Source organism: Marinobacter sp. VGCF2001, assembly GCF_049943275.1.
Lineage (GTDB): Bacteria > Pseudomonadota > Gammaproteobacteria > Pseudomonadales > Oleiphilaceae > Marinobacter.
The window spans coordinates 1-57,671 of sequence record NZ_JBNFVX010000017.1 but is presented as its reverse complement, the minus strand read 5'-3'; the positions used below and the strand labels follow the sequence as shown (position 1 = coordinate 57,671).

Below are 57,671 nucleotides of genomic sequence, written 5' to 3'. Positions count from 1 at the left end.
ATGTGGTGAACATATGGTATCGGCGCAGCGATTTGATCGCGGCCTGGCTGGAGATGACCCAGCCCACGCGCAGCCCCGCCATGCTGTAGGTTTTAGAAAAGCTGCTGATGCACATGATATTGTCCAGGTCCACCGAGCAGTTCAGGACACTGGCAAAATCGTCATCATCGAAGATCAGGTGATCATAAACTTCATCCGCATAGACCTGGATACCACGGTAAGCACACTCTTCGAGGATGGTTTCGACCGTGCTGCGGGGATAAACCGCCCCCGTAGGGTTATTCGGATTGTTGAGGATCAGCGCGAAGGTGCGAGACCCCATGGCGCGAATGACGTCGTCCGGATCTAGCTGGTGGTTGTTCTCGGCCCGAGTGGGTACATACTTTACCTCACCGCCGTTCATCCGGATCAGCGGCGCATAGAGCAGGAACGACGGATCGGTGACAATGAACTGGCGGCCCGGCGCGGAGGTTGCAGAAATGGCCAGATACATGGCTTCTGTGGCACCGCTGGTCACCAGGATATTGTCGCGTGTGAGCTTTCGGTTGTACCGTTTGCCGTAGTAATCCCTCAGCGCCACCAGCAACTCCGGCAAACCGGCATCCATGGTGTACCCCGTTTGCCCGGCATTCAGCGCATCGATATAAGCATCGATAATGTGCTTGGGGGTGGGCAGATCGGGCTGGCCAATGGAAAGATGAATAACATCTTTCATGGTGGACGCCATGTTTACCAGACGGCGAATCCCCGACACAGGGATGGCCTGCATGGCCGGATTCCAACTGGCCTTGGTCTTCCGGTACTTCACTTTACGCGGTTTGGTCAGGCCGGTGTCCCCGTTCGCGGACTCCACCATAAGCACCTCCAGCAGACAGAGTAGAAATGACGATACATCTGCAGGTTAGTCAGTAAAAATCATAGGTACAAGGCGACAGGACTAAAGGATAACCGAACCTTCGAAACCGATTCGCCGCTGCCCGGGTTGACCAGCTCACAACCGCCGACCAGACTGATGAAACAATTACATCCGAGACCATGACCACCGGAGGTTACATGACAGACTCAGGCAAACCGGTTGTTACCGTTCTGACCGCCCCCGATGAGCCAGCCCCGCCAGGTGTCGAGGCAGTGAAGGCGCGCGCCGAGGTGCGTTTTGCCTGCGACGAAACGAGCCTGAGGGATACCCTCCCCGGTACCGACGTGATGATGGTAACGGACTTTCGTACCGAAGCCCTGGAAGCCGCCTGGCCCTGCGCCGACAAACTCAAATGGATTCACGCAACCAGCGCCGGTGTGGATGCCCTGATGTTCCCGGCCCTGATCAATAGCGACGTGGTGGTGACCAACGCCCGGGGCATTTTCGATCGAACCATTGCTGAATATGTGCTGTGCACCATTCTGATGTTTGCCAAGGATTTTCCCGGCTCCATCAGGCTACAAATGAATCAGGAATGGAAACACCGGGATACCGAACGCGCCGAAGGGAAACAGGTTCTGGTCGTCGGCGCCGGGTCCATTGGCCGACAGATAGGCCGGCTGGTCAACGCCATCGGCCTGCACGCACACGGCATTGCCCGCACCCCCCGCCACGACGATCCGGATTTTGTTGCCGTGCATGGCAACGATGAACTCTATGAGCAATTGTCGCACGCAGATTATGTCGTGATTGCAGCACCGCTTACCCCGCAAACCGAGGGCCTGTTCGATGCCAGGGCCTTCTCTGCCATGAAGAATACGGCTCGCCTAATCAACATCGGCCGGGGTCCGATCGTGAACACCCGGGCGCTGCTAAAGGCACTTGATGACGGCGAGATCGCGGGCGCCGGACTGGATGTCTTCGAAGAAGAGCCCCTGCCAGCCGATCACCCGCTCTGGCAGAAGGACAACGTTATCATGACCGCCCATATGGCCGGAGACTTCATCGGATGGAAACGCGCACTCACTGATCAGTTCCTGGAAAACTTTGACCGCTGGCACCAGGGCGGCGAACTGTTCAACCGGGTCAACAAGGAGCTGGGATACGCAGGCAGCTAGTGGACAGCGGTTACACCTAATGCGCCAATCGGACAAGTTGATAATTCTGACCACTTGTCCGGCCCCGCCGCCCGCCCTACTCTCGAAGATCAGGGCACCCGGTGCGCCGTGCGGGATGCCGCCATGAATTAGCAGGAGAGTCAACCATGTACAATCCCAAGGACTTTACGCTGAGCGGCGAAGTGGCACTCGTAACGGGTGCCGGCGCCGGTATTGGCCGTGCCATTGCCGAAACCTTTGCCGCCGCCGGCGCCTCGGTCATGGTCAGCGACCTGAAACTGGACACCGCCAAAGCCGTTGCCGACGAAATCAACGACCGTGGCGGGAATGCCCGGGGCATCGCCTGTGACGTTACCCGGGAAAGCGACCTGGCCACCGTTGTTAACGAGACCGTCAAAGCCTTTGGTAAGCTCAGCCTTCTGGTCAGTAACGCAGGCGGCGGTGGCCCCAAACCGTTTGATATGCCCATGGACGACTTCCGCCGCGCCTTCGACCTGAACGTATTTTCGCTGTTCCGGCTCGCCCAGCTTGCCGTCCCTGAAATGGAAAAGGCCGGCGGCGGTTCTATCCTTGCGATTACCTCCATGTCGGCCGAAAACAAGAACAAACGCATGGCGTCCTATGGCTCCTCAAAAGCCGCTACCAGCCATCTGGTGCGCAACATCGCCTTTGACCTTGGCCCGAAGGGCATCCGGGTAAACGGCATCGCTCCGGGCGCTACCCGCACCGAGGCCCTGGCTTCGGTACTCAACGACGACATTGAAAAGGCGATGCTTCAGCACACCCCCATCAACCGACTCGGGGAACCCCAGGATATGGCGAATGCGGCGCTGTTTCTCTGCAGCCCGGCCGCCAGCTGGGTCAGCGGCCAGATTCTGACCGTGTCCGGTGGTGGTGTTCAGGAACTGGACTGAGCACGGGCCCCAAGCCACTTCGGGCAAATGTACCAGCGTATAATAAAAGACCCACCACAAAAAACGGGAGCCCGAGGGCTCCCGTTTTTATGCAAGGCGAGTCAAACGCCAGGATTCAATTCCCCGAGAGCGACTGCTCCGAGGGATCCAGCTCCATTTGCTGAATGGCGATGACCGCCTGGGTCCGGTTACGAACCCCAAGCTTGCGGAATACCGCTGTGATATGAGCCTTGATGGTGGCCTCGGAAACATCCAGATCGTAAGCAATCTGCTTGTTCAGAAGCCCCTCAGCCAGCATTCCCAACACCCGGAATTGCTGCGGCGTCAACGACGCCAACCGCTCGGAGAAGTCCGTGGTTTCCGCCTGCATTCGCTCGATCTTGTCGGCCACCCCCTCGGGCAACCAGACATCTCCTTCCAGCACCGCCTGAATCGCTTCGGTGATGGTCGGCAATGGCGCCGATTTCGGAATGAAACCAGAAGCGCCATAGTCAATCGAGCGGCGCATGACCTGCAGATCCTCAGAGCCAGACACAACCACCACCGGCAACCCGGGATACTGGCCACGCATAAAGACCAGGCCAGAGAAGCCATGGGCACCCGGCATATTAAGATCCAACAGAATCAGATCCGCATCCGGGTGCGACTCTACCGCCGCCTGCAGCGCCTTGATGCTGTCGACTTCAACCGTCTCTGCATCCGGCACCGCCTGACTGACCGCCTGCTTCAATGCTGCCCGAAACAGCGGGTGATCATCGGCGACGATAATTGTTTGTGTCATGCAACAGATTCCTCACAGTTTGGTGCCGGCAGTGGCTGTTACTGGAACTCACGACTGCCGATCAGCTCATCCACTACGCCCGGATCAGCCAGAGTGGAAGTATCCCCAAGCTGATCGTGCTCGTTAGCGGCGATTTTACGCAAAATCCGGCGCATAATCTTGCCAGACCGGGTTTTGGGCAGTCCAGGTGCCCACTGAATCACATCCGGAGAGGCAATCGGGCCGATTTCCTTACGAACCCACTGTACCAGTTCTTTCTTGAGCTCGTCGCTGGGCTCTTCACCCTGTACCAGGGTAACGTACACATAGATGCCCTGACCCTTGATCTCATGCGGGTAACCGACAACAGCCGCTTCCGCCACTTTATCGTGGGCCACCAGAGCACTTTCCACTTCCGCCGTACCCAGACGGTGGCCAGACACGTTCAGAACGTCGTCCACACGGCCAGTGATCCAATAGTAGCCGTCTTCGTCGCGACGGGCACCGTCACCGGTGAAGTACATTCCCTTGTAGGTGCTGAAGTAGGTCTGCTTGAAACGCTCGTGGTCACCAAAGATGGTGCGCATCTGGCCGGGCCAGCTGTCCAGGATCACCAGGTTACCCTCGGCCTTGCCTTCCAGGATATTGCCCTCGTTATCCACCAGCGCCGGCTGTACACCAAAGAATGGCTTGGTGGCAGAACCGGGCTTCAGATCAACCGCACCGGGCAGCGGTGAAATCAGAATGCCGCCGGTTTCTGTCTGCCACCAGGTGTCCACAATCGGGCACCGGCTGTTGCCAATCACTCGGTGATACCACTCCCAGGCTTCCGGGTTGATGGGCTCGCCGACGGAGCCTAGCAATCTGAGGCTTTCACGGGTTGTGCCATCCATGCACGACTCGCCCTGAGCCATCAACGCACGAATGGCGGTCGGGGCCGTATACAGAATATTGACCTTGTGCTTGTCGACAACCTGGCCCATCCGAGAGCTGTCCGGATAATTCGGCACCCCCTCAAACAACAGGGTAGTCGCCCCGTTTGCCAGCGGGCCGTAAAGGATATAGCTGTGGCCAGTCACCCAACCAAAGTCTGCGGTACACCAGTAAACATCACCATCGTGATAGTCGAACACGTACTGGTGGGTCATGGAGGCATACACCATATAGCCACCGGTGGTATGCAGAACGCCTTTCGGAGCACCGGTAGAACCCGAGGTATAAAGCATGAACAGCGGGTCTTCCGCACCCATGGGTTCCGGCTCGCACTCCGCGGAAGCCTGTTTCATCAGCTCTTCGTAACGAACGTCGCGACCTTCGGTCCAGGGCACCTGATCGTTTCCGGTGCGAGACACCACGATCACTTTCTCTACCTGGGCATCATCTTCATGCTTGAGGGCAGAGTCGACGTTTTTCTTGAGCGGGATAGCCCGGCCGCCGCGCAGCCCTTCATCGGCCGTGATCACGAAACGGGACTTGCCATTGACTACCCGGGCGGCCAGCGCTTCCGGGGAGAAACCACCAAACACCACCGAGTGGATGGCACCAATACGCGCACAGGCCAGCATCGCGACGGCGGTTTCGACGATCATGGGCATATAGATCGTCACCACGTCGCCTTTTTTAACGCCCTGCGCCTTGAGCACATTGGCAAACTTGCAGGTTTCTTCGTAAAGCTCCCGGTAGGTCACGTTACGGGATACCGAAGGATCATCGCCCTCGAAAATGATTGCGGTCTGGTGGCCTCGCGTTTCCAGATGCCGGTCGAGACAGTTGGCCGAGGCATTCAGCTCCCCATCCTCAAACCACTTGATAGACAGCTCGTCGTAATCGTAGGTGCTGTTTCTCACTTTGGTGAACGGCTTGATCCAATCGACACGCTTGCCATGCTCACCCCAGAAGGTGTTCGGATCCTCCACCGACTGGCGATACATCTCCTCGTATTGCTCTTTGGTGACCAGTGCGCGATCAGCAACCTCCGGGCTTACCGGATATACCTGCTTATGAGTCATTGTGCTCCCCCTTGGTATGAGTCTGTTGTCATTGTCGGTTTGTAAATACCGGGTGGTCGGGACATTTCCCGCGAGACGGATGCCTGTAGTTCAACATGTGTGCCACTGCACAATGAATTAGACTAACGTCCTAAGATGGCGGAAAGACAGGGGCAACCTGCCGTCAATTGCGTTGATAAACCAGTATCTCGAGCCCCTCCCGAAAGAGGGATAACCAGAGAAAAATGGCCAAAGTAGCGGGGATAATTCGTGGCGGGGAGGTGCCCCCGCCACGGAGAGCCTGTGCTAAGCTGCTTTTTTGCGCTGGCGTGACGCCTTCAGGCTATAGACTTTGCGTTCCTTCAGGGCGTAGCGGTTGAGTCCCGCCAAATGGATTTTACGCAAGTAGAGCTCCCAGTCGATAAGGCGGGCATCCACCGGGAACAGGCCTTTATCAACCTCCCCCATCCGGTTTGCCAACGCCACCAGATCATCGTTGCAGAAGATGTAATCCGGTGCGGTATAAAAGCCAAAGATAGCCGCCAGCGACTGAGTGGTGTCCAGATTGCGGAGCATTTTCAGGTCGCGGGAATTGCCGAACAGTTTGAGCACCCTGTCGGTGAGGCTCAGCGGCAGGCGGACACCACTGACCACCAGATCAAACAGGGACCGGTTTACCGCGAAGAAAGGCTTTGAGGGCCGCCGATAGAAAAGGTGGTCATAAGCGGCGTAATTAGCCCGGGATTCCGCCATCAGATGATCAATAAACTCACCCAGCGAAATCGGATTGGACCCGCCACTGCAACACTGGTAGATGCGACGACGACCGGGTTCCGCCAGGGCTTCGGCGAGGGATAAAATGATGGAATTGGCCACCAGATCCACCGGAATCACATCAATGATGCCGGAGCGTTTGCCCGGAAACAGAGTCACCTTTTCCCGCGCGTAGGCCAGGATAATGGCATCTGCCACTTTGACACCCTCAATCCAGCCCGGCGCCGGTTCTTCCAGGGCGCTCTCGATGATTGACGGGCGCAGAATGGTCAGCGTGCGCCCGCTTAACGCTTTCATCAAGACTTGCTCGCCCAGCCATTTGGTGAACGTGTAGGTATCACTCCAGCCGTAACGGTTGGCTTCCCGAATGCCCAGGTCGACCAGTTTTTTCTCCAGCACTTTTCCCGAGTAGCGAGCCTGAACGTCTTCGATCTTGTCCTGCAGCAAGCGCACGAGCGCATCGGTTTCGTAAAATCCTTCCGGTGAGCGGGGCACCGACTCACCGGCCGGCTTGATGACGGCTTCCGTCACCTGCCCGGAGTTCATGCCGTTCACATAACAGGTAGAGACCTGAAGCACCGCCAGCTCGGGGTTGAGGTCCGCAAGGCCCACGATGTTATTCAGGCTCAGGGTATTGATGGCCAGCGCTTTATCCAGCTCTTCACGAAAATTGACGCTTGCGGCGGAGTTGATCACGGCGTCCATGTCCTCGGCGAGCTTGCGGTAAGGCTCTTCGCCCAGACCAAAGCAGGGTTCGGTCACTTCACCGGTCACACAGTGGATGCGCTCATCCAGAAATGCATCTAACGCCTCGGCATCGGCTGCGCGCAGGCGATCGAAGACCGACGAAGTGGCAATTTCTTCCAGAAAGCGCGCCCGGGCATCGGGATGCCGCCGATTACCCCTAATCAACAGGTAGATACCGCCGATATCGGGTACTGCCCGGATCAGTTTTTCAAGCACCACCTTGCCCAAAAAGCCCGTGGTGCCGGTGATCAGCACCCGCTTGCCGCGGAGTTGTCCGAGCACTTTCGATGATGATTCGCCAGCGTGATGAACCTGCTGTATTGCCATGGTAGAACTCCTTCTCAGATATTACTTATGCCGACAGGGCATAAACCATTACTGTGCGGGCGGGGTACGTCCCTCTTCCCCGTCAACGCCGAATCCCTGCTGCAACCGCCTGCCGGAGTCGCTTGCATATTGCGGGCCACCCGTCACGACACTGGTCAATTCTCACACAACCCAGATGACAGCTCGGTGACAGACTGCAAAATTACGACACAAAAAACGCTAATAAAATGACAATTTAAAAGGCATAAGCGCCGCGCCAGAAACCCGAAAATCAGCGATCGGTGCTGTCTTTACCGGCCAGCCCCTGCAACAGCTCTTCAAGGGACATATCCGCCGGTTTTTGCTGCAGGGCGCGAACAAGTTTCTCCTGTTCACCGAAAATAACGCGGTCATACAGTGGCTCATCCGGCGCCCCACGGCTCTCCGAAGGAACCTGTTCTGCAGGTGGCTCCGGCGCCAACTCATCGGCCAGATGCCTTAAATGAAGCGCCATGTTGGCCCGATCCGAAGCGCTCAACTGCTGCCAGTCCATCGCGGCAAGGCTGGTCTGGATAATTTCTACGGTATCGGCATCGGGGTTGCTCCCCAGCAGTGCGAGAAGCCGTGTAAATGCCTCATATCGGAGCATCACGTCGTCAGGCGCTGCCGCAAGTGCCCGCTCAAATTGTGTTATCAGGTCCTGGCAGTGTTCGCGAGCAGTTTTCTGACCAAATGCTGGCGAGCGGGCTTCTTTGGACGTAGCCGGAGCGCGCCTGGCCGCCCGGTACCAATAGGCCGCGATACCCGCTTTTCTGGGCGGCAGCCTCCCCAGGTGAACATTCAGCATTTCCGCCAGTGAATGAAACTGCCGGCACGATGGGTCTGAGGCTGGTAAAACCGTCACCGGGGTCTGGTCCAGAACCGACTGGCGCAGCGTCTCATCACGCCAGAGTGCCCCAAGATAACTCAGCGACCACTGCAGGTGCCGCTGGCTGGCACCGTTGAAACGCTGGAACACCGAACGCGCCTGGCTGGCGCCCTGAGCCATGTTGACAATAACCCCCGGGGTACGACGGTAACCGCGACGTTTGAGGACCTTTAACAAGGAGAAGGCATCGGTCAGGGAGGCGGGATCAGGCGTCACAACAAGACACGCCAATTCGGCCGCCGCAATCATATGCAGGCCGATTGACTGCAAGCCCGAGGCAGTGTCAACAATAACCGTGTCGTAGCGGTGTTCCAGTTTATGCAAAGCCCGGAGAACCGCCAGACTGTCCCGCTCTGATAAATCCATACAAGCCTCAACACCCGAGGCTCCGGGAATCAGATGCAGCCCGCTGTAGGTCTTCATCACAACATCCTGCAGCGCGCAGCGGCCGGCCACCACATCCGCCAGAGTGCGCTCGGGGTAGGCGCCCACCATGATACTGACATTCGCCAGATCCGTGTCGCCATCCAACAGCAAGACCTTCTGGCCCCGCTCGGACAACGCAATGGCCAGGTTCAGCGCCACAGTGGTTTTGCCAACCCCACCTTTGCCGCCTGTGATGGCGATGGTTCTGGTGTGGCGCGATTTCTGCACGTGATTCTGGCTTTGTGCCTGCATCCGGTCTTCCCTGAAAAACAGCCTGGGCTCTTGGACTTGTCACTATAAGCGACATTTTAACCGGTAAAAAGGGTACACGTATCACAGACCGGGTAATAAATTGCTTAAAAAACCACCACTAAGTATTTAATAGAGGCGGATTATTGTCTAAGCTCGAGAACCAACAAAAATGAACAACCTGTCACATTACTCGACCCCGGGCGGTGACACTTGCGCAAGACAGACAAGCCGTTGCGCAGGATTCAGAGGCGTGCCATGACTTCAGCGACAGACATCGCGTCAGATCTTCAGCTGCCGAGCCTTCCGGAGGTTATCCTGCGCGCGCTCGATGCCTGCCAGGCAGGCCAGAGTTATCGCGAAATCAGCCGCATTGTGGCTACCGATACTGCGCTTGTCGCCCGGCTGCTCGCACTTTCAAGCTCCGCGCTCTACCCTCGTACCGCGCCTGGCCACTCGATTGAACAGGCACTGCTGCGACTGGGCACCCGCAAATTCCAGACATTGTTGCTGACCTCGGCCCTGCGACAGGTAATGCTTGAGCTTGGCGGCAACGACTGGCAACAGTTGCGCGACTTCTGGCGCCATTCCCTGACCACTGCGTTAACGGCAAAAACACTGGCAACCCTCACCCGCTACGCCGAACCAGAGGAAGCGTTCTTGCTTGGCATGGTTCACAACATTGGCGAGTTGCTTGCCGTCAAGGCGTCCTGCCCGGAACACAAGCAGCAATGCCTGAACCAGCAGAATGAGATCGCGGCCGAACTGGTTTCTGCCTGGGGTCTTGGGCCCATGGCCGCCGATGCCATGCGCTATCAACAAGCTTTGCCGGGGCAGCTTCAGGACGCCGGGCACCTGGTCAAGATCATCAGCCTGTCCACCCGTCTTGCCCTGTCCGATGCGGCCGGATTGGGTGCCGCGGGCACCATTTTCGGGCTGCAGGAAGACCTGACCCGGGAGATCAATAATAGAATCGGCGAGGAAGTCGCAGCGGTGGCAGAGTCCCTCGGCATTTCTCTGGGTACCGAATACGATGCCAGCCCGGCAACAAAACAGCTGCGTCAGCGGGTTCTCGAACACGCCATGGTAAAGACCGCTCTGCCCCTGCCAGCACCCGGTACGGAAAGCATGGGCACACTGATTTCCGAGGCCACCGGCAGCCTCGCGCTGATGACCGGCTTGCCGGTCCTGTGCTTCAGTCAACAGGATGACGAGCTGGTCTTGCGCGCGGGCACCTGCAAACAATTGCCAGAGCTGTCTGTGAATCCGGCGACGGGCCACAGCGTTCTGGCCACGGCCCTGAGGACAGGCACCACGCAGGTATCAGCGTTGTCTGAACCGGCGATACTTGACCGTCAGTTGGGCTCGCTGCTCGGTGCGCCTTCGCTTCTTGCGATCCCGGTCAGATCCGGCGATGCCGATACCAGTATTTTTGTCATCGGCGTCGACGGCACAACCTTGTCCGGCGCTCGCAGCCTGGGGGAACTTTTTGCCTGCGAGCTCATGGCCGCGCTGGCCCAGCCAACAGAGGATACCGCCGGTTCAGACCGGCAAATGGCCAACGAACGTCTGCGACGGCAGGTGCATGAAGTCAGCAACCCGCTCACGATTATCCGACAATATCTGTTTCAGCTGCGCACACGGCTCTCAGACACCCGGGCCGACGAAGAACTCGGAATCATTCAGGAAGAGCTGGATCGTGTCGGCAACCTGTTGCTGCAAATGAGCCAGCCGGCGGCAGAATCAGGCGCAACCCAGAACGACCTGAATGACGAGCTGACAGCCCTGTGCAGCCTGTTGCAGGACAGCCTTTTCCATGACCGTCGCCGGGAGCTGAACCTGAACCTCTGCGAAGGAGATACCAGTATACAAGCCGGCGCCTCGGCAGTAAGACAAATTACCCTGAATCTGGTTCGAAATGCCGTAGAAAGTTTTGAAGAGGCGTCCGGAACGGTCAGTATCCGTACCACGGCACCCGTGTTTCAGAACCGGCGCCGCTGGATTGAACTGCAGATAGCCGATACCGGGCCCGGCATTCCGCCGTCTTTGCAGCAGCGACTGTTTGAGCCGGTCGACAGCACCAAAGGAGATGGCCATAGCGGCCTGGGGCTGAGCATTGTCAAACAACTGATTGATGACATGGAGGGCATCATCGCTTGTCACACCGGCCCGGAGGGCACGACCTTCCGGATTTTGCTGCCGGCGGCAAGTTATAACGATAACGACACCGACTGACGACGAAACCACGGACACACAGCCATGGCAACCGAACAGACCTCTGCCCCTTCAAGCCACTCAAAACGCCAGAGCATTCTGGTTGTAGACGATGAGCCACGCTTGCTCCGGACCCTCGCCGAGCTACTGCGCAGCCGGGATTTCGATGTCACAGAGGCACAGGGAGGGCGGGAAGCCTGCACGCAGCTGTCCCGGCAAATGTTCGATCTGGCCTTGCTGGATCTGAATATGCCCGAACTGGACGGCTTTCAGGTCATGGCCGAGACCCACCGCCTTCAGCCGGATTGCGGCATTATTGTGGTCAGTGGAGAGTCGTCGTTCCGAACCGTCAGCCGCGCCTTGCGCCGGGGGGCACTGGACTACATTCGCAAGCCGTTCGATCCCGAGGAGCTACTGGCAACTGTCGAAGGTGTGCTGGGCAAGCAGTCCCTGGTTCGTGCCCATGAAATCGTGCAATCCAGACTGGAGAAATCCGAAGCCCTGCACCGTTACATCGTCAACAGCTCTCCGGATATCGTCTTCATGCTCGACGAAAAAGGGCATATCTGCTTTATCAACAACAAGGTCGAAAGCTTGCTGGGGTATCAGCCGACGACACTCTGCGGCAAGCATTTTCGCCATCTCCTGGATGATCGGGATGTAGCCCGGGGCACCTACGCTCTGCAGGGCCCCAACATCTCTGCCGACAATCCACGGGTACTGGAAGTGCGCTTGAAAACCCGGGGCAGCCACAAGGCCACGCGGCACTTTGAAATAACCGCGTTTCCTGTCGACCCCCAAACCTGGCCCCAGACCGACAAGACCCAAGGCGGTTGCACGGGCCAACCCGCCCGTTACTATGGCATCGCCCGCGATGTCACCGAGCGCAAGGAAGCCGAGGCCTTCATCAACTTTCAGGCCTACCACGACCTGCTTACACGGCTCCCCAACCGGGCGTTATTCAAAGATCGGCTGGAACTGGCCATCACCCATGCACGGCGGAATCACCAGAAGCTTGCGGTCATGTTTCTAGATCTTGACCGATTCAAGGTGGTCAACGATACCCTGGGCCATGCCATGGGCGACCGATTGCTGCAGGCCGTGACCCACAGATTGGAAAAATGCCTGAGGCGCGGAGACACCCTGTCGCGTTTCGGTGGCGATGAATTCACGCTGTTACTGCCCAGCATCCATGGTCATGAAGATGCCCGGAACATCGCCCGCAAACTGATTCATGCGCTCAAAGCACCGTTTCAGCTGGCAGACCAGGAAGTCTTTGTGGGTGTCAGCATTGGCATCTCGGTGTTTCCGGAGGCGGGCGAAACCATGGACCTGCTCATCCAGAACGCGGATATCGCCATGTATCACGTGAAAGCGCGGGGCAAGGACGGCTACCGTTTCTATTCCGACAGCATGAGCATCAACACGGCCAACCGGTTAAGCCTTGAACGGGATCTTCGCATGGCCCTTCAGCGCAACGAATTTCGGGTTTTCTACCAGCCCCAGGTATGCTCCCGTTCCAATCAAGTGGTGGGCCTGGAAGCTCTGGTGCGCTGGCAGCACCCCGAACAGGGACTGCTTTACCCGGGGGACTTCCTGCCCCTGGCCGAAGAAACGCGGCTGGTGGCCAAGCTCAGTGAACAGGTTATCGATCAGGCCTGCCGGGATGTCGGGCACTGGATCAGCTCCGGGCACCCCAACCTTCGCCTCGCCGTTAATCTCTCACCCAGCCAGGTCGAACATCCACGGTTTGTCGAAACACTGATGAACCGCGTGGCTGCACACCGCTTTCCGACCGCCAACCTGGAAATCGAGATTACGGAAAATGTGATCATGAACGATCTTGAACAGATCAGCCGAAAGCTGAAAGAGTTGGCTACGGCCGGCGTGCGGATTGCCATCGATGATTTCGGTACCGGCTATTCCTCTCTCAACTACCTGCACCGGTTACCCATTCACACGTTAAAAGTGGACCAATCCTTCGTGAAAGCCATACGTAGCGGAGAGGACGGCGCCTGCATCGTCAACGCCATTGTCGCCATGGCACACGGCCTGAAACTGGAAATTGTCGCCGAAGGCGTGGAAACCGACGACCAGCTGGCCTACCTGAAAAACCTGGGATGCCACCAGGTACAAGGTTTCTTTTATGGCCCGGCGCGGCCCGCGTCAGACATCACCCACTTGCTCGCAAAAGACGGACTGGCATTCGCCCACACCGGCTGACCTATTATCGATTGTCTGACACTCTGATTCAAAACATTGACCCGGTTTGCAAAGTGTATCCATGCGTTACTTTGTGTATCCGGAAATGCGCAGTACTGCACATTCTTTGCACTACCCCTTCTCTAAGCTCGATTTATCAGTAACCGATCACCGGACTGTCCGACAGCCTGTCGGCGTAAAAACATAATAACGGTGGCGGACAATCGGGTAACAACAAGAAGAAGGCAGCAGTCATCATGCGCGACAAGTACAAGTACATTGGCCCCGTCTACGATTTTCTCAGCAACCTCTACAGCGGCAAGAACATCCATCGCTGCAAGACCGCCATGCTGGATGTGGAAACCGTGAAGCCCGGCGACCGGATTCTCTTCGCCGGTGTCGGCCATGGCCGGGATGCCATTCGGGCCGCGGAACTCGGAGCCGACGTCACGGTCGTTGACCTGTCCGAAACCATGCTTCGAAAGTTCGCCGACGCCCAACAGAAAGAGGCTCCGCATCTCACGATTCGTCGCATCCACAGCGACATCATGAAGGTCGACGAGTTCGAACACTACGACATGATCGTCGCCAATTTCTTCCTGAACGTTTTTGATGAAGACATGATGGTGAAGGTACTGGAACACCTGATCCGCCTCGGCAAAGCCGATGCCCGCGTTGTTGTAGGGGATTTCTGCTACCCCACCGGCAACCCGCTCTCCCGGATGTTCAAGAAGCTCTACTGGTACATGGCGGTGTTCACCTTCTGGTTGTTTGCCAACAACGCATTCCACAAAATTTATAACTACCCCGAACATATGCAGCGGCTCGGGCTCCAGGTAACAGAGAAGAAGCATTTCACGCTTCTGAACATGAACTGCTACTGGTCCATTCTCGGCCGCAAGCAGGCCTGAACCCCCTGACACCACACAAAAACAAAAGGTTATCGGGAGCGTCATCATGTCAGACCAGATTCTTGCACTGGACCGTACCCAGGGAGTCGCCGACGGGCAGTTCTCCTTCTCTGAGCGGGTAAACTATCTCAAGCAATACGGAACCCACTCACAGTCCTTCTCTACCCTGCAACCGGGTATGCAGTACTTCGACGTGGAAGGCCGCGGCTACATCGCCTATATGCGCAAATGGGGAGGCACATTTGTACTGTCAGACCCGGTTTGCGCGCCCGAGGACTTCCCCGTCGTTCTTGAACGGTTTCACCAGAGATTCCCGAATGCCTGCTACATCCAGGTATCCAAGCCGGTGGTGGATTTCCTGCACCTGCGGTTCGGGCTTTACGGCACCCAGTTCGGCAGCGAGTCCCGCATCAACCTGGGCAAGTGGTCCCTCAGTGGCAAGAAGAAACAGATTCTGAGAACGGCCCTGAACCAGGCGGAGAAGAACGGCATTACGGTAAAGGAACGCTTCAGCGATGACCACACCCGTGAAATATCCGAAGCCTGGATTCGCACACGCAAGTGCAAGAGCAACGAAATCCGGTTTCTGATTCGCCCGATGGAAATGGATTATCGTGAAAATGAGCGACATTTCTATGCTTACCAGGACGGCAAGGCCGTTGGCTTTATCTACTTTGACCCGGTATACCGAAACAACGAAATCATCAGTTACGTCCCCAACATTTCCCGGGCAAACGCCGACTTCCGGCAGGGCATTTTCTACACCCTGATGGCACACGCCATGGACACATTCAAAGCCGAAGGCGTACCGTTTCTGGATCTGGGTCTCATACCGCTCTCCCTCGACAAAAGCACCGAGCACCAGGAAAGCCGGCTCCTCAAAACCCTGCTCCATGGCATTTATGAAAGGGGTAATTTCCTATACAACTTCAAAGGACTGGAGTTCACCAAATCGCGCTTCAGGGGGGAGGGTTTCAAAACCTACTGCTGCCATAAACGGGCAATACCGGCGCTGGAATTCCTCGCCATGTTCAAACTGACCCGGCTGCTGTAGTGCCGGGCCAATGGCCTGCAATGTCACCCACCGGGATACCCATAGCCGACATAAAGGGGACAAGGTCTGATGGCGCATCGCCGGTAAAACAGGCGTTGATAACCACCGCTTCGGTCTTCGGGGGCAATGCCTGCCCCTCGGCCAATTGCCCGGACTGCTCAAGCCAGTAAGCCACCCGACGGGCGATGGCATCGCCCGACTCAACCCAGTTCACCACTTCTGGCAACGCCTTGCGCAACCAGGGCACAAGCAACGGGTAATGGGTGCAACCGAGTACCACCGTGTCCACACCAGCGTCTCGCAAAGGGGCCAGGGCAAGGTTCACCCGTGCCTGATCCGGGGCGCGCCCTGCCACCAGGTCTTCAGCCCAGCGCACCAGGTCCGGATGTCCCAATCGAACCACCTCGCAATCCGCGGCGAAGGTCCGGATCAGGTCATCGAGGTAAGCACGTTTGACGGTTGCGGGCGTTGCCAGCACCCCCATTCGCCGGTTGCCGGAACAGGCCGCGGCCGGTTTGATCGCTGGCACCACGCCAACCACCGGAATGTCGGATACCGCTCGCAATGCAGGCAAGACAACAGTGCTGGCGGTATTACAGGCCACCACCACAACATCACAGGGCCGTCGGCCAAGGCTCTCACGAATCAACCAGCAACAGCGCTCAACCACCACCTGTTCAGTTTTATCGCCGTAGGGAAGCCCCGCATTATCCGCCACGTAAACAAGCTCCGCCCCGGGCAGGGCCTTGTGAATACTGCCCGCAACGCTGAGGCCCCCAACGCCGGAATCAAACACCAGCACTCGGGGGCGAACCCGGTGCTCAGTCATGACCAACCGCGCCCTGACCTTCCAGGATTTCAGCCTTCATGCTGGCAATCAGCCGGCCAGCGATCGTGGTCTCCGGTGGGATCGGTGGATGTTCCTCCACAGAAAACCATCCGGCATCCGACAACTCATCTTCCTGCAGACAAAGCTCTCCACCGGCATAATCGGCAAAGAATCCCATCATCAGCTGATGGGGAAACGGCCAGGGTTGCGAGTTCTGGTAACGGACATTGGTGACTGCCAGACCAGTCTCTTCCAGAACCTCGCGCACGACAGCCTGTTCAAGGCTCTCACCGGGCTCAACAAAGCCAGCAATCAGACTGTAGAAATTACGGGTAACCCGGGACGATTTGGCCAACAGGAAACGATCATGATGGCGAATTACCGTGATGATGCACGGGGCAATACGCGGGTACCAAGGGACACTGCAGCGGCCGCACCAGCGCGCGCGCTCACGGGGATGGGGGGCTGTGCGCTCGCCGCAGCGGCCGCAGTATCGGTGGTCTTGCCACCACTGCAGGACCTGGAAACCGGTACTGAGAAGATCCACCGGGGCATCCTCGGATTCCAGCATGGCTTCGCGCAGAGACAACGTCTGCATACCCGGCAAGCCCGTATCCGGCAGCATGGTGACAAACAGCGGCTGCCCCTCCCAGCTACCCAACGCCAGTGCTTCCGGACGACTCCCCCCCATTTCAGGGCCACCCCAGCGAAGAAACCAGTCATCGGCCGGTTTCAGAATACCGTTGCCCGAGAACGCCAGTAACAGATCGCCGTCACCCGGAGCCGACTCGCTCCAGCCCGGTATCCATTGAGTAGTGAGATCTGCCATGCTTTGCCTTTTCATCCGGTTAGTGCCCGTTCGGCAATGTATCACATCACATTCACCACGAAGAATCACCGCACGACTTTCCGCTACCGCTCCAACCCGTTAAACTTGGCGCCTGTTTCCAGGACCGGAGTAACCATTTATGCGACTTTATCAGGGCATTCGCAGCCTGATCCTGTCACTTTTCCGAAAGATCCTGTTTTTGTGGGTCAGAACGGATGTCAGTGGCAACACCCTGGAAGCCCTCGGGTTGGACCCGGAGAAGCCGGTCTGTTACGTGCTTCAATACAGTTCTCTGTCCAGCCGCCTGGTTCTGGAACAGGAAGTCATCCGGGCCCGACTGCCTGGCGCGGTTGATTCGCTACCGGTAAAAAATGGCCCCTCACATTCTTTTTTCTTTCTCTACAAGCGCATCGGCGGCCTGTTTCGTGGCGGCCGGCAAAAACCGGTACCCACCCGGGAATTTACTGATCTGGTCCACTTCGGGCTTGAGCATCCGGAGCAGGACGTTCAGATTGTCCCGGTGTCGTTGTTCTGGGGGCGGTCCCCGGACAAAGAAAAATCTCTGGTCAAGCTGCTGCTGTCTGACACCTGGTCAGTGGCCGGCCGGCTGCAGAAGTTTCTGATCATTCTGGTGCACGGTCGCAATACCTACGTGCAGTTCAACCAACCACTGTCCCTGAAGCAGGTGGTGGACGAGTACCGTGACAACGAACAAAAAGCCAACCGGAAACTTGCCCGCATTCTGAGAACCCACTTTCGCCGGGTACGCCAGGCTGTGCTGGGCCCGGATTTGTCGCACCGCAGAACCCTGGTGGGTGGCCTGGTGCGAACCCCGGCCGTGAAGGACGCTATCCGCGAAACGGCAGCCAAGGACGATATCCCCCCGGAGAAAGTCCGTGCCAGAGCATTCAAGTACGCGGATGAAATTGCCGCCAGTATGTCCATTGTCACGATCCGCTTTCTCGAACTGGCTCTGGCCTGGCTCTGGAACCGGATTTACAACGGCATCGCAGTCAACAATATCCAGGTCGCAAAAGAAGCGGCTCAGGACAATGCGGTTGTCTATGTACCCTGTCACCGCTCGCACATCGACTACCTGCTGCTGTCCTACGTGCTATACAAAAACGGCCTGATGCCCCCGCACATCGCCGCAGGCATAAACCTGAATATGCCGGTGGTCGGCCCGATATTGCGCCGTGGCGGGGCATTTTTCATGCGCCGAAGCTTTCGGGATAACCCTTTGTACGCCACCGTCTTCAATGAATATATGCATGTCATGTTCACCCGGGGCTATTCGGTGGAGTACTTTGTAGAGGGCGGCCGCTCCCGCACGGGCCGTATGCTGCAGCCACGACCGGGTATGTTGTCGATGACCGTGCGCAGCTTCCTGAGAGACCATCGCAAGCCCATAGTCTTTGTTCCCGTTTACATCGGCTACGAAAAGGTTATGGAAGGCCGTTCCTACCTTGGTGAATTGCGGGGCAAAAAGAAACAGAAAGAAAGCGTGTTCGGGCTGGCCAGAACGGCCCGGAAACTCACCAATTCGTTCGGCCGTGTAGCGGTGAACTTCGGTGAACCGATACATCTCGACAAGGTTCTGGATGAAGTTCACGACAGCTGGCGCCAGGAGGCCTACGATGCCGAATATCGCCCCGCCTGGCTGAACCGTGTCGTTGACGGTCTGGCCCAGCGTGTGGCCAGCAACATTAACGCTGCGGTGGCCGTCAATCCGATTGGCATGACCGCCACCGTGCTACTGGGCACTGAACGGTTGGCGATGGACGAAGGGCAACTGATCCGCCTTCTCGACCAGTACGCGGATCTGCTCCGCGCATACCCGTACGCCAGCACCGTCACCCTGCCGGAAGGCAGCGGCAAGGACTGGATTGCCTACTGTGAGAATATGGGCCTGATAGCCCGGCAGCCCCAGAAGCTGGGCGACATCATCGCGCTGGAAGGCGCAAACGCGACCCTGATGACTTACTACCGGAACAACATTCAGCATCTGTTTGCCTTGCCGGCGCTGATTGCCAGCCTGTTCGAGAACAAAACCAGTCTGAGCCGCGAAAAGGTCGTCTTTCTTGCCAGCGTGGCCTACCCGTATCTGCAGTCGGAATTATTTCTCCAGTACAGCCAGGAAAAAGTGGGCTCGGTGATCAATCACTGGATCGACATCCTGGTGGATCAGGGCTTGCTGATAAAGCTGGACGACAACCGCCTGAGCCGCCCCGAGGAAGGCACCGAAGCCATGCTTCGGGCGCGGATTCTGTCGCGCTTTATCATCCAGACGCTCGAACGCTATCACATCACTCTGGGCATTCTGAGAAAATACGGCTCCGGCAACCTCACGGCGGCGGAACTGGAAGAGCAAAGCACTCTGCTGGCAGAGCGTATGTCGATCCTGTTCGGGTTGAACGCGCCGGAGTTTTTCGATAAAACGCTGTTCCGGAATTTCATCGCCAATATGCAGAAAGATGGCGTGCTGATTACCGATGAGGATGGCCGGCTTTGCTATGGCGAAGGTCTTGATGAGGTCGCTGAAGATGCCCGCCTGGTGCTGAGTGTGGAGAAGCGCCAGGCCATTCAGCAAGTGACCATGCTCGACGCCTGAGCCGGAACTGCGCCTCAGGCTGGCAGCGCACGGATCGGATAAATGTCGTACCGGCTGCTTTTGCCCTCCACCCTTGTCGCCGGCTCTGGCCCGGCGACGGCGGGGGCTTTGCGGGGGCGCTTCACCACTACACGGTACCGTGCACAGGCAAGCGCCGCCTCCAACAACTGGCTGGCATCGTCATCATCGCCGACCACCTGACGGAACAGCTGCATTTCCTTTTTCACCAGAGCAGACTTGTCACGATGTGGAAACATGGGGTCGAGATAAACCACATCAACGGCCTCCGGCCCGGCCCGGGTCATCCATTCCAGGGAATTGCCGGCCTTGAGCGTCATACCTGCAACAATCGGAGCGCAAGCCTCATTCAGGCCCGCCCGATAGAGGCCATCTGCCAGCAGGGCATGAATCACGGGGTTACGTTCGAACAAAGTCACCTGGCAGCCCAGAGACGCCAGCACGAAAGCATCCTGCCCAAGGCCCGCCGTCGCATCCAGCACCCGCAGCCGGGAACGCGTCTTCTGCAAGCCGACGGCACGCGCGACCAGTTGGCCGGCACCCCCGCCATGCTCTCGCCGATAGCCCATCTTGCCACTGACAAATTCGGCCCGGACCGGCCCCGGCGCCCCCTTGCCCGTCTGCTGTAACGCCAGCCCGGCCTCGTCAAGAAACAGTAGCAGCCCATAATCACGAACCTGCCTGGGCTTAACCACTCCCAACCAGTCCAGGCCCAGCTCCGAAGCCAGTGCTCGGGCTGCGCCGGGCTCGGCCAACGGACTATGGGCAACGGCCACAATCTGGCGAAACGGAGAATCATTCGGGCAACCGGAAGGCGAAGGAGGGGTAGACATCAGACCAGAATATCAATCCCGGACAAGACAGAGCCACTGTCAAATTCCTGCCCGGCAGCGGCAACTCCGGCGAACGTAGACAGGGCTTTGGCGGCAGGGAGCGGCACTTCATCAGCACGGAAGCGCTCCAGACGGACATCTTCAGCAGCGCGCCTGGCATCCACCCGGCGGCTTTCCAGCTCCGGGGTAGCCGTCTGCGGGGAATTCCCAGGGGCCGTGTCACGCCCCTGACCGGGCGCGTCGAGTTGCCTCCGAACGTCTCCCGCGGCCAATGCCTGGGGATCGGATGCCGGCGTGCGGGACACATCCGTGCGCTCCCTGGCCTGCGAGTTATTGCCAGCCTGGTACAGCGAAGGATTTGAAGGATTGATGCCGCCGATCATAACGCACCGCCGAAGTGAAAATCAGTATCGTCACGGTATTATGGGGGATCGTCCGGAGAATGCAAAGACCGTGTTGCGGGACCTGTCTTACGCCCGGCCCGGCAACTTTTTCCAGGTCACCTCATCCCGGATATAGACTGGCTGGGCCTGCTCCGCCGGTACAGACAATCCCCGGGCCATATCCTGGTCGGCCAGCTTGGCCACCTGTGCCGCCGATGGCACCAGAGAATCGTCGATCACCGTCAGGCGCTCAACAAGCTCAGGGGGCATCTGGTCCTGCAGAGTCCATCCCTTCCCGGCCCCATACCAGGCAGCATGGGTATCCAGGGGCAGTGACAGGGCAGCCGGAGGGCACACCCGCTCCTCATCCAGTAATACCGGAAGCCCCGCTTCACACCGGAACGCCCCCCAGTAAACCTCGCCCATTCGGGCATCAAAGGTAACGGCCACGCAGTCGCCATCTTTCAGGGCATGGTTTTCGATGGCTGCCAGGGCCACGGCCGCCAGAGATGATACCGGCACCACCGGAATACCCAGGCCCCAGGCGAGCCCCTGAACCACTCCGGTGGCAATCCGCAGACCGGTGAAAGAACCTGGCCCCCGGGCAAACGCCAGGGCGTCCAGTTCTCCGGGAGAGATCTGCTGTTCCGCGAGCAGCTCCCGCACCATCGGCATCAACAGGCGGGTGTGCCCCCGCGGGGCCAGCTCGAATCGATCGGTAACACGGCCATCCAGCCAGAGTGCCGCCGAGCAGCCTTCAGATGAGGTATCCAGTGCAAGAAGTTTCACAGAATGACGCCTCCGGGGCTGCTCCGGTTTCGGTTACTTAAGCTGGGAAAGAATTTGTTCACGAATGCTGTCGAGGCTGCCAACGCCCTCAACCCGCACATATTTGGGTGCGTCTGCCGGCGCAGCTTTCGCCCAATCCTGGTAAAAACCCACCAACGGAGCGGTCTGTTCGTGATAAATCTTCAGGCGTTTACGAACCGTTTCTTCCTTGTCGTCCTCGCGCTGAATCAAGGCCTCGCCGGTCTCATCATCTTTGCCTTCCACCTTGGGAGGATCGTATTTAACGTGGTAAATACGGCCACTACCCTCGTGCACGCGACGGCCCGACAGACGGCTAACAATTTCCTCGTCCTCAACCGCGATTTCAACCACATAGTCGATAGCAATACCCTGACTTTTCAGGGCATCGGCCTGGGGAATGGTGCGCGGGAAACCGTCGAGCAGGAACCCGTTCTTGCAATCGGGCTGCTGGATACGCTCTTCGATCAGGGCGATGATGATGTCGTCTGACACCAGACCACCGGACGCCATGACTTCTTTAACCTGCAGGCCCAGCTCGGATTCCGCCTTGACCGCGGCACGGAGCATATCGCCCGTTGAAATCTGGGGGATCTCAAAACGTTCGGTAATAAACTGGGCCTGGGTGCCCTTACCCGCGCCTGGCGCGCCTAACATGATAATTCGCATAACGTTGTGCTCCCATTGCTTAGTATTATGTTTGAAAAGTTATGGCAAAGACCTTTGCCTTTGCGACAACCTCTCGTTGATTACCAACCCGGTTTCCGGTGAGCCCGCGGAAAAATGACGAGGCATTATACGAACTCATACACGGCAGAGAAAGTCGACCTCTGTATCATGAACTTCCGGACGGGTTCCTTGCCCGGTTCCGGCAAGATGAAATCAGGAGGCGAGAGACGACGCCAGGACGTCAAGATCCGAGGCAACCTGGTCTATATCCTTCTGCACACGCTCCGGCACGTGGGGGCCCAGACCAAGGCTCTCAACAAGCGCCGGAATATCATCGGCATTGAATTCGTCTCCGATGCCACGCTCCTTGAGCAGGGCATTGGCCAATTGAACCATCTGCACATACGCCTCATGCTCACCCTGGTAGCCAATGTGCTGGTGCATACCCGCCGCCTTGATGACCGCCTCCGGAAGCTGCCACAAACGATGCAAAATACCGCCAATAGCACCGTGGCCGACTGCCAGAATATCCTGACGCTCACTATGGCCAAACACTTCCTGCTCGAGCGAATGCATACTGGCTTCGGGGTTGATCTCCCGCAACGCATTGAGCTCCTCGAATTCCGAAGGAAACAGGTGCCCTACCAGCAACAGGCCAAAGTTGTGCAGCAATCCACACAGGTAGGCCAGCCCTTTGTCATGGCCGGCGTGGGACGCCAGGCTCTGGCAAAGAAAGGCGCAATACAGAGAATGACGCCAGAAACTGTCCATCCCGAGGATACCCGAGCGCGGAACATCAAACGCACGAACAGAAGCAATGCCAAGGGCAATGTGCGCAACCCGGTCAAAACCGAGAACCCGGGTAACGGCCTCCTGAACAGAATTAATCTGCCCCGGATAATTGAACAATGCGGAGCGGGCATACCGCATAATCTGAGCAGTCATGCTCGGATCGAACTCAATCAGCTCGGCCAGTTCTTTGGCCGTGGCCTCTGAATTGGCCGTCAAACGCAGGATTCGCAGTGCCAGCGCCGGCATTGGAGGCAGCCGATACAACTTCTGCAGCTTATCCGCCACATCTTCCAGCGTCAGCGCGTCACGGTTTTCCGCGCCCTGCCCCCGTATGACCAGATGCCCCTGCCTGGCCCCGGCCTGGGCTAAACGGAACGCTCGACCGTCCATTTCCACAAGACTATGATCTGTGCCGCCGGAAAAGATGACCCGCTCGGCCATCACCAGGTCTTCATCCAGCAGAACCGGCACATCCCAGGCAGCCCCGATTGGCGGCACGAAACCCGGATCACAATCACCGAACAGGCGTGAGGTCTGGCGCGCCGTCAGGGGCTGCAGCCGTCGCCCGGTAAACTGGTGGACAGCATCGATATCAAGCGCACTGTCAAAGCGGTGAACAGCCATCACCACGCCACTGATATCAATCAACAACGTTGCTTTGATGAAATGATGCTGGGGTTTGCCGGAAGCCAGCACCGCCGCGTCCAGGCTGGCAACGGGCTCTGTCTCCAGATGCTGAAAACCAATGCCCTTACGGGCCAGAAAACGCGATAGCCTCTCCGACAATGCCAACGGGTTACTCCTCAGTCCAATGGAACCGGGGCTATCCCGCCCCGGCGCTATTATGCATATTAACCCGTGTTACGCATACCGGCAGAAATTCCCGCCATGGTCACCTTCAGCGCCCGTTCCACCATTTCCGGAACCTTGCCTGCCCCCTCGCTCTCGCGGTCGCGTTTGAGAAGCTCCGCCTGCAGGTAGTGCAGCGGGTCTGTGTAGGGATTACGCACTTTCATGGAATGAGCGAACACGGGTTCTTGCTCCAGCAGCGTCTGCTGCTGCTTGAGCTCCAGCAACCGTTCGATACACCCCTGCAATCGCGTCCGGAGGTCTTGCCCCAGCGCCAGCAGGTGCTTGTCTTCAACCAGCGTCTGCTCGTAATAGCTGGCAATGCGCAGATCGGCCTTGGCCAGGACCATTTCCAGCATATCCACATACGTTCGGAAAAACGGCCAGCCCTGCATCATCTCACGCAATTCCGGAAGCCGGTCATGTTTGGCCGCTTCCTCCAGCGCGACATCACTTCCCAGCCAGCTCGGCAGCATCAGGCGCATCTGAGTCCAGGCAAAGATCCAGGGAATGGCCCGAAGACTCTCCACGCCGCCAGTGGGTTTGCGCCGGGCGGGTCGACTACCGAGGGCAAGCTTGCCCAGAGCCGTTTCAGGCGTGACCTGACGGAAGTAAGGCACAAAGTCCGGATTTTCACGCACCACTTCCCGATAGGACTGCAGTGAACGTTCGGTCAGCCAGTTCATCACCTCGCGCCAGTCATCCTTGGGCACGGGGGGCGGCGCCAGCGTGGCCTCAATCACCGCGGTGGTGTACAGCGTCAGACTTTGAACGGCCAGGCGAGGCAGGCCAAATTTGAAGCGAATCATCTCGCCCTGCTCGGTAATCCGGAAACTGCCGTTTACCGAACCCGGGGGCTGGGAGAGGATCGCACGGTTCGCCGGACCACCCCCACGGCCCACGGTACCCCCCCGACCATGAAACAGGGTGAGGTGCACGCCATAGCGGCTCGCCACTTCGGTGAGCTTCTCCTGGGCCTGGTACTGGGCCCAGGCGGCCATCAACTGCCCGGCATCCTTGGACGAATCGGAATACCCGATCATCACCTCCTGGCGCCCCTGACAGTACTCCCGGTACCAGTCCACCTGGTACAGCGCCGCCATGCTGTCTGGCGCACCTTTAAGGTCGTCCAGGGTTTCGAACAACGGCACCACCCGCATCGGGAACGCCATACCCGCCTCTCTCAGCAGCAGTATGACACTGAGAACATCCGACGGTTTACTGGCCATGGAGATCACATAAGAGCCCAGAGCCTCCGGAGTCTGGCCGGCCACCACTTCGCACGTAGCCAGCACTTCTCGCACCGGCGCCGACGGCTGCCAGTTACGGGGCACCAGGGGGCGCCGCCCCTGCAACTCCTTGACCAGAAACGCCTGGCGCTCCTGTTCCGACCACGACGAGTAGTCGCCCAACCCCAGGTAGTCCACCATTTCCGCCACCGCCTCGGCGTGACGGGACGCCTCCTGGCGAATATCCAGCCGGATCAGAGGCAACCCGAAGGTGTGGGCCCGGCGAATGGAGTCCAGCAGCGGGCCATTGGCAATGGCCTCCAGCCCACAGTCCACCAGAGAGCGATAGCACAATTCCAGCGGTGCCGTCAGGTCCTGATTCTCGAACAGAATGCCGGCTTTGTCCGCGGCTTCACCACGCACACTGGCTTCGGCCCAGTCCCGGGTTTTGATCAGGCGATCGCGCAACTCCGCCAACACCTGCCGGTAAGGTTCGCGGGAGTCACCAACCTGCGCCCGCAACTCCTCGTTGGCCTGCCACATGGAAAGCTCTGCTCTGAGTGCCTGGATATCCCGGAGGTAAAGATCCGCCGCCATCCATCGCCCCAGTAAAAAGACTTCCCGGGTGACTTCGTGCGTGACATTGGGGTTGCCATCGCGATCGCCCCCCATCCAGGACGCAATCCGAATGGGCGATGCCTGCAGCGGCAAGCCCTGCCCTGTCGCCTCGGACAGCGAGGCATCCAGGCTGCGCAAAAATGTTGGCAGCGCCTGCCACAGGCTGTTCTCGATCACCGCGAAGCCCCACTTGGCCTCGTCCACTGCCGTCGGGCGTTGATGGCGAATTTCATCGGTATGCCAGGCTTCGGCAATCAGCAGTGCCAGGCGGTCAACCACCTCTTCCCGCTCGCCCGGCAGCAGGTCTTCGTGGTCCAGCCTGGACAGGCAATCCGACATTTCATCGTACTTCAGAATCAGGGTGCGCCGGGCCACTTCGGTCGGATGCGCGGTCAGCACGAATTCGATCCGTAAATCCGCCACCTTCTGGTGCAGTGCCTCCGGGTCGACCCCTCCGGATTTCAGTCGCTCGAATACCTCTCCCAGGGATTCCACCATCAGGTCAGAGGGATGCCCCTGATTGCGGCGGATTCCGTGATACTGCTCGGCCAGATTGGCGAGGTTGAGAAATTGATTGAAGGCGCGGGTGACCGGCAACAGCTCATCATCACTCAACTGGCCCAGAAGTGTTACCAGGCGCTGGCCCGAGCCGCTTTCCTGGCGTCGGTCGGCTTTGGCGGCCGCCCGGATTTCTTCAATTCGGTCGTAGCAGTCCTGGCCGGGGTATCTCAATATACTCTGGCCCAGCAAATCGCCCAGCAGGCGCACATTTTCGCGAAGATCCGGATGCAATTCGGTCACGGCAGGTTCCTTCTGAATTGACGGAAACAATCTAAACTTACGATACTAGGGAGCAACGCGGAAAGTCTATTGACGTTTCAACCACTTCGCTCAGGAGCTGACATGAAAGTAACCGAACTGCCCGAACTGTGGGAAAAGGAAAAACAGGCCCAGGAGCGCAGCCACGAATACAACCTGCGTCTGCCGCTGGAAGATGCGGCGCGCATTGCGGCGCTGGCGGAACTCTACCCCGACCGCAGCGAGAGCGACATTCTCAACGATATGGTCGCCGCCGCGCTGGATGACCTGGTCGGCCAAGGTAGCCTGAAGGAGCGACTGGCAGCGCAGAAGAAAACCTGATCCAAACAATAACGCCGGGCTTGGCCCGGCGTTATTGTGTCTGGGTATGGTGATCCATACCGAGATCAGGCAACCGATTCGAGTTGCCGCGCTTTCAGCCTTTTGATGTGTTTCTGGCTCAAGGCAACAAACTGCGGGGTCAGCCCCTTGTCTTCGTAAATCTCGAATCCGTCCTCGTCATAAGCCACAACCTTCTCCCCCTGAACATAAGGGAATCCGGTTTCCAGCTCATCCAGGGCCGCTGAGATCAGGTCTCGCATCAGATCCTGGGTCGATTTGAGGGGATACATCGCCGACAGTTTCTGCAAACGCTCATGATGCTGGTCTGTCAGAGCAAGATGGCTCGCATCCCGGGTCAGTCTGCCACGGCCATGTTTATCCCAATGCCTGACCAGATCTTTGATCTTCATGGTGCCTTCACTCCTGCATCTTGTTTGATGGCGCAACGCACTTTTTTGGTGCTTCAGTCCCGGAAAGTGTAGACGAAGAATGTCAGGCCGGTGACGGGAAATTGGTAACGGATTGTACGTATCGGCAACGTTTTCCATTTCCCTGTCACGTTTTCTTTTCCACCCCTTTCACCCTCTGCCAGATGGCATCCAGCGCTTCCAGGGATTCGTCGTCCAGATTCCGACCCTCCTGTTCCAGCACCTGTTCAATGGCGCGGAACCGGGCATCAAACTTGTGATTGGTTCGTTCCAGGGCCTGCTCGGGATTCACCTTCAGGAAACGTGCCAGGTTGACGCACACAAACAGCAGGTCCCCCAATTCGTCTTCAACCGCGTCCTGGTCTCCGGTTCCGGCCACAGACAGTTGCCAGGCTTCTTTCAGTTCATCAATTTCCTCGTGCAGCTTATCGAACACGGGGGCGATGTCGGGCCAATCGAAGCCATGGCGGGCCGCGCGTTTCTGCAATTTCTCTGCCCGGGCCATGGCCGGCAGGGTCCGGGCAATACCATCCAGCCGACTCATCGGAGCGTCCAGCGCCGGCTTTTGCGCCCGTTCCTCGGCCTTGATGCGCTCCCAGCTTTCCTTGATCCAGCGTTCATCGGGGCGATTATCAGGGTCAACCCGACTCTCCAGCGTGCCCTCGGGAAAAACATGGGGGTGCCGGCGGATCAGCTTACGAACCAGGTGATCAACGATACCCTCAAACTCAAAATGGCCGGCCTCTTCCCCCATTCGGGCATAGAAAATCACCTGAAACAGCAAGTCTCCGAGCTCGTCTTTCAGGTGGGGATAATCCTGCTGGGCAATGGCATCCGCCACTTCGTAGGCTTCTTCAATGGTATGCGGCACAATGCTGGAAAACGTCTGCCTGGTGTCCCACGGGCACCCGGTGTCCGGGTCCCGGAGCCTGGCCATCAGGTGCTTCAGATCGTCGATGCTGTAGTTCATCCGCGCTTTCGCCTTACGTCGATAATGTTCGGCAGATTACGAATCTGCGCCAGCAGTCGGGCCAGCTGCTCCAGGCTCGATATTTCTACGGTCACCCGCATCGTGGCGGTATTCTCATCTTTGTTGGTCAGGGTGTTCAGCGACAACACATCACTGCGGGAAGACGACAAAACCTGAGTGATATCCCTCAGCAATCCGGAGCGGTCGTATGCCTCAACCTCGATGTCTACCGGGTAAACGGCGGCTGGCTGTCCTCCCCAGTTCACCTCAATAATACGGTTCGGCTCAAACTCCTGCAGATTCAGAAACGTCAGGCAATCCTGGCGGTGCACCGTAACCCCGCGGCCAACCGTAATATAGCCGCCAATGGGATCACCCGGCAGCGGCTTGCAACATTTGGCCACCTGGGTTTTCAGCTTGCCCACGCCCAGAATCTGAATGTCGGATTCGGTATCGTAGGGCTTCTTCCGGCCCGGAGTCAGCTTGAGATCCAGTTGTTCGGTTCGGGGCTCCAGCAGCTGCTGGGCTACGTTGGCAACGTGCGTGGGCCGCAGGTCACCGGCCCCGATCGCGGCAAACATATCATCAGTGCTGTGATAGTTTACCTTGGCCGCCAGCTCTTCCAGCCCGACATCAAACAGTGACAGCCGTTTGAACTCGTCCTCCAGAATGGCTCGACCATCAACGACGTTGCGATCCCTGGCCTGCTGCTTGAACCAGTGCGTGACTTTGGCCCGGGCACGGGAAGTCTGGAGGTACCCCAGGCTCGGATTGAGCCAGTCACGGCTCGGCGCCGGCTTGTTGGAGGTGAGTATGAAAATCTGGTCGCCGGTCTTGAGCGGATAGGTGAGCGGCACAATGCGGCTGTTAACCCTGGCGCCGCGGCACGCGTGGCCGATTTCGGTATGCACCCGGTAAGCGAAATCCACTGGCGTGGCCCCCTGAGGCAAATCAACCACATGACCCTCGGGGGTAAACACGTACACCCGGTCGGAAGCAATGTCGGACTTCAGATGATCCGCCAGCCCGGAAATGTCACCCAACTCTTCCTGCCACTCCAGAACCTGGCGCAGCCAGTTAATCTTGGCATCATAGCCACTGGATTTATTGCGAGTGTCAGTGCCCTTATAGAGCCAGTGAGCGCAAACACCCAGCTCCGCTTCCTCATGCATGGTATGGGTGCGGATCTGCACTTCCATCACCTTGCCTTCCGGGCCAATCACCGCCGTATGCAATGACTGGTAGCCATTCTCTTTGGGGTTGGCGATATAATCGTCGAACTCATTGGGAATATGACGCCAGAGCGTATGCACAATACCCAGGGCCGCATAGCAATCCCGAACCTCAGGCACCAGAATTCTCACCGCGCGCACATCGTACACCTGTGAAAAATCAATGCCTTTGCGCCGCATCTTCCGCCAGATACTGTAGATATGCTTGGCCCGGCCATTCAGGTTTGCCTTGATGCCGAAAGCCTTGAGTTCAGCCTGCAGGGTATCAATCACCCGTCGGATGTAGCTCTCACGGTCAAGGCGTTTTTCGTCCAGCAGCTTGGCGATCTTCTTGTAGGCGGAACTGTGCAAGTATCGGAACGACAGGTCTTCCAATTCCCATTTGATGTGCCCAATCCCCAGCCGGTGCGCCAATGGTGCATAGATGTCGAAGACTTCCCGGGCGACTCGCATTCGCTTTTCGTCGGGCGCATCCTTCACCGCCCGGATTGCGCAGGTCCGCTCCGCCAGTTTGAGCAGAGCGACCCGGACATCGTCAATCATGGTGACCAGCATTTTCCGGACATTATCCAGCTGGCCTTCGCTCTGCCCCAGAACATTGCCCTTGAGGGGGTGGTGGATGGATGAAATTGCCGCCATCTGCCGCACGCCATTGATCAGGCTGGCCACCTCGTCTCCGAACTCCTTGCGAATCGCTTCCAGCGACACCCGTTCCTCGCGGACGGCGCGGTACAGCATTGCCGCCACCAGACTGGCCTGATCCAGATGCAGCTCCGCCAGAACCTGCGCCATTTCCAGCCCCGTCTGGAAGCTGCTGGCGCCGGGCGCCCACAAGCGATCCTCCCGGAAGGCCTGGTCAGCAATCAGGGCAGCCCTTTCACAGGCTCGCCGCAGTTGATCCGGATCCTCGAGGTGAGTCTGTTCAGCAATGTGCTGGACACAGCGGTCGATATCGACCTCGCCATCACCGCTGACCGAATAGTCTTCCCGAACTTTCACCATGTCAGAGCTTTACCCGTAAAGTTTTCGGTTTGTCCCGCGGCCATCCTGGCCGCCTTCGTATTCGTTCCAGAGTCGCAATCAGCGTGCTTTGCGCTCAAACAGCGCAATGGACTCAACGTGCGTGGTGTGGGGGAACATATCCATCACACCTGCCTGCACCAGCCGATAGCCGTTCTGCACCATCACCCCGGCATCCCGTGCCAGGGTTGCCGGATTGCACGACACGTAGACAATGCGGTTGGCGCCAAAGGCTGTCAGATACTTGCAAATGTCTTCTGCGCCAGACCGGGGCGGATCAATCAGGATCTTGTCGAACCCCTCTTTCGCCCAGCTTTGTCCGGTAAAATCGCCGTGCAGGTCGGCGCCGAAGAATTCGACGTTGGACAGCTGGTTCAGGCGGGCATTTTCCCGGCCGCGAACCACCATGGCTTCATCGCCTTCAACACCGACGACCTGAGCCCCCTTGCGGGCCAGAGGCAGCGTAAAGTTGCCCAGGCCACAGAACAAATCGAGGACCCTCTCACCCGGTTGCACATCCAGCCATTCCACAGCACGGTGAACCATATCGCGGTTGATACCGGCGTTTACCTGGGTAAAGTCCATTGGGTGGAAGGCCATGGTCAGATCAAACTCATCCATGCGATACGTCAGGCGCTCGTCATCCCGACCACGGGATTCCGGCCATATCCGGTGGACGGTATCCGGCCCTTTGGGCTGCAGATAAATGTGCAAATCGTGTGCCTGCCCGAAAGCAATCAGCTTGTCCCGATCCTCCGGCACCAGCTCATCCATATTCCGGAACACCATCGCGGCCAGGTCATCGCCACAGGCCACCTCAACCTGGGCAATCCGGTCAAACGCCACCATGCCATGCAAAAGCTCACGGAGCGGCTGGATCCGCTCACCGATACGGGGGTCGAGCACCACACACCGGTCAATGTCGGTCAAAAAGCTGTTCCGTTTCTCCCGGAACCCCACCAGAACCGATTCCCGGGCTTTTACGTAGCGAACGCCCAATCGCGCTTTCCGGCGGTAGCCAAGACTGTCCGGCGAACGCATGGGCGCAACCCAGTGCTCCGGTTCAATGCCCCCGAAATGGGCAAAATGCTCGCGCAGGGTGTTTTCCTTGAACCGGATCTGGGCGTCAGCGCTCATATGCTGCAGGCTACAACCCCCGCACAAGTCCGCAAAGTCGCAGGGCGGTTGCTGGCGTTCGGGCGCGGCATTCAGCACTTCTGTGGTACGAAGCTCGTCAAACCGGCTCCGGGTACCAACCATTTTGGCCATCACGGTTTCACCTGGCAGGGCGCCATCCACGAACTGGGTTTTACCCTCGGCTCTGGCGATACCACGGCCATCATGGCTCAGAGTTTCAATTTCACAATGCACAGGCTCCTTGGGCAGAACCTTGCGGCGACGCTTGCTCATAAACACTTCTCTTGATGAAGGGGCGAATCAGGCCCCGGGAAACACACCGGTAGACAGGTAACGGTCTCCGCGATCGCAGATGATGGCCACAATCACGGCGTTTTCAACCTCACGGGACAATTTCAGGGCTGCAGCAATCGAGCCGCCCGAGGAGACACCGCAGAAAATCCCTTCACGCTCGGCCAGTGCCCGCATGGTGTCTTCCGCCTCCTGTTGCCCCACATCCAGTACCTTGTCCACCCGACTGGCGTCATAAATTTTCGGCAGGTACGCCTCTGGCCAACGCCGGATGCCGGGAATGGAGGCCCCGTCTTCCGGCTGCAGGCCGATAATGCGGATATCCGGGTTACGCTCTTTGAGGTAGCGTGAAACACCCATAATGGTGCCTGTGGTCCCCATGGAACTGACAAAGTGGGTGACGCGCCCGTTGGTTTGCTCCCAGATTTCGGGCCCCGTCGTGCGATAATGGGCAGATGGGTTATCCGGGTTACTGAATTGATCCAGCACCTTGCCTTTGCCCTCCGCTTCCATTCGTACGGCCAGATCCCGCGCACCTTCCATGCCCTGCTCACGGGTGACATTCACCACCTCGGCGCCGTATGCGCGCATGGAGGCCCGGCGCTCCTCGCTCAGGTTGTCCGGCATAATAAGCACCATCCGGTACCCCTTGATGGCCGCCGCCATGGCCAGCGCGATTCCGGTATTACCGGAGGTCGCCTCAATCAGCGTGTCTCCGGGGATGATTTCACCCCGACGCTCGGCTTCCTGAATCATGCTGAGGGCAGGCCGGTCTTTCACCGAACCTGCCGGGTTGTTTCCCTCCAGTTTCGCCAGTATGACATTACTGGTGTCACCGGGCAGACGCTGCAGACGCACCAGGGGAGTATGGCCGACATAATCTTCAATGGTGGGGAAAATCATATTGATGCCCTGTGATACACTTTCGGTCTGGAATCATACGCGTTCTGGCCCTCTTGTCCCAATACAGCTTGCCGCTATAGCCATGACCTGACGCTATAACCGCCGGTTTCCGGGACGAGGGTCAACGTTCTATCAACACCATTCAGCTATGCTGACAGGGACGTATCCGTGGCAGCCTTCCAGGGCCTGCGGACCAGATAATTTCACAGGAACACCGTATGCGACGTTGGGGCATTCGCAAAAAAGTGCTGGTGGTGACGCTGGTCCCTACCCTGCTCACCACCCTGCTACTCGGGCTGTTTTTCACCTACAGCTGGGTGAACAACATCGAAAACCTCCTGAAGGATCGTGGCGAATCCCTGTCACGCCAGTTGGCGGCCGGTTCCGAGTATGGCCTGTTCACAGCCAATAGAAGCCTGCTCAGCAGCCTGTCCAATGCCCTGCTGGAAGAACAGGACGTCCGCTCTATCACCTTTTACGACAATGACGGGCAACGGATGCTCCATACCGGCCCGGGCAGTGCCCAGACCGTTGCCACAGCCTCCCTCGAGCCGGACCAGCCCATTCAGGTATTGCACAACAGTAGCACCCGCTTTGTCACGCCTGTGCACCTGCAGGATCTGATGATCGAGACCATGCTTGATCCTGACGCCCGACAATCGGCGGCCGAGCGCCGGGCACCGCTGGGCTGGGTTGCTGTGGAAATGTCCCACGTACGCACCGAAAAAGAGACCTACAAAGCGCTCCTGATTTCATTGTTGCTGGTCATCGGAGGTGTTCTTCTGAGCCTGGCCATCGCATTGCGCCTGAGCCGGGCCTTTACCGACCCGGTGTTCCAGCTGAACGAAGCGGTGGCCAAACTCAAGGAAGGCAAACTGGATACCCGGGTGTATACCAGCGCCGGGCCAGAATTCGAGCAGCTGGAATCAGGCCTCAACGACATGGCCTCGGAGCTCAGCAAAGCCCAGGCCGAAATGCAGCAGAACATTGACCAGGCCACCGAAGATTTGCGGGAAACTCTGGAGACCATTGAAATCCAGAATATTGAACTCGACTTTGCCCGCAAGGAGGCACTGGAGGCGAGCCGGATCAAATCGGAATTCCTTGCGAATATGTCCCACGAAATCCGGACACCGCTGAATGGCATCATCGGCTTTACCGAACTGCTGCTGAAAAGCCCCCTGCCCCGCCAGCAACGTGATCACCTGAACACCATCCGCAAGTCCTCCGAGATTCTGCTGACCATCATTAATGACATTCTCGATTTCTCCAAAATCGAGGCGGGCAAACTGATCCTCGACCGGGTGCCCTTCCAGCTTCGTGATATCGTCGAGGAAGTCATGGTCATGCTGGCGCCCGCGGCTCACGCCAAGAACCTCGATCTGGTTCCCCTGGTTTACAACGATGTGCCCGACGACATCATGGGCGACCCGCTGCGCGTTAAACAGGTCATCACCAATCTGGTCAACAATGCCATCAAGTTTACCCAGACCGGTGAAGTGGTCTTGCGGGCCAGCCTTGAAGATGAAGACGCAGAACGCAACCGCGTCACCCTGAGGCTGAGCATTACCGATTCCGGAGTGGGCCTGTCACGGGCCCAGCAACAGTCGCTGTTCAACGCCTTCAGCCAGGCAGATGCTTCGACTGCCCGTCAATACGGCGGCACCGGCCTTGGTCTGGCCATTTCCAAACGGCTGGTTGAAGAAATGGGCGGCAAAATCGGCCTGGAGAGTGAGCTGGGTAAAGGCTCCACTTTCTGGTTTACCCTGACACCGGAGCTCTCGTCAAAGGGAGACATTGCAAGCCCGAGAGACGCTCTCAGGGGCGAAAAGATTATTTACCTCGAGCATCAGAAAACGACCGGGCTTGCCGTGGAGCATCTGCTGCGAGACTGGGGGGTTACGGTAGAGCGGGTGGCCTCACCGGGCGCTCTGCAAGAACAGGTGGAGGAAGCCCAGCGCCGCCAGGAGGGCTACGCCGGGGCCATTATCGGCATTACCCGGCACCTGCTGAGTTCAAGCCAGTACTGCAATCTGGTGCGCTCTCTGGAAGTGGAACGGGATTGCCGCACCCTGTTGTTGACCCCCACGCTGGAGACCCACGATACCCCCCTGTCCGGCCTGGCCAGTGGCCACCTCACCAAACCGGTGTGCCGCGACGCCCTCTACGACGAGCTACTGCTGCTGATCCACGGCATCCACTCGGGAACTGGCGGCACATCGGAGCCGGCTTCACCGGTTCGGCACGAACAGGCATCCACGACCCCGAGAATTCTGGCGGTCGATGATAACGAAGCAAATCTGAAACTGGTGATGACGCTGCTCAACGACTACCGGCTGGACGCGGAAGGCGCCTCAAGCGGCTTCGAAGCGCTAACCAGGGTTCGCCAGAAAGCCTTTGATCTGGTCTTCATGGATCTGCAAATGCCGGGAATGGATGGTGTAGAGGCCACAGCCCGCATTCGCGATCTGGATACCGGCTCCCACCACACCCCCATTATTGCCCTGACCGCCCACGCCCTGGCCGACGAACAGGAGCGGCTGGCACAACAAGGGTTTGACGGATACATGCCCAAACCCATCAGCAGCAGCCAGCTTGTGGAGCTGATCCGCGAATACACCGGCTACGATTGCACCAATGTCAGTGACCGCTTCCGGATTTCCGAGGTTCGGGATACCCGCCGGGCGCTGCGGCCGTCCAACCGCCGGATGCAGCAGGACTGCGTGAGTGTCGAGGAGAGCATTCAGCTGGCCGCGGGCAAAGCCGACCTCGCCGAGGAATTGTTCAGTATGTTGCTGGAACAGGTGGCCGGCGACATAGAGCAGGTTCAGGCACTGTGGCAAAACCAGGAGACGGATGCCTTGCTTGAATGTGTCCACAAACTCCACGGTGCCACCCGCTACTGTGGTGTGCCCGAGCTGCGCATAGCCGCCAACCGCCTGGAAACGGCGCTGAAATGCGAGGCCAACGACCGGGAATTGCTGAAGGATCAACTCATCTCGGCAATGGAACGGCTACAAATCTGGAGCGAGCAGACCGACTGGCAGCAACTGTTCCGCGAACAGCAGCGCCAGCCGGAAACAAGCTGACGGCAGATCAGTCCCGGGCCTGGCCCAGGATCGCTTTCATGTCCCGTACCGCGTCTTTCAACCCGGTAAAGACGGCCCGGGCAATAATGGCATGACCAATATTGAGTTCGTTGATACCGGAAATTGCGGCCACTCTTTCCGTATTGTGATAGTGCAGGCCATGGCCCGCATTCACCACCAGCCCTTTCTTGCGGGCGTAGGCAACGGCATCAGTCAGTACCTTGAAAGAAGCGTCTGCCGCCTGCGGATCCCGGGCTTCGGCATAGTCGCCGGTGTGTAGCTCTACCACCGGCGCACCACAGCGCACGGCCGCGTCAATCTGAACCGGGTCCGGGTCGATGAACAAAGACACTTCGGCACCGATTTTTGCCAGACGTTCGCACGCTTTAGCCACGCGCGCCTCCTGACCATCGACATCCAGGCCTCCCTCCGTGGTGAGTTCCTCCCGCTTTTCCGGTACCAGGCAAACACACTCCGGGCGCACCTGTTCAGCGAATGCCAGCATGGCATCGGTCACCGCCATCTCCAGGTTCATTTTGGTTTGCAACACCTCGCGCAGCAGCAGCACATCGCGATCCTGGATGTGGCGACGATCCTCGCGCGGATGAATGGTAATGCCGTCTGCGCCGGCCTCTTCCGCAACCAGTGCGGCCTGAACGGGGTCCGGGTAGCGGGTGCCACGGGCCTGGCGCAGAGTAGCCACATGATCAATATTGACTCCAAGCAGGACTCGGGAATTCATGGTGTTCTCCCAGATGACGGATGTGAGTGACTGAACAGACTGCGACTGTGCAAAGGTTTGCCCTGCAACAGGTAATCCACTAATACGCGCATGACCCGCTTGGCGGTTTTTCGTGGCAGCTCATGGGTAAAGTCGCCAGCAGCCAATGCTATCAAGGCTTCCCCCGAGAGCTGGCGTAAGGGCAGCTCCGGTCGCAGGCCGGAGACAATACCTTCGACCGGATCATAGCCATAGAATTTGCCCGCCTCCACCGGCTGGCCGGTGTCGGTCGTTTCATCCCAGGCAAAATCGTATCCAAGGGAAGCCGCGAATGCGCGCTCGAACCCCCTCAACAGCGGCTCGACGTCCGCCTCGGGCGACAGGTCCGACAGGGCTTGCAGGGTTTCGATATAGCTGGCAAATAACACCGGGGAAGGGTCTGCTACCGGCAAAATCCGCTGCACCAGCTCATTGATGTAAAAGCCACTGTACAAAGCCCGCGAATGCCGGACCGAGGGTGCGCTGCGAACCTCAAGTTGCACCAGAGTCTTCAGGTCGCTTTTGCCAGTCCAGTCTACCAACAGCGGCTGAAACGGCTGCAGCTGGGCCTTAAGCGGGCTCCTGGCGCTATTGGCACCTCGGGCGACCAGGCTCATACGCCCATGGTTCAAGGTAAACAAATCCACCAGCAACGCGGTTTCACGCCATGGCCGCCGGTGGACCACATAAGCGGGCTCTTGCTGCACCGCGCCTTTCATGACGGCCTCAGAAATCGCTCATACCCAGGCTTTTCAAGGCCCTGTCGCTGTCAGCCCAGCCTCGTTTAACCTTAACCCAGAGCCGGAGCATCACTTTGGAGCCGAGCATCCGCTCCATATCCACCCGGGCTTCCTGGCCGATACTGCGCAGGCGCTCCCCTTTGTCGCCAATGATGATCTTTTTCTGGCCTTCCCGCTCAACCAGAATCAGCGCCGACACGTGCAGGGTTTTGCCTTCATGTTTGAACTCTTCAATCTCTACCGCAACAGAATAGGGTAACTCGGCGCCCAACTGGCGAGTGATCTTCTCCCGAACCATCTCGGCAGCCATGAAGCGCTCGCTGCGATCGGTGACCTGATCGTCCGGATAGAAGTGAACGCTCTGCGGCAGGAAACGGCCAACCGCCGTTTCCAGGGGTTCAAGGTTGGTCTCCCTCAGTGCCGACAGGGGAATCATTTCGGCAAACTCCCGTTTTTTCGACAGGGTCTCGAGGTGAGGCAGTAAAAGCTCCCGTTTCTCAAGCTTATCAACCTTGTTAACCGCCAGTATCACCGGGCACTTCAGCCGCTTGAGCTTCTCCAGCACCATCTCATCGGCACTGGTCCAGGCCAGCTGATCCACCACAAACACAACCACGTCCACATCGATGAGTGCGGAAGACGCCGCCTTGTTCATGTATCGGTTCAGAGCCCGGGGCTCATCCTCGTGCATACCCGGCGTATCCACATAAATTGCCTGCACCGGCCCCTCGGTTTTGATGCCCAGCACCTGATGCCGGGTGGTCTGGGGCTTGCGCGAGGTAATGCTCAGTTTCTGGCCGAGAATATGATTCAACAGGGTGGACTTGCCGACGTTGGGACGGCCGACAATGGCGACAAAACCACAACGGCTTTCAGGGTTGTCGGGGCTGGTAATATCAGTCATCAGGAATTCTCCACACCCAGTTGCTTGAGTGCATTTCGGGCAGCCTGCTGCTCAGCAATACGACGACTGCTGCCAGTGCCAGTGGTTTTGCGGTCCAGCGACGGCAAGGCACATGAGACATGAAACGTCTGGTTATGAGCCTCGCCATCCACCGAGATGACCTCGTAATTCGGCAATGGAAACTGCCGGGATTGCAGATACTCCTGCAACCGAGTTTTGGGATCTTTCTGAGTATCCTGGATATCCAGGTTTGCCAGGCGCTGCTCGAACCAGCGTAACACCTGCGCACGGCAGGTATGGAAATCACTGTCCAGATAGATGGCACCGATGATGGACTCTACCGCATCGGCCAGAATGGATTCCCGACGAAACCCGCCGCTTTTAAGCTCGCCGGAACCCAGCCTCAGGTACTGGCCCAGCTCAAACTCACGGCCGATCTCGGCCAGGGTTACGCCTTTAACCATACGGGCCCGGAGCCGGCTTAACTGCCCTTCCCGGGCTTTTTCGAAATGCAGATAAAGGTACTCGGCTATGACCATGTTAACGATGGAATCGCCCAAAAACTCAAGACGTTCGTTGTTCTGGTTGCCAAAGCTGCGGTGGGTAAGTGCCAGCAACAGCCGCTCCGGCTCTTTGAACTGGTAGCCGATGCGGCGCTGAACTTGATCAAGATCTGGTTGTGAACTCACTGGCCTTGAAACTCATACTCGTGCTGGAAGTGAACAACGGTGTCCACGTTCCGGAAAATATTGTTGCGAACTTCGTAATCAACTTTGATGACTACCAGTTCACCATTTTTTTCAACCGTAATGCTTTTTTTGGGATCAAAACCGTCGACGCTGTTAACGCTCAGGCTTTTATCAATAAGGCTGCGCACCTGCGCCGGCCCCATTCTGGACAACCCCTCCCTGCCTTCGAGGTTTTCAAGAGCTTCCTGAATCGTGATGTCATCCACGTAGGCCGGCCCCAATTTGATTACGAGGGTCAGCAGCCCACCAAAAAACAGCGCCATAATCATCATAGTCAGCGCCGCGCCGCGCTGGTTACCCAGGCCTGAGGGGTAATGTTTTCTCATCGTTTCTTACTCCGGATCCTGCAGAATCATTGGATGCCGCCTACCCGATCAAAAGATGGCAGACTTGTCAGGGATTTCCAGTGCATCCAGATGGCAAAGGCCTTGCCCACTACCATGTCATCCGGCACGGTACCCCAGAAGCGGCTGTCGTTGCTGTTATCACGATTATCGCCCATCACGAAATAGTGCCCCAGGGGCACAATCCACTCGCCTTCACCGGAACCGTTCAGCCGGTTCATGGTGAGGTAGAGATCGTGTTCCACATCCCCCAGCTGCTCGCGCCAGCGTTCCAGCGGCGGCAACCGGGCAACAAACTCCCGGGGTACAGGCTCATCGTTGATAAACAATTGCTTGTTCCGGTACCGGATATGATCACCGGGCAGCCCCACAACACGCTTGATGTAATTGGTGGAGCCGTCCTCCGGGTAACGGAATACCATGACATCGCCCCGCTCGGGATCACCCATCTCGACAATCTTGGTCCCCGCAACCGGCAACCGAAGACCGTAGGCATACTTGTTAACCAGGATGAAATCGCCCACTTCCAGAGTTGGCAACATGGAACCCGACGGTATCTGGAAGGGCTCAATCAGAAAGGATCTCAAGACCAGCACGATCGCCAGAACGGGAAAAAACGAACGGCTGATATCCACCAGCCAGGGTTCGTTACCGTCCTCCCCGGCAGCGGGGGCATCGGCGCCGGAATCCGGTGATGCCGACGCCAGACGCCGTTTTTTCAGGACCAGAATGTCCGCAAGCCAGACAGCGCCGGTAGCGAAGGTCAGGACCACAAGAACCAGTGGAAAATTAATATCCATCCAGGTGCCTTCTTAGTTATCCACTTTCAATACAGCAAGAAACGCTTCCTGAGGCACCTCAACATTACCCAGCTGCTTCATGCGTTTTTTACCTTCCTTCTGCTTCTGAAGCAGTTTCTTTTTCCGGCTTACATCCCCGCCATAACATTTGGCTGTGACGTTCTTGCGCAGGGCCTTGACCGTTACCCTCGAGACCACCTGAGTACCGATCGCCGCCTGTATGGCAATGTCGAACATCTGGCGCGGAATCAGTTCTTTCATCTTTTCAATCAACTGCCGGCCCTTGCGGTGGGCCAGATCCCGATGCACGATCAGCGCCAGGGCATCAACACGCTCGCTGTTGATCAGAACATCCAGGCGCACCAGATTGGCAGCCTGAAAGCGCACAAACTGGTAGTCCAGCGATGCGAAGCCGCGGCTGGCCGACTTGATGCGGTCGAAGAAGTCCATCACCACTTCCGCCATCGGCAACTCATAGGTCAGCTGCACCTGGGTGGACATGAAATGCATATTCTTCTGGACGCCCCGCTTTTCCTCACACAGGGCAATCACGTTGCCAAGGTGCTCCTGTGGCACCAGGATATTGGCCTCCACAATCGGCTCGCGCATTTCCTCGATGGAGCCAACATCCGGCAGCCGTGAGGGGTTGTCGACCGACAGTGTCTCCCCCTGTTTGGTGGTGACCTCGTAGATAACCGTTGGCGCGGTGGTAATCAGATCGAGATCATACTCGCGCTCAAGGCGCTCCTGTATGATCTCCATGTGTAGCATACCCAGAAACCCGCAGCGGAAACCGAAGCCCAGGGCGTCGGAATTTTCCGGCTCAAAGAACAGCGAGGCATCGTTGAGCGTCAGTTTCTCCAGGGCATCCCGGAAATCGTCATAATCGTCAGCGCTGACCGGGAACAAACCGGCATAAACCTGCGGTTTTACCCTTTTAAAGCCGGGGAGCATCGGCGTTTCTTCGGCGTGCTTCTGGTGCACGATGGTGTCACCAACCGGCGCTCCGTGGATATCTTTGATACCCGCAACCACGAAACCGACATCGCCGGCTTCCAGAATGTTGGTATCGGTCGGTTTTGGATTAAAAATACCGACCTTGTCGGCGCTCCACGCCTTTTTCGTGGACTTGATAACGATTTTATCGCCTTTTTTCAGCACACCCTCGGTCACCCGGACCAGCGATACCACCCCAAGGTAGTTATCGAACCAAGAATCAATAATCAGGGCCTGCAAAGGTGCACTCCTGTCCCCTTTCGGTGGTGGCACTTTCTTGATCAGGTCCTCGAGCACATCTTCGACGCCCAGGCCACTTTTTGCACTGCAGCGAACGGCATCCGATGCCTCGATGCCGATAATATCTTCTATCTCTTCGGCAACCCGCTCAGGTTCGGCCTGCGGCAGGTCCATTTTGTTGAGAACCGGAACAACCTCCAGCCCCTGCTCAATGGCGGTGTAGCAGTTGGCAACCGATTGCGCCTCTACCCCCTGGCCGGCATCGACCACCAGCAAGGCGCCCTCACAGGCATAAAGAGACCGCGATACCTCGTAGGAAAAATCCACGTGGCCGGGAGTATCAATAAAGTTCAGCTTGTAGGTTTCACCATCGTTCGCCTTGTAATTGAGCGTCACGCTCTGGGCCTTGATCGTGATCCCACGTTCTCGCTCCAGGTCCATGGAATCCAGGACTTGTTCAGCCATTTCACGGTCGGTCAGTCCACCACAGATCTGGATAAAGCGATCTGCCAGGGTGGATTTACCGTGGTCAATGTGGGCAATAATAGAAAAGTTACGGATTCGGCTCAGTTCAGTCACAGACAATGATTACTCATATAAGACGAAGGGTTGAGCCCGGAGGGGCCACTACCGGGATCCGGGAACGGCGTGATTTTACCGGTTAAGGGCCGCCATTGCCATGATCAGCAAATAAGCGGCTTCTCATACTGGCGAATCAGGAAGCCAATCAGGGCATCCTCGTCCAACGGATAGCTGAACAGATTACCCTGACACTGGGCGCATCCTGCCGACTTGAGGAACGTAAGCTGCTGCATGGTTTCCACCCCTTCCGCCACGACGGTCAGGTGCAGCTTGTGGGCCAGGGCAATAACGGCGGAGGCGACATCGGTGGCACTGACATTGTAGGGAATGTCGCGAATGAACCGATGATCAATCTTGATCACATCCAGCGGTAACTGCTGCAGCGCCACCAGCGAACAAGAGCCGGTGCCGAAATCATCCAGAATCAGGCACACTCCGAGATCATTGAGCGACACCAGCAACTCACGGAGCATTCTCGGGTCTTCGTTGAGCAGTTCTGCCGGCATTTCCAGCTCCAGGCGCTCGGGGGCGACACCGGTTTCAGTGATCACCCGCCGAATCATATCCAGAAAACCGGAATCGGTCAGCTGCCGAACCGAGAAGTTGACCGCCATTTTCAGCGATTCGAACCCCGCCCGCTCAAGCGCCTGAACCTGAATACAGGCCTGGCGCAACGCCAGCTCCCCAAGGCGCACAATCAACCCGGTTTCCTCCGCCAGGGTGATAAACTGCTGGGCCGAGACCAACCCCTTTTCCGGATGATGCCAGCGCAGAAAGGCCTCGACACCGATAACCCGCTGGCTTGCCAGATCCACTTTCGGCTGGTAGTGCAGCACGAACCGGTCACCATCCAGCGCCGTATTCAGTTCCTCTTGCTGCAACAAACGCCGCGCAGCCTGAATGTTCATGGCCGGCGTGAAGAATTGATAGGTATTTCGCCCCAACTCCTTGGCGCGATACATAGCGAGGTCGGCATATTTCATCAGCGCCCCCGGATCTTCGCTGTCATGGGGAACCATGGTGATGCCAATGCTGACCGTTACTCCCACGTCATGGTCGTTCAGGCGAATCCGCTGGCACAGGCGCCTGAGAATGTTTTCCGCAACCTTGCCCGCCGCCTCCGAACCGCTGATCCGGGACAACAGCACCACAAATTCGTCGCCCCCCAGGCGAGCGACCGAGTCTTCCTCCCGGACACAGCCTTCAAGCCAGTGCGCCACCTGCCGCAATAATTCATCGCCGGCATCGTGGCCAAGCGTATCGTTGATACGTTTGAAACCGTCGAGATCCAGAAACATCAACGCAGCAGCTTCGCCACTGCGACGACTGCGGCGAATAACATGATTGAGCCGGTCACGAAATAGCTGGCGGTTGGCCAGCCCGGTGAGCGGATCATAGAACGCCAGGCGATGCAGCTCGGACTGTGCAGCCTTGAGCTGCGTCAGGTCACGCAGGCTCAGAACCACGCCGTCGACCCCGGGAACCGAGAGCATGGAGGTAAAGGTACCCTCCATATCGCGCCACTGGCCGTGGGCGTCTCTCACGCGAGCCCGTATTACCGGCATCTGCTTGCCCGGCGCAGCCATTGCCTCCTCAAAACCCTGCCGCAAGTGCGGCCAGTCGTCGAGATTCACCAGCTCCCTGAATTTCAGCGATTCCACCTTGTCCGGATCAAATCCGAGGATATCCCGGCAGGAGGGGCTGGCGTAAAACGGGTTCCCCTGACCATCCATAACCAGGGTCACATTGGCGGCGCCCTCGGTAATGGCACGGTATCGTCCGGCGCTGACCTGGGCAATCAGCCGCGACCGGATAAGCGCCATCACAAACAGCCCCAGCAACACACTGATGGCCAAACCGGAGCCCAGTACGATAGGCGGTCTTGGATCAGCCGCCAGATAATCAAAGGCCGGTGTGGAGCGCGTCTGCAGCAGCCATTTCCGGCCGCCGTGGCTGATGCTCTGGCTCATCTGAAAACTGAACTCGTTGTCCAGCGAGCCCAGATTCGAGCCGTACATCAGCGCATCACGGGCAACAACGCCGCTGTCGTAGATGCGCACATCGAGAAACGGCGAGATCAGCCCGACAATGCCATCGAGCAGGTTATTCATCCGGAATGCACTGAAGACATAACCCGCCAGCATCATTCGCCGCTCGGCTCTCAGCTCCGGAATCTCCCCCCCTTGATAGACCGGGTAATACATCAGAAACCCGGCCTGATCCTCGGCGACGGATTCCTGCACAAGCACGACCTTTCCGGTAACCGTTGGCCGCGCCTCGTCCCTGGCCTGAGCCATTGCCGTGCGATGAACGGGATCACTAAAGGCGTTGTAACCAAGCGCCTTGCGATTGCGCTCGGTACCCGGCTCCAGGTACATCATGGGGTAATAGTCCGGCCCGGCCCCCAGGGGTTTGACCAGATAATGATACAGCCCCTCAGCCCTCACCGACGCTATATGGTCCGCCATATCCCGCACGCCGATGCGCTTGACATAGCCAATGCCTTCAATGCCGGGGTAGTAACGATTGATATCAACGTTATCAACATAATCCTGCCACTGGTCACGGGTTACCTCGCCGGTTACTGCAAACAGGCCGGCACTACCGGCCAGCACTTGCTCGTAATTAAGCAGACGCTCTTCAATTGCCGTTTTCAACTGCAGGGACTGGGTCCGGAAACGGGCCTCGGTTCTGTCCTCCACCAACCGTATGGAGAGCTGCCATAGCAGGACCGTGGCAACAACCGATACCAGGAAAACCACCCAGGCTATCCAGGAATTGCGGAGTTTCAGAAGCTGACGGAGGGGAAGATCCTTTTTGATTATCATCGTGTTCGGTCCGTTCCGTGACCCGGTTTATTGTTAATGGCGGCGAGTATAACAAAAGCCCCCGAACGTGTCGTGGCACGCCGGGGGCTCTGGCTGGTCACGTCTGCAGGGTTGGATCAGGGCTTCATGACCAGGTATATCGCCCGCCCCTGCCTGACAATCCGCACGGAAACCGCACGATTCTCGGGCAGATCACGAACCACGGCCCTGAAATCCTGCACCGACCGCACTTGCTCACGGTTGATCTCGGTAATGATATCCCGAGCGCGAATACCGGCCTTGAATGCCGGGCCACGCTCGATCTGGGTGACCACAACGCCACCTTCAATTCCAACCGAGCGCGCAGTCTCCGGCGGCAGCGGGTCTACAGAGAGGCCAAGGGGCGCTCCTGCATTGTTATCACCATGGCCGGAGGCTGGCTGGGCGGAGTCGGCACTATCATCGGGCAGTTTGCCAATTTCTATATCCAGCGATATTTCATCTCCACCGCGCAGAACGGTCAGGCGTGCCGATTCACCCACCGGTGTACGCCCTACCATCGGTGGCAGGTCAGAGGACAGCTCCACGTCTTCGCCATTGAACTCCAGCACAATATCGCCTGATTCCAGGCCACCCTGTTCGGCAGGAGAGTCTTGCATCACCTCGGCAATCAGTGCGCCCCGAGGGCGGCGTAACCCGAAGCTTTCAGCCAGATCACGGTTGACCTCCTGGATCAACACACCCAACCAGCCTCGAGCCACTGTGCCTTTGTCCCGGAGCTGGCGAAACACGTTCATGGCATCATCAATCGGTATCGCAAAAGACACGCCCATGAAACCACCGGAGCGGGTGTAAATCTGGGAATTGATACCAACGACTTCGCCTTCCAGGTTAAACAGCGGGCCACCGGAATTCCCCGGATTAATAGCCACATCGGTCTGGATAAACGGCACGTAGTTTTCAGAGGGCAATGAACGCCCCAGGGCGCTGACGATACCGGCCGTCACCGTGTAGTCGAAACCGAACGGAGACCCGATGGCAAATACCCATTCACCGACTTCCAGATTACGGGAACGGCCAACACTGACAACCGGAAGGTCTTCACCATTCTCGATTTTCAGAACCGCCATATCGGAACGAGGATCGGTTCCCACGATGGTGGCAGAAAATTCACGGCGGTCGTTCAGGCGCACAATCACTTCGTCGGCGTCTTCAACAACATGGTTGTTTGTGAGTACATAACCGTCGGCCGACACAATGAAACCGGAGCCCATACTTCTTCGAGGCTCCTGAGGACGTGGCGAACCACCGAACGGAGACTGGGGGCCCCGGAAAAAATCCTGGAGGAAGGGGGGCAGCTGCTCCAGCTGCCGTTCGTCGAATGGCAGCCCGTGGAAACCGGAGCCCTGTTTGCCGGGGGCCGTTGTGGTGCTGATATTGACCACCGCATCCGAGTTTTCCCGCACCAGTTCAGTGAAGTCCGGCAACCCACTGGCCGCAACACTCTGGCTCCAGAAAACGGACACCATAGCGGCCAGCATCAGCCATATACCCAGAACAGCCGCAGGCCTCAAGGCAGCGGGCAGTTGGGCAATCTCTGTCTTTTTGTCCGACATATAGAATCCCCTGATTTTACTTGCGTTCACCGATGCATTCTGAGGCTGGAGCCTGTTTTTTCAACTTAAAAAACGGTAGGGATCACGGACATGTCGAGACGGCAATCGTGCTTACCCGCACCAGATGCGGCCGGTAACGATCGCCAAGCCCGGATTGCCACCGCCGAACCAGCCAGAAACCAAGGCCCAAACCCGCACCGGCCCCACCAATCGCCGCGAGATCTGAACCGGCACTACCACTGTGGGCCAACACACTGCCAAGCACCATCAACAATAGCGGCAGCCCATAAACCACGAGCGAGGCACTCAATAATGACTGCTCATCCAACCCGATGACCACCTCGTCGCCAACCTGCGCCCCAATGCTGTTCTCAACCAGCACCTGGTTGGCGCGCCCGCCAGACGCAGCTGCCAGCACCCGCTGACCGCAGCCAGCGCGGGCCGAACAGCTCTGGCAGGCACTGGTACGGATCGTCTGCACCCAGGCCTGCGCTCCGGTTACAGCGATCACGGATCCTGTTTCAGTGATCATGGCGGGACAACTCCACAACAAACTCATCGTTTACGCTGACCGCATCGGCCACCTTGCGAGCCGTGCCCGGCGGAATCTCACCGACCACCGCTACCAGAAATGGGCGATCGGCCACGGTCACTTCACGCATATAGACCGTTGTCGCCCCGATCCGAGATGCGCCCGTCGGCATTTTCAAACGTCCGACCGGCTCAACAAACACGGAAAAAGCCGCCAGGCCATCAGAGAACGCCACCGCCTTGCCACTACCGGACCTCGGCGCAGCCGCCGGCACAAACCCTTCGGGCTGCCATTCCAGGTTCCAGCCGCTCATGCGGCCCAGCCCGGAACTCTCCTGCTGATCGCTTCCCAATGTGCGCGTGATCTCGCGGCCGCGACTGCGCACCTCCAGCTCCGCATCGGATATGTCGTCGGTAATCTCCAGATCTGTGAACTGGAATTGCTCCAACACCTCGCCACTCACATCGCGAACCTGGCTTTTCACCAGTAATCCGGTACCTTTCTCAAGCCATAGCCGATGGCTGTAGCGGTTGTCATCCCTGGCGTCCAGTGCCACGATCACAACGTCATAGCCGGCCACTCGATCATCACCCGCCAGTGCCGGCCGATACCAGCGGCCAAAAGGCATCAACTGGCTGGTAAAAGCCTCGGCAAAGGGGCCGGAGGGAATAACCTGGTCCAGCCTGATCTTGCCCTGGTCCGGGAGAACACAAACCACGTTCATGCCTTTGCGAACGATCTCGCCGCTACCGCCGTCCTGCATCACCAACCGCTCTTCGACCCGCCCGTTCCGATAACGGTGCGCTATGCGCATGGAGTGCACCCGGTCACCCCGGGCGTACACAAACACGCCCCGATAAGAGGTCATATTCAGCGCCGGGCCCAGTCGCTCCAGCCAGGCTATTGCGGAATCCGCCTCCGGCGCCTGCGTTTCCGTAACCGGCCCGCCCGAATCGGCACGAACCGGCCCGCCCAACAGACAAAGCAGCGACAGCAGCACACCGGTTAACCGGCACCTCAATCGAATGGCTACCTGGCTGCTCATAATCTCCGCTCCCGGCTCAATAGTTACCTGTGGCGGTGGCCAGGCGGGCATACCCAACCGAGCCCCGCCCTGCACCAACACTGCTGTGCTGGGCATGCTCCAGCAAATACTGGCGCATTTGCCGCAGCTGTTCTTCATCCAGCCTTTGCAGCGCCACTTCCTCCACCACAGGCGAAGTCGGCGCCACATTGCCAGCCAGCTCAGGCGCCGGCGCGGTAATCCGGGTGTCCCAGCCGGCACCGGCCCCAAAGCCCACAATCAGCGCCATAAACACCATGGCCGCTACCGGCCAGCGCCAAACAGACACTCTGGGCGCTACCGCGGGTGACGCCGGCGGTTCAACGCGCCCATGGCCATCCAGAGCTTCACGCACGGCGCCGGCGACATCGATACCATCAGCAGGGCCATGCTGTTCATGCATCAGATCACGAACCTGCTGCCATCGCTGCCACTGGCTTCGCACATCCTGCTGGCTGCCATGGGATAACAAGCGGCGCACGGACAGCTCATCGGCTTCGTCATCCATCATCGAGGACAGGGTTTCTCTGAGACGCTCATCCATCGGATGCAACCTCATTTACATTTCTGAATGATCAAGAAGCGGTCCCAGGTGGCGGTCCACCGAGTCCCGCGCACGGAAAATTCTTGAACGTACGGTGCCGATCGGGCACTCGAGTATCCGGGCGATATCTTCATAGCTCAGGCCATCGTACTCCCTGAGCAGAAACGCCGACCGCAACTCCTCCGGCAGGCTGGCAATCGCCTGCGCCAGAGCTTTCTGCAATTGCTCGCGCTGAAGCAATCGCTCCGGTGACGCCGGGTCACGAAGCCGCCCACCATCATCGAAGTTTTCCGCCTCGCCGACATCGGCCGACCCCTGGGGCCTGCGGCCGCGCGCCTCGAGGAAGTTCTTGGCGGTGTTGACGGCAATTCGGTATAACCAGGTATAAAACGCGCTGTCACCCCGGAAACGGTCAATCGCCCGATAAGCCTTAACAAAGCTTTCCTGGGTCAGATCCATGACTTCCTGGCTATCGTAAACGTAGCGGCTGATGATCGACGCAACCCGGGACTGATACTTCACAACCAGCAAATCGAAAGCCGCGCGGTCTCCGTTGCGGACCTTGCGAACCAATTGCAGATCCGTCTGGCTGTCGGTCTGCTCTCCGGATTTCCAGTCATTGTCAGGTGTCATGGACGAAACAACAGAAGGTCCTGGTTTGGAAGCCGGTAATCTGGCGTCTTTGCGAGTGGCTTGAGTCATTGGGCTGTTTCCGCGTTCGTTCATTAACCCGTCAGGCAGACCATGTCCGGCTGGCCGGGTTACCCGTTCGCCCAAATAGACAGCAAGCGTAAAGTTTAGTTCAATACAGGTCCACATTATGGCCCGCGACGACGATTCAATGCCACAGTCCTACGAATACGATGTTCTGATCATCGGCAGCGGTGCTGCCGGCCTTACCGTTGCACTGAATCTGCCAACACATTTACGGGTTTGCGTCATCAGCAAAGCCGATATCAGTTCCGGCGCCACGCTCTGGGCTCAGGGCGGCATTGCTGCGGTTCTGGACGATGCGGATTCGGTGGAAAACCACATCCAGGACACACTCAACGCGGGTGGCGGCCTGTGCCACGAGAACTCGGTGCGATTCACGGTTGAGCACAGCAAAGCCAGCATCAAGTGGCTGATTGACTCCGGTGTAAAATTCACTCGCCAGGAGGATGGCGAGGATTATCACCTTACCCGCGAGGGAGGCCACAGCCACCGCCGGATCATTCACGCGGCCGATGCGACCGGTCATGCCGTCTCGACCACCCTGGCGAGCCAGGCGAAAGCACAAGCCAATATCGATCTGAAAGCGGGTCGGGTCGCGGTCGATCTGATTACCAACCGGAAACTGGCCCTACCAGGAAACCGCTGCGTTGGCGCCTATATTCTGAACCTTGAAGACAATCACGTGGAGCTGTTCAGTGCTCGCTTCACGGTGATCGCCACCGGTGGTGCATCCAAGGCCTATCGTTACACCACCAACCCTGATGGCGCCTCCGGCGACGGTATCGCCATGGCATGGCGCGCCGGGTGTCGCGTCGCAAATATGGAATTCAATCAGTTCCACCCAACGTGCCTGTATCATCCGCACGCCAAGTCCTTCCTGATTACCGAAGCGGTCAGGGGTGAAGGGGGTGTACTCAGGCTCCCGGATGGCAGCCGTTTCATGGACCGGTTCGACGACCGGGCGGAACTGGCGCCCCGGGACATCGTGGCACGGGCCATTGACCATGAGATGAAGCGCCTGGGGGCGGACCACCTGTACCTGGACATCAGCCACAAGCCGGCCGATTTCATCAAACAGCACTTTCCGACCATATACGAGAAGTGCCTGGCGTTTGGCATCGATATCACCCGCGAGCCGATTCCGGTGGTCCCGGCTGCACACTACACCTGCGGCGGTATTGTCAGCGATGAGCGGGCCCGGACCGATGTCAACCAGCTGTATGTCGTTGGTGAGGCGGCATTTACCGGGCTGCACGGAGCTAACCGCATGGCCAGCAATTCACTGCTGGAATGCCTTGTATACGGCCGTGCCGCGGCCCAGGATATCGCCCGGCGCGAAGCCGATATTCCACCGCCGCCGTCCGCTCCGGACTGGGACGAAAGCCAGGTACGGGATTCCGATGAAGACGTGATAATCTCCCACAATTGGGATGAACTGCGGCACTTCATGTGGGATTACGTCGGCATTGTCCGGACCACCAAACGTCTGCAGCGGGCGAAACACCGGGTTGACCTGCTGTCCCGTGAAATCAGTGAGTTCTACAGCAACTATCGGGTCTCCAACGATCTGATTGAACTGCGAAATCTGGTCACAGTTTCCGACCTCATCATCTGTTCGGCACTACAGCGCAAGGAAAGCCGGGGGCTACATTACACGCTGGATTATCCGGGGCCGCTCAACGATCCCCGGGATACCGTACTGGTGCCGACAACCTACCGGACCCCGTCTCCCTGAGGCTGGGCACTTTTCGTTTTCCAAAGGCAGAATCCGTTATGTCCGAAACCAATACTTCCGAGGCACACACTGAATTTCATCGCCTGTGGTGGCACAGCCGCCGCGGTATGCTGGAGCTGGATGTGCTCCTGCTACCCTTCCTGGAAGAAGCCTACCGGGATCTGGCTCCGGAAGATCAGGCCCGTTACCAGAAACTGCTGAGTTGCGAGGACACCGATATGTTCGAATGGTTTATGCAGCGCAGCAAGCCGGAGGATCCGGACCTTCGCCAGATCGTTGACATGATCCTGAACCGTGTCCAACCCGATTGAACTGACACTGTCGCCATCCCGAACGGCCGGCTGGCTTGCCGGCCTGCCCTCCCTGGGGCTCTCCGTCGTTCTTCTGGGCGTCGGCTCGTGCATCACTCCCTGGGCCTTTGCCCTGTTACCGGCATCCCTGCTCCTGAGCTGGCAGGATTTCCGTCGTTGCGGCCAGCTGCGCGGGGCCAACGCCATCGTCAGCATCAGAACATCAGACAAACACCTGCACTGCAAACTGGCAGACGGCAGCGAACTCCTGGCTCGGGTCAGCGGATGCAGCATTCTGGGCGCCGCCCTCCTGGCCTTGAAAGTTCAGTCCGTCGACACCAGATCAAGAACCACAACAACGATTCTGTTCAGCTTTCCCCGGCTGTATCAGGGCAATGTTCCCGAACAGGCATTCCGGCGGCTGCGAGTTTGGCTCGTGGCTGGGCCGGCGGCCATCTCACGATGAACCACCCGACGCTATCCGGAGTTTTCGATGACCAATGCCGATACGCCCGCCCAGCCTCCCCTCAATGGCTGGGCCCGTCTGACCGACCGTGTTATGGCTCGCATCAGCGGGCCGGGCACAGACAAATTTGTTCAGGGCCAGTTCAGCCAGAACGTTGACGAGGTCACCCCAACCTGTTCCCTGCGAGCCGCTGCGTGCACACCGAAAGGCAGGGCCTACTGCCTCACCCGACTGGTGAGAGACGGAGACGACCTTCTGCTTTGCTTCGATCGGGCGTTTGCCGAAGAGACCATACGGCATCTGAACAAATACCTGATGCTGTTCCGCGGCACCACACTCGAGCAGCTCGATTCAGGCCGCATTCTGGGCCTGGTCGGCGTTGACACCGCCACGGAAATTGCCGGGCCAGCGGCCGGAGATCTCACTGCCCCGGGACAGGTCGCGCGCACCGGCGATGGTTTTCTGATTCGGGTGGAAGATGATAGCGATCACAAAGCCCGCTTCGAATTCTGGCAATCCAATGCCACCGAGACATCGCCTGCTGGCCGCGAACTGCCGCTGCAAGCCTGGCACGCGACGGAAATCAGTGCCGGCGTACCCTGGTTATCCGCCCGCACCAAAGAGGCTTACGTGCCGCAAATGCTTAACCTACAGCATTTACAGGGCATTCACTTCAAGAAAGGCTGTTACACCGGGCAGGAAGTCATCGCCCGAATGCACTTCCTGGGGCAGCTGAAGAAAAGCCTGTACCGGCTTGCATTCGCAGACTGCGACTTTGTGCCGGAAGCCGGCACCCGACTGATGTCTGGCACCCGTGCGGTGGGGGAAGTGGTGAATGCGGTGGCGAGCGCCGACCGGAGCGGAGAGCTGCTGGCCGTCATTCGACACGACGCGGCCGCAGCACCCCTGGCCCTTGAGGGTTATGAACAGGGCCGCCTGACGGTTCTTACGCTGCCATATCCGGTCCCGGAAAGGGAGCAAGCGGACACAGCGGATACATAAGTTGACAGGAAATACCGGAAAAATTTGCTATAAATTAAAATACATACCGGACTCTGCCCCCTGTACGGGGCACCGCCAGACAAGTGGAAACTAACTGAACATGGCCAATATTGTTGAAACCATCAAGTCTGACCTGACGGCTGCGATTGAAAACGACAAGCTGGTACTCCCCACTCTGCCGGAAGTCGCACTTCAGGTAAGAGAGATTGCCGAATCTGAAGACTCCGCGATTGCCGACCTGGTGAAAGTGATCAGCAACGACACTGCACTGTCGGCCCGGATCATCCGGGTATGCAACAGCCCACTGTTTCGTGGCAGTCGAGCCATTGAAAACCTGAACATGGCAGTAAGTCGCCTGGGTATGGCGTACACCAGCAACCTGGCCATGGGGCTGGCCATGGAGCAGATGTTCCAGGCCACCTCAGACATGATCGACAAGCGCCTGCGGGCAACCTGGCAGACGAGCACCGAGGTAGCCGGCATCTGTCACGTGCTGGCGCAACATTACAGCCGCCTCAAGGCGGATCAGGCAACACTGGCCGGCCTGGTACACCTGATCGGTATTTTGCCGATTCTGCGCTACGTAGAAGATCAGGACATCCAGATCAGCAGCATCATGCTGGATAACATCATCGATGAGCTGCACCCGCGCATCGGATCCCGGATCCTGAAGAAGTGGGATTTCCCGAAAGAGCTACAGAATGTGCCTCTGGAATACGCCAACTTCCAGCGCGAGGTGCCTGCAGCGGATTACGTGGATCTGGTGATGGTGGCGAACCTGCAACTGGTCGCCGGGACGGAGCATCCGTGGACCGAGATTGACTGGACCACAATTTCTGCCTTCGATCGCCTGGGGCTGGACCCCAATATCGATATGAGCGAAGAGGAAGACCTCAACGCCCAGATGGAAGCGGCCATGGCGTTGCTTCAGTAACCTCTCCGGAGCCTGGTGTGCGGCCTTCCGGCAGCATCAGGCCCCGTTCTTGCCATAACGCTCGACCAGGGCGGCCTTACTTGGCAATGCCCAATCCACCGCCGGCCGTCCCTGCTTCTGTAGCCAGTCATTGGCTTTTGAGAAATGCTGGCAACCGAAAAAACCGCGGTAAGCACTCAGGGGTGAGGGGTGCGGCCCTTCCAGAACCAGGTGGCGGGCCCGGTCAATGTGCTGGCCTTTTTTCTTCGCGTAACTCCCCCACAACATAAACACCACGTTGTGCCGTTCGCGGTTGATCACCTCAATCACTCTGTCGGTAAACGTTTCCCACCCTTTGCCCCGATGAGCTCCGGCATTGCCCTGCTCAACCGTGAGGACGCTGTTGAGCAACAGCACGCCCTGCTCCGCCCAGGGCTGCAAGCAGCCGTGATCCGGCGCATCAACCCCCAGATCGGCTTTGATTTCCTTGAAGATGTTCACCAGTGACGGCGGCACAGGAATCTGCGGGCGAACCGAAAAGCAAAGGCCATGGGCCTGACCGGGCCCGTGATAGGGGTCCTGACCAAGAATCACCACGTTTACATTGGCCAATGGCGTGCTGTTCAGGGCGTTAAAGCAGTCTGAGCTGGGCGGGAACAGAATCTTGCCAGCCTGTTCCTCCGCCGCCAGAAATTCAGCCAACTGCCTCATGTAAGGCTGGCGGAGTTCTTCCGCCAGCCACTCATCCCAGCCACAACCAGGCTTCAGCTCCTGAGCCAGCGCCTCAACCGGATGCACGGGCTTACTCGCTGTCCGACTTCTGCTCGGCCTTGTGTTCGGGACGCATGGCCGGGAACAGGATTACATCGCGAATGGATGGCGAATCGGTCAGCAGCATGGCCAGACGGTCAATACCAATGCCTTCACCGGCCGTTGGCGGCAAACCATATTCCAACGCCATGACATAGTCATCGTCATAGAACATGGCCTCGTCATCACCGGCGTCTTTCTCAGCCACCTGGGCCTGGAAACGCTCCGCCTGATCCTCGGCATCATTCAGCTCTGAGAAGCCGTTGGCAATCTCGCGACCGCCAACAAAGAACTCGAAACGCTCGGTTACGAACGGGTCACTATCCTTGCACCGGGCCAGGGGCGACACTTCTTTCGGATACTCGGTAATGAAGGTGGGCTGGGTCAGGCGATGCTCTGCCGTGGCCTCGAATATTTCGATCTGCACCTTGCCCAGGCCCCAGATGTCTTTCACCTGGATACCGAGGTTTTTCGCCACCTCGCGCGCACTGGTATCATCAGCCAACTGCTCACGGGTGATGTCAGGGTTGTAGCGCAAAATAGCATCGACAACGGTCAGGCGCTCAAAGGGCTTGCCAAAATCGTACTCTACCGTCTCTTCGCTGCCATCCTTGAGTACCCGGGTGTTGGTCACAACCGTGCTACCCAGCACTTTCCGGGTGATCGTGCGCAACATATCCTCGGTCAGGTCCATCAGATCGTTGTAATCGGCGTACGCCTGATAGAATTCGACCATGGTGAATTCCGGATTGTGCCGGGTCGACAGCCCTTCGTTCCGGAAATTGCGGTTGATTTCAAACACGCGCTCAAAACCACCCACAACCAGCCGTTTCAGGAACAGTTCCGGGGCAATACGCAAATACATATCAATGCCCAGGGCATTGTGGTGAGTGACGAACGGACGGGCCGTGGCGCCACCGGGGATCACCTGCAACATGGGGGTTTCCACCTCCATGAAGTCACGCTCGGTGAAGTACTGGCGCATGGTGTTGATAATTTTCGAACGGGCATGGAACACGCGGCGGCTGTCTTCGTTCACCATCAGGTCGACATAGCGATGCCGGTAGCGGGCTTCGGTATCGGTCAGGCCCTTGTGCTTCTCCGGCAGCGGGCGCAGCGACTTGGTAAGCAACACATATTCTTCCATGGTCACATACAGGTCACCCTTGCCGGATTTGGACAAGGTCCCTCGCACGCCAATGATGTCGCCAAGATCCCAGTGCTTGGTGTCTTTCTGGACGTCTTTGGAGGCATAGACCTGAATCCGGCCGGTCATGTCCTGAACCACCTTGAAGGCTTTGCGATCCAGCATCATACGGCCGGAGATCGCCACCTTGATACCCAGCTGCTCCAGCTCTTCCTTCGATTTATCACCATACTCGGCCTGCAACTGGGCAGCGGTGGCATCGCGACGGAAGTTGTTCGGAAACGGATTGCCCTGCTCGCGCAGCGCAGCCAGCTTGGCGCGGCGCTCGGCAATCAGCTTGTTGTCCTCTTGCTGTGCGGCGTTCTGGGTCTGTTCAGTCATGTTGGCTCACTAAAGAAGTCGGAATGGTCCGGTTTGGTTTCAAGGGCGCCGGTTACAGCGCCATCTTCAGACTGGCTTCAATAAACTTGTCGATGTCGCCATCCAGCACCGATTGGGTGTTGCTGGTTTCCACCTTGGTGCGCAGGTCCTTGATACGGCTGTCGTCCAGCACGTAGGAGCGGATCTGGCTACCCCAGCCGATGTCAGACTTGGAGTCTTCGGCTTTCTGTTTCTCTTCATTGCGCTTCTGCATTTCCAGTTCAAAGAGCTTGGCCTTGAGCTGCTTCATGGCCTGGTCTTTGTTCTGGTGCTGGCTTCGGCCGGCCTGACAGGCAACCACGATGCCCGTGGGGTTGTGGGTCAGTCGCACCGCGGATTCGGTCCGGTTTACGTGCTGACCACCAGCACCGGAAGCGCGGTACACATCGACACGCAGATCCGCCGGGTTGATTTCGATTTCGAAGCTGTCGTCCACTTCCGGTGATACGAACACGGAAGAGAACGAGGTGTGACGGCGGTTTCCGGAATCGAACGGGGATTTACGGACCAGTCGATGAACCCCGGTTTCAGTGCGCAGCCAGCCGTAGGCGTAGTCACCCTGGATATGGATGGTGGCACTTTTGATGCCGGCTACATCCCCTTCCTGCAGTTCGACGATTTCGGCCTTGAAGCCGCGGCGTTCTGCCCAGCGCAGGTACATCCGCAGGAGCATATTGCCCCAATCCTGAGCCTCAGTACCACCAGACCCGGCCTGGATATCCAGGTAGGCATTATTGGCGTCCATTTCACCGGAGAACATACGGCGGAACTCGAGCTTTTCCAGCTCCTTGTCCAGCCCCTCCAGATCGGCTTCGATTTCCTGGACGGTACCTTCATCGTCCTCTTCCACCGCCATGTCGAGCAGGCTTTCTGCGTCGGCCAGGCCGCTGGTGAGGTTGTCGATGGTTTTGACAATCAGCTCAAGGTCGGAGCGCTCTTTGCCCAGTGCCTGGGCCCGATCGGGATCGTCCCAGACAGTGGGTTGTTCGAGTTCGCGTTCGACTTCGGTCAGGCGTTCATTGCGCTGATCATAGTCAAAGATACCCCCTCAGCGCGTCGGTGCGCTCGCGAAGCTCTTTGATCTTCGTCACTATGGGATTAATTTCCATGAAATCGTGTCTCGCGTTGGAAAATGATGCGATAAAAACAGAGGGCGGATTCTACCGGAATTTACGGTGCAAATCAGCAGGGGGAATGTACGCAGCATTCGGGCCCAGGCCTCTGGCTTTGGTGCAAGCACAGGGTGGGTGGTGGCCCTTCCGGGAGACGCTGTAAATACTTCCCTGTACGCTTAGCGAAAACATCCCTGTTTT

General features: G+C 58.1%; 48 protein-coding genes (1 of these 48 running past the window's edge). 14 read left to right on the top strand and 34 right to left on the bottom strand.

Annotated features, from left to right (window positions below; translation table 11 throughout):
* Window positions 1–856, bottom strand: the 5' portion of a protein-coding gene (locus tag ACP2AU_RS14455; RefSeq protein ID WP_426376916.1) for a pyridoxal phosphate-dependent aminotransferase. It extends 371 nt beyond the left edge of the window; 856 of the gene's 1,227 nt are visible here — the first part of the coding sequence; its start codon is at window positions 854–856; its stop codon lies off the left edge, out of view.
* A gap of 197 nt (window positions 857–1,053) precedes the next feature.
* Here ACP2AU_RS14455 and ACP2AU_RS14450 point away from each other — a divergent pair, with 197 nt between their 5' ends.
* The gene (locus tag ACP2AU_RS14450; protein ID WP_426376915.1) at window positions 1,054–2,034 is read left to right on the top strand and encodes a D-2-hydroxyacid dehydrogenase; all 981 of its coding nucleotides are present in this window, start codon (window positions 1,054–1,056) and stop codon (window positions 2,032–2,034) included.
* Window positions 2,035–2,180: 146 nt separating this feature from the next.
* Window positions 2,181–2,948, top strand: a complete 768-nt coding sequence (gene hdhA, locus ACP2AU_RS14445; RefSeq protein WP_426376914.1) for a 7-alpha-hydroxysteroid dehydrogenase — start codon at window positions 2,181–2,183, stop codon at window positions 2,946–2,948.
* A gap of 115 nt (window positions 2,949–3,063) precedes the next feature.
* On the opposite strand, the gene ACP2AU_RS14440 is transcribed toward hdhA, so the two are convergent.
* The 4 genes from ACP2AU_RS14440 to ACP2AU_RS14425 all read right to left on the bottom strand — a co-directional run bounded on the left by ACP2AU_RS14440 (window position 3,064) and on the right by ACP2AU_RS14425 (window position 9,129).
* The gene (locus ACP2AU_RS14440) at window positions 3,064–3,729 is read right to left on the bottom strand and encodes a LuxR C-terminal-related transcriptional regulator (protein ID WP_426376913.1); all 666 of its coding nucleotides are present in this window, start codon (window positions 3,727–3,729) and stop codon (window positions 3,064–3,066) included.
* Between the two features lie 38 nt (window positions 3,730–3,767).
* Window positions 3,768–5,717: an acetate--CoA ligase gene (acs, locus tag ACP2AU_RS14435; protein WP_426376912.1), complete on the bottom strand. Its 1,950-nt coding sequence runs from the start codon at window positions 5,715–5,717 to the stop codon at window positions 3,768–3,770.
* A 285-nt stretch (window positions 5,718–6,002) separates the two neighbouring features.
* Window positions 6,003–7,544 carry a fatty acyl-CoA reductase gene (locus ACP2AU_RS14430; protein ID WP_426376911.1) on the bottom strand — a complete coding sequence of 514 codons (1,542 nt, stop codon included), beginning with the start codon at window positions 7,542–7,544 and terminating at the stop codon, window positions 6,003–6,005.
* 271 nt (window positions 7,545–7,815) lie between these two features.
* Entirely contained in the window at window positions 7,816–9,129 is a 1,314-nt protein-coding gene (locus tag ACP2AU_RS14425; RefSeq protein WP_426376910.1) for a MinD/ParA family ATP-binding protein, read from the bottom strand.
* Window positions 9,130–9,384: 255 nt separating this feature from the next.
* Here ACP2AU_RS14425 and ACP2AU_RS14420 point away from each other — a divergent pair, with 255 nt between their 5' ends.
* The 4 genes from ACP2AU_RS14420 (at window position 9,385) to ACP2AU_RS14405 (ending at window position 15,507) form a co-directional block, all read left to right on the top strand.
* The gene (locus ACP2AU_RS14420) at window positions 9,385–11,361 is read left to right on the top strand and encodes an HDOD domain-containing protein (protein WP_426376909.1); all 1,977 of its coding nucleotides are present in this window, start codon (window positions 9,385–9,387) and stop codon (window positions 11,359–11,361) included.
* Window positions 11,362–11,385: 24 nt separating this feature from the next.
* Window positions 11,386–13,563, top strand: a complete 2,178-nt coding sequence (locus tag ACP2AU_RS14415) for a putative bifunctional diguanylate cyclase/phosphodiesterase (protein WP_426376908.1) — start codon at window positions 11,386–11,388, stop codon at window positions 13,561–13,563.
* A 236-nt stretch (window positions 13,564–13,799) separates the two neighbouring features.
* Window positions 13,800–14,453 (top strand): class I SAM-dependent methyltransferase, encoded by a 654-nt coding sequence (locus ACP2AU_RS14410; protein WP_426376907.1) that lies wholly within the window; start codon window positions 13,800–13,802, stop codon window positions 14,451–14,453.
* A gap of 46 nt (window positions 14,454–14,499) precedes the next feature.
* Complete coding sequence (locus ACP2AU_RS14405) at window positions 14,500–15,507, top strand: DUF2156 domain-containing protein (protein WP_426376906.1); 1,008 nt, start codon at window positions 14,500–14,502, stop codon at window positions 15,505–15,507.
* On the opposite strand, the gene murI is transcribed toward ACP2AU_RS14405, so the two are convergent.
* Both murI and nudC read right to left on the bottom strand, forming a co-directional pair.
* Complete coding sequence (gene murI / locus ACP2AU_RS14400) at window positions 15,485–16,336, bottom strand: glutamate racemase (RefSeq protein WP_426376905.1); 852 nt, start codon at window positions 16,334–16,336, stop codon at window positions 15,485–15,487. The genes ACP2AU_RS14405 and murI overlap by 23 nt on opposite strands.
* Window positions 16,329–17,165: an NAD(+) diphosphatase gene (gene nudC / locus ACP2AU_RS14395; protein ID WP_426376904.1), complete on the bottom strand. Its 837-nt coding sequence runs from the start codon at window positions 17,163–17,165 to the stop codon at window positions 16,329–16,331. The genes murI and nudC overlap by 8 nt, the downstream gene beginning before the upstream one ends.
* Window positions 17,166–17,304: 139 nt before the next feature.
* Between nudC and plsB the strand changes: the two genes are divergently transcribed.
* On the top strand, window positions 17,305–19,776 hold the full coding sequence (plsB, locus tag ACP2AU_RS14390; protein ID WP_426376903.1) for a glycerol-3-phosphate 1-O-acyltransferase PlsB: 2,472 nt from the start codon (window positions 17,305–17,307) through the stop codon (window positions 19,774–19,776).
* A 14-nt stretch (window positions 19,777–19,790) separates the two neighbouring features.
* Here plsB and ACP2AU_RS14385 read toward each other — a convergent pair whose 3' ends face one another.
* The 6 genes from ACP2AU_RS14385 to ppc form a co-directional block, all read right to left on the bottom strand.
* Window positions 19,791–20,627, bottom strand: coding sequence for a class I SAM-dependent methyltransferase (locus ACP2AU_RS14385; RefSeq protein WP_426376902.1), 837 nt, complete (start codon window positions 20,625–20,627; stop codon window positions 19,791–19,793).
* Entirely contained in the window at window positions 20,627–21,010 is a 384-nt protein-coding gene (locus ACP2AU_RS14380) for a UDP pyrophosphate phosphatase (RefSeq protein ID WP_426376901.1), read from the bottom strand. Before ACP2AU_RS14380 ends, ACP2AU_RS14385 begins: the two co-directional genes overlap by 1 nt.
* An 87-nt stretch (window positions 21,011–21,097) precedes the next feature.
* Window positions 21,098–21,799 carry a tRNA (adenosine(37)-N6)-threonylcarbamoyltransferase complex dimerization subunit type 1 TsaB gene (gene tsaB / locus ACP2AU_RS14375; protein WP_426376900.1) on the bottom strand — a complete coding sequence of 234 codons (702 nt, stop codon included), beginning with the start codon at window positions 21,797–21,799 and terminating at the stop codon, window positions 21,098–21,100.
* Between the two features lie 33 nt (window positions 21,800–21,832).
* The gene (adk, locus tag ACP2AU_RS14370) at window positions 21,833–22,486 is read right to left on the bottom strand and encodes an adenylate kinase (protein ID WP_426376899.1); all 654 of its coding nucleotides are present in this window, start codon (window positions 22,484–22,486) and stop codon (window positions 21,833–21,835) included.
* 213 nt (window positions 22,487–22,699) lie between these two features.
* Complete coding sequence (locus tag ACP2AU_RS14365) at window positions 22,700–24,070, bottom strand: HDOD domain-containing protein (protein WP_426376898.1); 1,371 nt, start codon at window positions 24,068–24,070, stop codon at window positions 22,700–22,702.
* Window positions 24,071–24,129: 59 nt separating this feature from the next.
* Entirely contained in the window at window positions 24,130–26,775 is a 2,646-nt protein-coding gene (gene ppc, locus ACP2AU_RS14360; RefSeq protein WP_426376897.1) for a phosphoenolpyruvate carboxylase, read from the bottom strand.
* Between the two features lie 102 nt (window positions 26,776–26,877).
* On the opposite strand from ppc, the gene ACP2AU_RS14355 reads away from it, so the two are divergent.
* On the top strand, window positions 26,878–27,114 hold the full coding sequence (locus tag ACP2AU_RS14355) for a hypothetical protein (protein WP_426376896.1): 237 nt from the start codon (window positions 26,878–26,880) through the stop codon (window positions 27,112–27,114).
* Between the two features lie 65 nt (window positions 27,115–27,179).
* On the opposite strand, the gene ACP2AU_RS14350 is transcribed toward ACP2AU_RS14355, so the two are convergent.
* The 5 genes from ACP2AU_RS14350 to cysM form a co-directional block, all read right to left on the bottom strand.
* Window positions 27,180–27,524: a pilin assembly protein gene (locus ACP2AU_RS14350; RefSeq protein ID WP_426376895.1), complete on the bottom strand. Its 345-nt coding sequence runs from the start codon at window positions 27,522–27,524 to the stop codon at window positions 27,180–27,182.
* A 145-nt stretch (window positions 27,525–27,669) separates the two neighbouring features.
* On the bottom strand, window positions 27,670–28,512 hold the full coding sequence (gene mazG / locus ACP2AU_RS14345; protein WP_426376894.1) for a nucleoside triphosphate pyrophosphohydrolase: 843 nt from the start codon (window positions 28,510–28,512) through the stop codon (window positions 27,670–27,672).
* Window positions 28,509–30,746, bottom strand: a complete 2,238-nt coding sequence (relA, locus tag ACP2AU_RS14340; RefSeq protein WP_426376893.1) for a GTP diphosphokinase — start codon at window positions 30,744–30,746, stop codon at window positions 28,509–28,511. The genes mazG and relA overlap by 4 nt, the downstream gene beginning before the upstream one ends.
* A gap of 78 nt (window positions 30,747–30,824) precedes the next feature.
* Entirely contained in the window at window positions 30,825–32,174 is a 1,350-nt protein-coding gene (rlmD, locus tag ACP2AU_RS14335) for a 23S rRNA (uracil(1939)-C(5))-methyltransferase RlmD (protein WP_426376891.1), read from the bottom strand.
* 27 nt (window positions 32,175–32,201) lie between these two features.
* Window positions 32,202–33,095 carry a cysteine synthase CysM gene (gene cysM, locus ACP2AU_RS14330; RefSeq protein ID WP_426376889.1) on the bottom strand — a complete coding sequence of 298 codons (894 nt, stop codon included), beginning with the start codon at window positions 33,093–33,095 and terminating at the stop codon, window positions 32,202–32,204.
* A gap of 218 nt (window positions 33,096–33,313) precedes the next feature.
* Here cysM and ACP2AU_RS14325 point away from each other — a divergent pair, with 218 nt between their 5' ends.
* Window positions 33,314–36,184, top strand: coding sequence for an ATP-binding protein (locus ACP2AU_RS14325; protein WP_426376888.1), 2,871 nt, complete (start codon window positions 33,314–33,316; stop codon window positions 36,182–36,184).
* A gap of 7 nt (window positions 36,185–36,191) precedes the next feature.
* Here ACP2AU_RS14325 and pdxJ read toward each other — a convergent pair whose 3' ends face one another.
* The 13 genes from pdxJ to rpoE all read right to left on the bottom strand — a co-directional run bounded on the left by pdxJ (window position 36,192) and on the right by rpoE (window position 49,494).
* Window positions 36,192–36,926 (bottom strand): pyridoxine 5'-phosphate synthase, encoded by a 735-nt coding sequence (pdxJ, locus tag ACP2AU_RS14320; protein ID WP_426376887.1) that lies wholly within the window; start codon window positions 36,924–36,926, stop codon window positions 36,192–36,194.
* Entirely contained in the window at window positions 36,923–37,663 is a 741-nt protein-coding gene (gene recO, locus ACP2AU_RS14315; RefSeq protein ID WP_426376885.1) for a DNA repair protein RecO, read from the bottom strand. The genes pdxJ and recO overlap by 4 nt, the downstream gene beginning before the upstream one ends.
* Before the next feature lie 7 nt (window positions 37,664–37,670).
* Window positions 37,671–38,588 carry a GTPase Era gene (gene era, locus ACP2AU_RS14310; protein WP_426376883.1) on the bottom strand — a complete coding sequence of 306 codons (918 nt, stop codon included), beginning with the start codon at window positions 38,586–38,588 and terminating at the stop codon, window positions 37,671–37,673.
* Window positions 38,588–39,277, bottom strand: a complete 690-nt coding sequence (rnc, locus tag ACP2AU_RS14305) for a ribonuclease III (protein WP_426376881.1) — start codon at window positions 39,275–39,277, stop codon at window positions 38,588–38,590. Before rnc ends, era begins: the two co-directional genes overlap by 1 nt.
* The gene (locus ACP2AU_RS14300; RefSeq protein WP_426376880.1) at window positions 39,274–39,663 is read right to left on the bottom strand and encodes a DUF4845 domain-containing protein; all 390 of its coding nucleotides are present in this window, start codon (window positions 39,661–39,663) and stop codon (window positions 39,274–39,276) included. Before ACP2AU_RS14300 ends, rnc begins: the two co-directional genes overlap by 4 nt.
* A 26-nt stretch (window positions 39,664–39,689) precedes the next feature.
* Window positions 39,690–40,481, bottom strand: coding sequence for a signal peptidase I (gene lepB, locus ACP2AU_RS14295; protein WP_426376878.1), 792 nt, complete (start codon window positions 40,479–40,481; stop codon window positions 39,690–39,692).
* Window positions 40,482–40,493: 12 nt separating this feature from the next.
* Window positions 40,494–42,296, bottom strand: coding sequence for a translation elongation factor 4 (gene lepA / locus ACP2AU_RS14290; protein WP_426376877.1), 1,803 nt, complete (start codon window positions 42,294–42,296; stop codon window positions 40,494–40,496).
* 104 nt (window positions 42,297–42,400) lie between these two features.
* A complete protein-coding gene (locus tag ACP2AU_RS14285) occupies window positions 42,401–45,127 on the bottom strand; it encodes a bifunctional diguanylate cyclase/phosphodiesterase (RefSeq protein ID WP_426376876.1) in 2,727 nt (908 codons plus the stop codon).
* A gap of 116 nt (window positions 45,128–45,243) precedes the next feature.
* Window positions 45,244–46,647, bottom strand: coding sequence for a DegQ family serine endoprotease (locus tag ACP2AU_RS14280; RefSeq protein WP_426376942.1), 1,404 nt, complete (start codon window positions 46,645–46,647; stop codon window positions 45,244–45,246).
* Between the two features lie 157 nt (window positions 46,648–46,804).
* Window positions 46,805–47,254 carry a SoxR reducing system RseC family protein gene (locus ACP2AU_RS14275; protein ID WP_426376875.1) on the bottom strand — a complete coding sequence of 150 codons (450 nt, stop codon included), beginning with the start codon at window positions 47,252–47,254 and terminating at the stop codon, window positions 46,805–46,807.
* The gene (locus ACP2AU_RS14270; RefSeq protein ID WP_426376874.1) at window positions 47,244–48,299 is read right to left on the bottom strand and encodes a MucB/RseB C-terminal domain-containing protein; all 1,056 of its coding nucleotides are present in this window, start codon (window positions 48,297–48,299) and stop codon (window positions 47,244–47,246) included. The genes ACP2AU_RS14275 and ACP2AU_RS14270 overlap by 11 nt, the downstream gene beginning before the upstream one ends.
* Window positions 48,300–48,315: 16 nt before the next feature.
* Complete coding sequence (locus ACP2AU_RS14265) at window positions 48,316–48,861, bottom strand: sigma-E factor negative regulatory protein (protein WP_426376941.1); 546 nt, start codon at window positions 48,859–48,861, stop codon at window positions 48,316–48,318.
* A 15-nt stretch (window positions 48,862–48,876) separates the two neighbouring features.
* Window positions 48,877–49,494: an RNA polymerase sigma factor RpoE gene (gene rpoE / locus ACP2AU_RS14260; protein ID WP_426376940.1), complete on the bottom strand. Its 618-nt coding sequence runs from the start codon at window positions 49,492–49,494 to the stop codon at window positions 48,877–48,879.
* A gap of 208 nt (window positions 49,495–49,702) precedes the next feature.
* Between rpoE and nadB the strand changes: the two genes are divergently transcribed.
* The 5 genes from nadB (at window position 49,703) to ACP2AU_RS14235 (ending at window position 54,002) form a co-directional block, all read left to right on the top strand.
* Window positions 49,703–51,310, top strand: a complete 1,608-nt coding sequence (gene nadB, locus ACP2AU_RS14255) for an L-aspartate oxidase (RefSeq protein WP_426376939.1) — start codon at window positions 49,703–49,705, stop codon at window positions 51,308–51,310.
* A 38-nt stretch (window positions 51,311–51,348) separates the two neighbouring features.
* On the top strand, window positions 51,349–51,621 hold the full coding sequence (locus tag ACP2AU_RS14250; protein WP_426376873.1) for a succinate dehydrogenase assembly factor 2: 273 nt from the start codon (window positions 51,349–51,351) through the stop codon (window positions 51,619–51,621).
* Window positions 51,605–52,066 (top strand): hypothetical protein, encoded by a 462-nt coding sequence (locus tag ACP2AU_RS14245; protein WP_426376872.1) that lies wholly within the window; start codon window positions 51,605–51,607, stop codon window positions 52,064–52,066. The genes ACP2AU_RS14250 and ACP2AU_RS14245 overlap by 17 nt, the downstream gene beginning before the upstream one ends.
* 27 nt (window positions 52,067–52,093) lie before the next feature.
* Complete coding sequence (locus ACP2AU_RS14240) at window positions 52,094–53,068, top strand: YgfZ/GcvT domain-containing protein (protein ID WP_426376871.1); 975 nt, start codon at window positions 52,094–52,096, stop codon at window positions 53,066–53,068.
* Between the two features lie 100 nt (window positions 53,069–53,168).
* Window positions 53,169–54,002, top strand: coding sequence for an HDOD domain-containing protein (locus ACP2AU_RS14235; protein ID WP_426376870.1), 834 nt, complete (start codon window positions 53,169–53,171; stop codon window positions 54,000–54,002).
* A 36-nt stretch (window positions 54,003–54,038) separates the two neighbouring features.
* Here ACP2AU_RS14235 and ung read toward each other — a convergent pair whose 3' ends face one another.
* The 3 genes from ung to prfB form a co-directional block, all read right to left on the bottom strand.
* The gene (gene ung / locus ACP2AU_RS14230; RefSeq protein WP_426376869.1) at window positions 54,039–54,779 is read right to left on the bottom strand and encodes a uracil-DNA glycosylase; all 741 of its coding nucleotides are present in this window, start codon (window positions 54,777–54,779) and stop codon (window positions 54,039–54,041) included.
* 4 nt (window positions 54,780–54,783) lie between these two features.
* Entirely contained in the window at window positions 54,784–56,319 is a 1,536-nt protein-coding gene (gene lysS, locus ACP2AU_RS14225) for a lysine--tRNA ligase (protein ID WP_426376868.1), read from the bottom strand.
* 52 nt (window positions 56,320–56,371) lie between these two features.
* Window positions 56,372–57,467, bottom strand: a protein-coding gene (prfB, locus tag ACP2AU_RS14220) for a peptide chain release factor 2 (RefSeq protein WP_426376867.1) whose coding sequence is annotated in 2 segments (ribosomal slippage) — window positions 56,372–57,394 and window positions 57,396–57,467 — 1,095 coding nt in all. Because the reading frame shifts where the segments join, the coding sequence is not laid out codon by codon here.
* Window positions 57,468–57,671: the final 204 nt, after the last annotated feature.

Coding starts and splice junctions, on each gene's coding strand:
- ACP2AU_RS14450 (WP_426376915.1), top strand. CDS start 1,054: ATGACAGACTCAGGCAAACCGGTTGTTACCGTTCTGACCGCCCCCGAT.
- hdhA (WP_426376914.1), top strand. CDS start 2,181: ATGTACAATCCCAAGGACTTTACGCTGAGCGGCGAAGTGGCACTCGTA.
- ACP2AU_RS14440 (WP_426376913.1), bottom strand. CDS start 3,729: ATGACACAAACAATTATCGTCGCCGATGATCACCCGCTGTTTCGGGCA.
- acs (WP_426376912.1), bottom strand. CDS start 5,717: ATGACTCATAAGCAGGTATATCCGGTAAGCCCGGAGGTTGCTGATCGC.
- ACP2AU_RS14430 (WP_426376911.1), bottom strand. CDS start 7,544: ATGGCAATACAGCAGGTTCATCACGCTGGCGAATCATCATCGAAAGTG.
- ACP2AU_RS14425 (WP_426376910.1), bottom strand. CDS start 9,129: ATGCAGGCACAAAGCCAGAATCACGTGCAGAAATCGCGCCACACCAGA.
- ACP2AU_RS14420 (WP_426376909.1), top strand. CDS start 9,385: ATGACTTCAGCGACAGACATCGCGTCAGATCTTCAGCTGCCGAGCCTT.
- ACP2AU_RS14415 (WP_426376908.1), top strand. CDS start 11,386: ATGGCAACCGAACAGACCTCTGCCCCTTCAAGCCACTCAAAACGCCAG.
- ACP2AU_RS14410 (WP_426376907.1), top strand. CDS start 13,800: ATGCGCGACAAGTACAAGTACATTGGCCCCGTCTACGATTTTCTCAGC.
- ACP2AU_RS14405 (WP_426376906.1), top strand. CDS start 14,500: ATGTCAGACCAGATTCTTGCACTGGACCGTACCCAGGGAGTCGCCGAC.
- murI (WP_426376905.1), bottom strand. CDS start 16,336: ATGACTGAGCACCGGGTTCGCCCCCGAGTGCTGGTGTTTGATTCCGGC.
- nudC (WP_426376904.1), bottom strand. CDS start 17,165: ATGGCAGATCTCACTACTCAATGGATACCGGGCTGGAGCGAGTCGGCT.
- plsB (WP_426376903.1), top strand. CDS start 17,305: ATGCGACTTTATCAGGGCATTCGCAGCCTGATCCTGTCACTTTTCCGA.
- ACP2AU_RS14385 (WP_426376902.1), bottom strand. CDS start 20,627: ATGTCTACCCCTCCTTCGCCTTCCGGTTGCCCGAATGATTCTCCGTTT.
- ACP2AU_RS14380 (WP_426376901.1), bottom strand. CDS start 21,010: ATGATCGGCGGCATCAATCCTTCAAATCCTTCGCTGTACCAGGCTGGC.
- adk (WP_426376899.1), bottom strand. CDS start 22,486: ATGCGAATTATCATGTTAGGCGCGCCAGGCGCGGGTAAGGGCACCCAG.
- ACP2AU_RS14355 (WP_426376896.1), top strand. CDS start 26,878: ATGAAAGTAACCGAACTGCCCGAACTGTGGGAAAAGGAAAAACAGGCC.
- ACP2AU_RS14350 (WP_426376895.1), bottom strand. CDS start 27,524: ATGAAGATCAAAGATCTGGTCAGGCATTGGGATAAACATGGCCGTGGC.
- mazG (WP_426376894.1), bottom strand. CDS start 28,512: ATGAACTACAGCATCGACGATCTGAAGCACCTGATGGCCAGGCTCCGG.
- relA (WP_426376893.1), bottom strand. CDS start 30,746: ATGGTGAAAGTTCGGGAAGACTATTCGGTCAGCGGTGATGGCGAGGTC.
- rlmD (WP_426376891.1), bottom strand. CDS start 32,174: ATGAGCAAGCGTCGCCGCAAGGTTCTGCCCAAGGAGCCTGTGCATTGT.
- cysM (WP_426376889.1), bottom strand. CDS start 33,095: ATGATTTTCCCCACCATTGAAGATTATGTCGGCCATACTCCCCTGGTG.
- ACP2AU_RS14325 (WP_426376888.1), top strand. CDS start 33,314: ATGCGACGTTGGGGCATTCGCAAAAAAGTGCTGGTGGTGACGCTGGTC.
- pdxJ (WP_426376887.1), bottom strand. CDS start 36,926: ATGAATTCCCGAGTCCTGCTTGGAGTCAATATTGATCATGTGGCTACT.
- recO (WP_426376885.1), bottom strand. CDS start 37,663: ATGAAAGGCGCGGTGCAGCAAGAGCCCGCTTATGTGGTCCACCGGCGG.
- era (WP_426376883.1), bottom strand. CDS start 38,588: ATGACTGATATTACCAGCCCCGACAACCCTGAAAGCCGTTGTGGTTTT.
- ACP2AU_RS14300 (WP_426376880.1), bottom strand. CDS start 39,663: ATGAGAAAACATTACCCCTCAGGCCTGGGTAACCAGCGCGGCGCGGCG.
- lepB (WP_426376878.1), bottom strand. CDS start 40,481: ATGGATATTAATTTTCCACTGGTTCTTGTGGTCCTGACCTTCGCTACC.
- ACP2AU_RS14285 (WP_426376876.1), bottom strand. CDS start 45,127: ATGATAATCAAAAAGGATCTTCCCCTCCGTCAGCTTCTGAAACTCCGC.
- ACP2AU_RS14280 (WP_426376942.1), bottom strand. CDS start 46,647: ATGCTGGCCGCTATGGTGTCCGTTTTCTGGAGCCAGAGTGTTGCGGCC.
- ACP2AU_RS14275 (WP_426376875.1), bottom strand. CDS start 47,254: ATGATCACTGAAACAGGATCCGTGATCGCTGTAACCGGAGCGCAGGCC.
- ACP2AU_RS14270 (WP_426376874.1), bottom strand. CDS start 48,299: ATGAGCAGCCAGGTAGCCATTCGATTGAGGTGCCGGTTAACCGGTGTG.
- ACP2AU_RS14265 (WP_426376941.1), bottom strand. CDS start 48,861: ATGGATGAGCGTCTCAGAGAAACCCTGTCCTCGATGATGGATGACGAA.
- rpoE (WP_426376940.1), bottom strand. CDS start 49,494: ATGACACCTGACAATGACTGGAAATCCGGAGAGCAGACCGACAGCCAG.
- nadB (WP_426376939.1), top strand. CDS start 49,703: ATGCCACAGTCCTACGAATACGATGTTCTGATCATCGGCAGCGGTGCT.
- ACP2AU_RS14250 (WP_426376873.1), top strand. CDS start 51,349: ATGTCCGAAACCAATACTTCCGAGGCACACACTGAATTTCATCGCCTG.
- ACP2AU_RS14240 (WP_426376871.1), top strand. CDS start 52,094: ATGACCAATGCCGATACGCCCGCCCAGCCTCCCCTCAATGGCTGGGCC.
- ACP2AU_RS14235 (WP_426376870.1), top strand. CDS start 53,169: ATGGCCAATATTGTTGAAACCATCAAGTCTGACCTGACGGCTGCGATT.
- lysS (WP_426376868.1), bottom strand. CDS start 56,319: ATGACTGAACAGACCCAGAACGCCGCACAGCAAGAGGACAACAAGCTG.